Here is a 43,061-nt window from a genome sequence, read left to right on the forward strand (position 1 = left end):
AGTTTCGCATTGATCTGTGATCACAGTTTAGTCATAGTGAGGTATTGTCTAGATCACAGGAGGCCGGAATGCCCGAATTCACCTTGGACGAACTAGAGCCGGGCGCCCGTAATTTGCTCATAAATTGTGCTGGGGCACAGCCGGGTGACAAAGTTCTGCTTGTCGGCGAACAAGGCGAGAATTTGTATTTTGAGCCTGAGCTATGCCGTGATGTCGCGCTGATTGCAGAAAGTCTTGGCATGAGGCCCACGGTTATTCTGGCTAAGCCTGTCAAAAACGCAGCCGAATTTCCTGACAACGTGCGTCACGAAATGGAGATTGCTGATCAGATCATCTTTTTCTCGCGTCTGGGGGACCAAGTCAGGTTTTCACTGGATGCCGGAAACAAGAAAACGGTGATGACATACACTCTGGACCGCTCTTACCTCGCATCGCCGTTTGCATCTGCGGATTTCACGATGATGAAACGCATGCACGATGCTTTGTTGGATGTCGTTCTTAATGCAAAGAGCTATACGATCACGGCTGCCAACGGAACAAACCTACATGGAAAGATACATGCAATCGGGAAAGACGCAGTATCAGAGTTCGCGCTTGAACTGTTTCCAGTCATGATCTTTCCTCCGGTCAACTGCTATCAGCTGAATGGTAAGCTGGTGATTGATCATTTTGTCACGTCTAGCTCAACCAATGCCTATGAAGGCAGCACATTGGTGATGGACAGCCCGGTGATGGTAACGGTGGTCGATAGCCGGATCACTGACTTTAAGGGACCAGATGATCTGGTTGAGAAGTTCAAAGTGCAACTGATAAAGGCTGCGGCTGTGACAGGGGGCGATCCGTACCTGATCAATTCGTGGCACACTGGGATCAATCCAAATACCTACTACAAGGGCGACCCCTATGGCGACTTGGAGCTTTGGGGCACAGTTGCCTATGGATCTCCGCGATACACACACATCCACGCCGCAGGAATTGATCCCGGAGACGCGGCTTTCCATTTTATGGACGCTACCATTGCATTTGATGGTCAAGTTTTGTGGGATGAAGGACGATTTGTTTTTATAGACAGGCCGGAAATTCAAGCCATGATGAACATAGACCAACGCGCGCTGCTGAACTCGGCTGTGCGCCACAGCATCGGGATGTAGATGAGCGAAAACAAAACCAATCCAATAGCGTGGGTGGACGTCACGACACAGGATGCAGCGACTGGTGAATTGGCTGCTGCCTACGATGCGGTGAAAGGTCCGGATGGACGTGTCGAAAACCTGTATCTCGCGATGTCACAAACGCCAAAGGCGATTGTCCCTGCGGACGCGCATTATTTGGCGTTGCTACACAACCCTGACAATCCGTTGAAACCGGCGCTGGCTGAATTTATCTCAACCTACGTCGCGATCCTTTGCGGCAGCGCATATGCAGTGGCGAACCACGGCGAGAATTTCTGCCATTACATGAATGACCGTCCGCTTGCAGACAAAATGCTAGCTTCGCTGCACGACGAGACTTGGCCTGTTACGCTGCAAGACCCGGGCTTCCTCGCGGCTGTTCGTTACGCTCAGAAACTGTCTCTGACCCCACAAGACATGAACGCAAAGGATGTCGAAATCCTGCGCGATGCTGGATTTTGCGACAAGGGCATTTCCTATATCATCCAACTGGTCGCATCGTTCGCCTATTGGGCTCGGATGATCAACGGATTGGGAACGCAGCTTGGTGCAGACGTTGGCTTGACCCAAACGCCGCATCCTTCCCAGTAGCGCCTTAAGCCTTTTGTTGAAGCCGTTCACGTTCAGCGGCATGTTGGGCAACCATCCGTTGCGTCGCTGGTAGTGCGTAAATCGCGTCACGTTGACGGGCGATGTTTGGATAACGGGTAATGTCCTGATCAGGAAAGATCACATCCCAAATGGTTTGTGTCGCGAGGATGAAGTCGGGCACAGTTGGCGTGTCGCCAAAGAAATACGGCCCATTTTCCAACGCGCTTTCGAGTGTCGCAAAAACGCCTTCTAACCGTTCCATCGATGCCGCCTTGAGGCGCGCCTGATCACCTGTATCAGCAAAGTAGAATTCAGGATGGAACTGGATGATCACATCGGGCTGCAATGTGGTGGCGAGGTAGAGAAGCCATTGCAAAAACACCCCGCGTCGGGGATCACCTTGCGGTATCGACAAGCCAGAGTCCGGGTGTTTTTCCGCAACATAGAGCGCCACTGCACCGGTCTCGAAAACCGGCCCATCCGGCCCCAACAGGGCCGGTGTGCGGCAATGGGGGCTGGCAGCCAAAAATGCCGGATCAGGGGCCGCTTGGAAAAGTTCGACCCAGTGCGGGGCATAGTCGGCACCGACATGTTCAAGGATCGCATGTGCAGACATCGCATAGGTGTCCGGTGCGCAGAACAAAGTGTATTCGGTCATTTCATGAGCCTTGCATCAGTGTCAGTGTTTTCTCTTTTAGACGCGCAGACATATCAAGCGCATCAGATTCCTGCCAGTTCTCCAGCCCCTCGCGTTGGAAAAGCTCCGGTATCCACATTTCGGTCTGATACCGATCCAACGTATGTTGGTCTGTCAAAAAACTGTTATCCAAGGCAGCTCGCGTCACAACCTCGGTTGCGATGGTTTCTTTGGTGACAAGGATGCCGGCGCTGAACCTGCTTGCCATCGCGGCCATTTCATCGCACGCAACCAGCATTTCCATCGACCCCGTTCGCCCGCTGGACAGGACGCCAAGGTTATGTGTCAAAGCGGTTGATGAAACACTGGTCCCATGAAGGCTCGCGCTCACTTCGGCAAATGCTTGCGGGCCAATATCATGCGCATCGGTACAGCCCGACCCTACCCAGCTGGGAATGCCAAGATAGTCAAAAATATCTGCCGCCCCCAAGCCCGCCAAAGTATATTCTGGTGATCCAATCGCCATGTCAGCGCGACGCATGTCCATTGGCATCACGGACGACCCTGACATGACGGGCGCACCTGGCGACACCAGTTGGCTTAGTACAATCCCGGCAAGTGATTCTGCCGTTGCTTGGGTGATTGCCCCCGCCAGAGTGAGGGGGCAGGCCATGCCGGGGAAAATCGCGGGATAACATACAACGGGCAGATGCAATTGCGCGGCCATGATCAAGCGCTGGCATGTTTCCTCACCCAGCTTCATGGGCGAAATCGGGCCGATAAGATCCAGCCCAATTGGCTTGTCAGCCAGCGCGGTCATACCCCCAACCCGCTGTCCCATTTCTTCCCAGATGGCGCGGACACCATGTTCATCATGGCCTGTGAAAAAAATCGGTTTTCGGGTTGTGTTCAGCAGGGCACGCGCACTTGCCAATGCTTCATCTTCGGCACCAATGTCGCTGGGATATCCAAGCGATGCGGCCATGTCGATGTGTGGCAACGCGTCTTGAAGCCGACCATGATCAGAAATGTCTGAAAGTACGCAAGGGCGATAGATATCAGTACGCGGGTCAAGAACTTGGACACAATTTACGGCAGTGCCAAAGCGAGGCGTCTTATCATCAGTGGCAAAAGCGAGATGTCCGTCTTGGTTAAAGAACTCGATACGGCGCGGGATGGTTTCCATGGTGCGTCGGACCAATTCGGGGGGGTAATACGTCCTGTGCCCATCTTCGCGGCACCCGCCGTCTACCAGAATTTGACGCGCCTGCGGGTCGTCGACTTGCATGCCCAAATTGCCAAGTAGATCTAAAACCCCTGAGAAGATCATCTCGGCGGAATCTGCATCAATTGTTCTTAATTGGTTGCGCCGCTCATGGCGTTGAACAGGAACAGACCCTGCGCGATCTTGCGCAGCCTTGCGGCCCCGAGAATGTGCACGTCTCGCCATTGCGCGTTCCTCAAGAAAAAGAGGCCGGCATGAATGCCGGCCTCATTCACTTTGGGTTGGAGCTTAGCTGTCGATCCAAGCCGTCCGCTGTGCTTGATAGAAACCCAATGGACCAGACCCGTGTGGGGTGATGCCCTGAACTTCGTTCGCGGCAGCGTCAACAAAGTTGCGGAAGCCAAGCGTCGCGTGGCCACCGTCATCGTGCAACATCAACTGCATTTCGTCGTAAAGCTCTTTGCGTTTCGCGAAATCAAGGGTGCCACGCGCTTCAAGCAGAAGCTTTTCAAAGGTGTCATTCTTCCAGAGTGTCTCATTCCAACCGGAAGCCTTGGAAAATGCGATCGAGAAGATCAAATCCGGCACCGGGCGGGGATCCCAGCCGGATGTGATCATTGGCTTTTGGATCCAAACAGCTGACCAGAAACTGTCAGCAGGCGGATTGATTACATTCAGATCGATCCCCGCCGCTTTTGCGCTTTGCTGCAGGTGTTGTGCTGCTGCCAATGCACCTGTACCGGCGACATCCGAACCGTAGATGTCAATCGGGGTATTCTCCAAACCGGCCTTCTTGATGTGGAAGCGCGCTTTTTCTGGATCGTAGACGCGTTGTGGAATGTCGGCGTTGTAATAGGGGTCAATGGGCGAAATCGGGTGATCGTTGCCGACAGTACCCAGTCCCTTAAGGATGTTGTCCCGAATACCTTCACGATCGATTGCGTGCTTGATGGCAAGACGGAAATCAGGATTGTTTGTCGGTTCACGGTCCAGCATCATCGCGAGGTTTAGGAACGCGCCACTTGGTGCGTTGATAACGTAGGACGATCCGCTGTTTTCGATTAGCCGTGTTGCTTTTTGGTCCAGTTGCAACAGGACATTAATGTCCCCTGCAATCAACGCATTGATACGTGAGGTGTTGTCGGCAATCCCGATGAATTCCACCTCGTCAACATAGGGACCATCACTGCCCCAATAGTTGTCGTTGCGTTCAAACACATAGCGACTGCCCGGTGTAAATTCGACGACCTTGAATGGTCCCAGACCCGTGGGCTTGCCAGTGAAATCTTCCAAGCCCGCCTTAGTCATATGCACGCGCGTATCGCTCAGCACCATCGGGAAGTCCGCATTTGATGCGGCAAGATTGAAACGAACTTGATGTTCGCTCAACTTGTCCATGCTGGTGATTTGGCTCAGAAATGATTTTGCGGGCGCTTCTGAATCTTCGCGGGTGTAACGGGTGATTGCGTAAATCACATCGTCAGCGCCGAACTTTGATCCGTCGTGGAATTCCACGTCGTCGCGCAGATCGAACACCCAAGACGAAGCGTCAGCGTTGGATTCCCAACTGGTGGCCAACCATGGTTGGGCTTTTAGTTCTGCGTCCCGGTTCACCAGCACGTCATGTACGGAATATCCCATCTGGATATTCGCGGTGCTGAAGTATTTCCCGGGGTCTAAAGTGTCCTGTGCTTGGGCGGCTTCGATACCAATAGCCAACCGTCCACCTTTTTTCGGTGTGGCCGCTGAGGCCCGCTTGGCGGTCATCCCAGTGATCACACTGGCCGTCGCACCGGCTGCAGCCATCGTACCCATAAATTTCCGTCGCGAAATTTTGTTGGCTACATACTGGCCGAAAAGGTAGTCGTTGAATTCGTCGTCTGACATTCGCATTTCTCCCTTGCATGGTGATCCAGAAAGTCTGCCCTCTGACGACTTTTCTTGCCCATTTTTGGCTTGCTGTCACCTTGTGATCTCTAACTGTGATCACAGTCAAAATCCAAAAGCAAGTCCTTTGATCCGCTCGCGATGCTGGTGAAGTTGCCTTTTCACAAGAAGATGTACTAGGTTCAGCGCTTACACAAATTGAAGCAGGCACCCAGAAAAATGAATGACCCAGAGAGCACAGGGGATGATCTGTCAGAAAATCTGAGCAGTAAAATCTATTCTGGGTTGCGCATGGAACTCATTGTCGGCGACCTAAAGCCCGCCGCGAAACTATCGATCCGAAAGTTGGCGGAAAAGTTTGGTGTCAGCGCAATGCCGGTGCGCGAAGCGTTACGTCAGCTCGCTACCGAACACGCTTTGATTGGTGCCAAAAAGAAAGCGTACCGGGTTCCCGACCTTAGGTCTGCTGAAGCATCAAACCTGTTTTTTGTGCGTGCTGTTTTGGAGGGCGCTGCCGCTGAGATCGCAGCACAGCGGGTCAACAATCAAGATCTAGAAATCTTGGAGCGCTTTGCTAACGAGATGGAAATCGCGTGGCAGAAGCAGGACGCAAGTTCATTTCTTGCGAGTAACTTCCGATTGCACTCCCATGTCTATTCACTGACCGGAAACCACGCACTGCAGTCGATGATCGAGTCACTTTACGTGCGAACAGGCCCTTGGCTGGCGCATGGTATCGTCAATTTGGTCAATCCAGACAATTGGATGGGTGAGCATTTGGAGATTATTGATGCGCTGCGAAGAAGGGATGGCGCTGCGGCGCGGCGTCTTATGGAAGAAGATGCAGAATGGGGTGTGCATCTTTACAATCGGATAGGCTGAAGCAGACGGTTGGTCACTTTATCGCACATTTTACTTGCTATTTCTAAAAACTGTGATCACAGTTGGCTGATCTCCAGTGCGTGGCCGCCACTTGGAAAGGGGATCAAATGAGCCTGATGGAAATCCTTGGAAAGCGGCTTTTGATTGGTCTCGCGACTTTGATCTTCGTCTCTATTCTTGTATTCGTGGGAACAGAGATTTTGCCAGGGGATGTCGCACATGCGATCCTCGGGCAGGGGGCAACACCAGAATTGCTGGCACAAGTAAGAGACCGCTTAGGTCTAAATGAACCGATGTATGTTCGTTACTTTGTCTGGCTCACAAACTTCGTTGTGGGTGATTTTGGCACTTCACTTGCGAACGGTGCTGACATCGGTACAGAAATTGCACGCCGGGGCAAAAATACGGTCATATTGGCGACCTGCACTGCGCTTATCGCGGTCCCTTTGGCAATTACGCTTGGCCTTCTGGCCGCAACAAAGCCAGGCGGATTGGTTGATCGTGTTGTCACTTCGACATCCCTTGCACTGATTTCCTTTCCGGACTTCTTGGTCGCCGTCATTCTTGTCACGGTTTTCGCGGTCAAGCTGCATTGGCTGCCTGCGATTGCTTCAATTCGACCAAGCTATGATATCTTTGACTGGATACGTATTCTGATCCTTCCCGTTGCCGGGCTGACCTTTACGATTCTGGCACACATGGTGCGGATGACCCGCTCTGCGGTCCTAAACGTGCTTTCCAGTCCTGCGATTGAGATGGCAATTTTGAAAGGTGTTCCACGACGGCGTTTATTGCTTCGGCATGCCTTGCCCAATGCGTTTGGGCCGATCGTAAACGTGGTCGCATTGAACCTTGCATATCTGATCAGCGGTGTCGTCGTTATCGAAACCCTTTTCAATTTTCCGGGTTTGGGCCGCTTTATGGTCGAAGCAGTCACGAACCGCGATGTTCCAATCGTGCAGACCTGTGCAATGATTTTTTGCTCGTTCTACATCCTTCTGAACATGAGCGCCGATATCCTTTCCATTATGGCAAACCCGCGGGTGAGGTATAAGAAGTGAGTTCTGATTCAAGCACATGGCATAAAGATCTCCGAGAGGTGTTGTCTGACCTGACACCAGGTGTCACGGTTTGCCTTCTGATCTTGATATTTGTCTTTATTGTTGGCGCGCTTGCCCCATGGATCGCACCCTATGACGAGGGGGCAATCCTAACTAACAACAGTTTTGAATCGCCAAGTGCGGCCATGTGGCTGGGCAGCGATTATCTGGGCCGTGATATTCTATCGCGTATGATATTCGGCGTGCGGGTGACATTGTTCCTTGCTTTGGCAATCACGTTTCTGTCGTTCTTTGCCGGTGTTGGCCTGGGCTTTCTGGCCGCGGCGTTTGGCGGGAAAGTAGACTCGTACGTGAGCCGCTTGAACGACGCGATGTTGTCGTTCCCGTCTTTGATGCTGGCGCTGATCGTCATCAACTCGCTGGGCAGTTCGTTTGTGGTTCTGGTCTTTACCATCGCATTCATCGACATGACCCGCGTGTTTCGTGTCGCAAGGGCACTGGCCGTGAACATCATGGTTATGGATTATGTCGAGGCCGCCATTGTCAGAGGGGAAGGCAAAGGTTGGATCATTTGGCAAGAAGTTCTTCCCAATGCGCTGACACCTCTGGCGGCAGAGTTTGGTATCCGCTTTACCTATGCAATCCTGTTTATCTCGGCGCTAAGTTTTCTGGGTCTTGGGGTGCAGCCGCCGCAATCTGACCTTGGGGTCATGGTTAAGGAAAACATGCAGGCCATTCTTTACGGCGAATATACCACGCTTTACCCCGCAATTTGCATCGCGCTGATCGCAATTTCTATGAACGTCTTTGTCGATTGGTTGCTTCAACGTTCAAGCGCACAGCTTCCGGATGAGATCTGATATGACTGAACCTCTTTTGAAAGTGCGCGACTTCGATGTGTCAGTCCGTGACAAGAAGGGTCACGAATTCAAGATCGTCGATGGTATCTCATTTGATGTGCAACCGGGGGAAGTCATCGCATTGATAGGTGAATCTGGCTCGGGCAAAACAACAATCTCGTTGGGGTGCATGGGTTACACACGGCCGGGGTGTCACATTACTTCTGGGTCGGTGACCTTGGAGGGTCAAAACGTGCTGGAGCAATCGTTAGCGGACCTGCAAAAGCTGCGTGGAAATGACATAACTTATGTGGCGCAATCTGCAGCGGCGTCTTTCAACAGCGCAATGACCATCGATGCGCAAGTGACCGAAATTCCCGTGATTACCGGCAGCATGACCCGTCCAGACGCGTTGGCAAAGGCCGCCAAGCTATACGCTGCACTTGAGCTGCCTGATCCAGAAACCATCGGGTCACGCTATCCGCATCAGGTGTCGGGCGGACAACTGCAACGCTTGATGGCAGCTATGGCGATGATCAGTGATCCACGGTTTCTAATTCTTGATGAACCAACCACGGCACTGGACGTGACAACACAAATCGAAGTGTTGGCGAGCTTCAAGAAGCTGATCAAAGATAACGGTACCGCTGCAATTTATGTCACCCATGATCTGTCATTGGTTGCACAGATCGCAGACCATATTCTGGTGCTAAAAGATGGCAAGATGGTTGAATATGGCGCGACTGAACAAATCATATCAGACCCGCAACACGACTACACAAAAGCACTGATGGCAGCGGCACATGTGATGCCTGATGAGATCCATGCACCACCCGCGAATACCAGCGTCGAGGTTCCATTGCTGGAAGTGCGCAATGTCACTGCGGGTTATGGCCCCAAACAGGAGGCCATTGCGCTCAAAGACATCAATATGACCATCAACGCAGGCGAGACTGTGGGCGTGATTGGTGAATCCGGCTCTGGTAAAACCACATTGGGTCGGCTGATATCCGGCCTGATGAACGCGCGCGAGGGCAACGTCTTTCTGGATGGTAAGCAACTTGCCCAAAGCGTTTCCGGGCGTAGTCATGGCGAATTGCAACAAATCCAGTTTGCGTTTCAGATGGCGGATGTTGCATTGAATCCGCGTCACCGACTTAACAAAATTCTATCCCGCCCCATGATGTTCTACCGTGACTTGTCGCAAAAAGACGCGGATCGCGAAGTCGCACGGCTGTTGGAACGGGTGGACCTACCAACAGATTTTGCCAAACGTTTCCCCCCTGAATTGTCTGGCGGGCAACGGCAACGGGTCAATCTGGCCCGTGCCCTAGCTGCGGAGCCGCGCCTGATCATCTGCGACGAGATTACGTCGGCGCTGGATACGATTGTTGCCCAACAAATTCTGGACCTGTTGGAAAGCCTGCAAGATGAACTAGGGCTAAGTTACATGTTCATTACGCACGACATTGCCACAGTTTCCAAGATATCGGAGCGGATTGCCGTGATGCGATTGGGTGAGATCGTGGCCCAAGGTCCGGTGGATGAGGTTCTGACGCCACCCTGCCACGACTACACACAGCTATTGCTGAATTCCGTACCGGAGATGCGCACGGATTGGTTGGACGAAGCTGTCATCGAGCGCCGTAAGCTTGTGGCTGCATTGGGTTAAACAGAGGCTGACGCCTCAGCTAATTTTAAGAATAGGGCTACTCATATGGAAACGACTGCACGGGTTGTTGTGATCGGCGGCGGCGTCGTCGGGTGTTCGATCCTGTATCACTTGGCCAAGAACGGCTGGAACGATGTGACTTTGTTGGAACGCCAAGAATTGACCTCTGGATCAAGTTGGCACGCAGCAGGCGGTCTCTTTACGGTCGTGCGGCCAAATTCCGCCGCGGAAATGCACCGCTATACTTTCCAGATTTATCGCGAGTTGGAAGAAAGCGGGCAGGCATGTGGGTTCCATTCGACCGGAGGGTTGAACATTTGCCGCACCCAAGAAGAAATTGACAGCAACTCGATGATGCAAAGCGCCTGTCGCCGATTGGGGATCGAAGGGCATTTCATCTCGCTTGAAGAGGCGAAACAGAAGGCACCAGTGTTGGACACGGACCATATGATCGGTGCATTTTGGGAAGAAGAGGGCGGTCATGTTGATCCCGCATCCGCCACCCAAGCCTTTGCCGCGGCTGCCCGCCAACTGGGCGCAACCATCCATCGCCATACGCCGGTAACGGCCACCAAACAACGCGCTGATGGAACTTGGGATGTCGTGACCGAAAAGGGAACGATCCATGCGGAATACATCGTAAATGCCGCTGGCCTTTGGGGGCGCGAAGTCGGGCGTTTGGCGGGAATTGAGCTGCCCCTGATGCCAGTAGAGCACCACTATCTGGTCACTGAAACCATCCCGCTGGTCGAAAACCTAGGATTTGAGCTGCCCCAGATTAATGACAATGAAACCGGCTGTTATGCCCGTCAGGAAGGCATGGGGATGTTGTTGGGTGCCTATGAACACACCTGCACCCATTGGGCCAAGGATGGCACGCCTGCGGATTTCGGGCATGAATTACTGCCCGATGACCTAAGCTGCATGGAATGGAATTTTGAAAAATCAGTAGAGATCATGCCCTGTCTTGCCGAGGCAGGTGTGAAGCGGGTCATCAACGGGCCGATGATTTTTTCCCCCGATCTGAGCCCTTTGATTGGCCCACACCCTGCTTTGCGAAACTACTTTTGCGCTAACGGCATAATGGCTGGGTTCAATCAGGGAGGTGGTATTGGACGCGTGATGGCGGAGTGGATCATCGGGGGCGAGCCCGAGATCGACATTTTCAACTGGGATGTTGCCCGTTTTGGCGATTTCGCGACACAGAAATACACCGAAGACATGACCCGCTATTTCTATGAAAACAGATCTGAAAAGATTTTCCCTTACCAGAGTTTTCCAGCGGCGCGGCCGCAGGCGAAATCTCCGGTGCATGATAAATTAGCGGCACAGGGTGCGGTGTTCGGAACTGGATTTGGCAGTGAGCACGCAACGTGGTTTGCCCCCGAAGGCGTCAAAGCAGAAGACAGCCTGACCTACCGCCAACCAAACTGGTGGGGACCTGTCGCTGAGGAAGGTAAACGCCTGCGCAGCGGTGTCGGGTTGTTTGAATTTTCTGATATGGCCAAGTTTGAGGTATCAGGCCCGAAGGCCGCAGAGTGGCTTGATCACATAATGGCAAACCGTTTGCCAAAACCGGGGCGGTTATGCCTATCGCCGATGCTGTCTGACAGCGGTCGCGTGATTGGCGATTTCACGATTTCCAACCTTGGAGATCGCTATTTGCTAGTGTGCACTTACGCGATGCAATTGGCGTATTTGCGGCATTTCCGAAAATACCTGCCAGCGGATGGCGTCGAATTGCGGAACCTGTCTGATGATCTGGCGGGATTAAGCATCGCAGGTCCGAATGCCAAAGCCCTGATATCAAGGCTTACCGATCACGACATGAGCACGAATGGTTTTCCGTTTCTAAGTGCTGGTGAAATCACGCTTGCCGGAATCCAGAACGTAATCGCATTGCGGGTCTCTTACACAGGTGAAACGGGGTACGAGCTTTATTTACCGCGCACAGATCAACCCGCCCTATTTGATGCGCTGGTTGCTGAAGGGGAACAATATGACCTGTCGCTGTGCGGATTGCGCAGCCTGATGATGTTGCGACTTGAGAAAGGCTTTGCCGCTTGGGGAACAGAATTGACATCGGATTACTTCGCCCATGAATGTGGCATGATGCATCATGTTAAACTAGACAAAGGTGACTTTGTTGGACGTGTTGCGGCCCAAAACTACGGCGCTGCGCGCGAACGGCCCATCACCCTGACCGTGGACGCTGGCGATGACGCAATCTGGGGGGATGAGGCTATTTTCCTAGATGGTGAACCGGTTGGATATGTCTCCTCTGGTGGTTGGGGGCCGGTTACTGAACATCACATCGCCTTGGGATATGTTCCCGTAAATTCTTACCACGAGGGGGGTGCCTACAGTGTTGAAATACTTGGTCGACTTTGTCCGGCACAACTGCAGCCCAACCCGCTGTTTGACCCCGCTGGTTCCCGAATGAGAGAATAAGAAATGGTCAATCGACGCAGAACAGAAATAGTAGGCGAGGAAACTTGGGCAGGAGCACTTGGCGGTCGTGCTTTGCCCATAACCCAACCTCTTTTTCAGGAATATTCAAATGGCCCGTCGATCCCGCCCAAACCGCACCTCTCGTACGTCAGGATTTAAGCAGCTTCCCTTCAGCGAAGTCCGGAACCCTTTGCCTCCAACCGAGCTGATCTCAACCGATCAGGTTGAGGTCATTCATCACGCCAGTCTGCGTGTTCTTCGCGATGTCGGATTGAAGGTCGACAGCGGCGTCGCACGGAAATTGCTTGCCGGTATCGGTGCCGACGTGGATCGGTCCTCTCATCGCGTTCGGTTTGATCCCGCTTTGGTCGAAGAGATGCTGGTTGGTATTCCTTCGGAATTTACCATCCATGCCCGCAATCCTGAAAAGACGGTGCTTGTTGGTGGCAATTCTCTGACTTTTGCAACGGTTTGTGGCCCCTCGTTCGTCTCTGATCTAGATAAGGGGCGCCGTGCAGGAACGCTGGAAGACGTGCATAATTTTGTGAAGCTGTCGTCGTCGCTAAACATCTTCCATCACGAAGGAGGGGCAGGTTGCGAGCCATTGGAATTGCCCCCTGAAACGCGCCATCTGGATATGATGTTGGCGCAAACAACGCTGTGCGACAAAGGCTGGCAACCGTGTTGGATGAACACTGCGGATCGCGCGCGCGATTGCATCGAAATGGCGAAAATTGCCCTGCAAACTGACGATGACGGACTGCGGGCGCGACCAGGGATATTGGGCGGGATCAATACCAATTCACCACTGTTGCTGGACGATGGCCAAGCCGAAGCAGTGATCGAATTTGCCCGCGCAGGACAACCTGTACATATCACACCCTTCACATTAGCTGGCGCGATGAGTCCGGTCACAATTGGCGGATCGTTGGTGCAACAAAATGCCGAAGCTTTGGCAGGGATCGTGCTCGGCCAAGCCGCCTGTCGCGGTGCGCCTGTTTTTTACGGCCATTTCACGTCCAATGTTGATATGAAGACCGGATCCCCTGCGCTTGGCACACCCGAATATGCGCAATCCGTTATGATTTCTGGCCAGATGGCGCGCCGCTACGGACTTCCGATCCGATCCTCAAACACCACGGCATCCGCTTGTGCCGATGCGCAGGCAACTTATGAAAGCAACATGTCCATCAACGCCTGCGTTCAGGGCCATATCAACGTGATGATGCACGCCGGTGGGTGGCTCGAAGGAGGGCTAACGTGTTCATTTGAAAAGTTGATATTGGATGCGGAGCTGCTGCAAATGCAAGCTGCCATGCTAAAGCCGATTGATCTGAGTGACGATGCTCTTGGGCTGAAAGCCATCGCAGAGGTTGGACCGGGAGGACATTTCTTTGGGACAGCCCACACACTTGCCCGCTACGAAACCGAATTTTACGATCCAATTCTATCGGACTGGCGGAATTTTGAAGCATGGGAACAGGACGGGTCCAAGACGGCAATCCAACGGGCCAACGAGATTTGGAAACGCTTGCTGAGGGAGTACGAAAAGCCACCAATTGATCCAGCCGTCGAAGAAGAACTGGAGGCTTATGTAATCCGACGTAAAGAAAAGATTGCGGCTGATGAATAGTAGTCGATCCTATCTTGTTGCCGCCGGACTCGCGACGGCATCGCTCGTCGTTTTTCCGCTGGCGGATGCGATCACAAAATCCCTAAGCGGTGCCGTTCCGCTGTTGGTTCTCGTTTGGGTAAGGTTCATGGGCTCAGCACTGTTGATCACACCATTGATCTTGGTGACACGATCCTTCAAGCGACCCAGCAAACAGGCACTGATATTCGAAACCTTGCGGGCTTGTATCATCATCGTGGCGTTTGGATCTTATGTTTATTCTTTCCAAACAATCCAGTTCTCCGAAGCGGCAACCTACTATTCCTTCGCGCCGATCATGAGCGCGGTGCTTGCAATTGTCTTCCTCAAGGAGCGGATCAACAAAGTGGGGATCTTTGCACTTGTGATGGGGATGATGGGCGTGCTGGTTGCCCTAAATCCACAGGTCACTCCCGCGCCAGGGGCCTATTTTGCTATCGGGACGGGGGTTTTGTTTGGCTGCTATCTGTTCCTAAACCGCGTGGTGGCCGTGCGTGGGGATCCTAACATGGCATTGTTCTTGCAGTTCTGGATCGGAGCCGCTTTGTTGATGCCGTTTGTATGGCCCTTGCTCACTCAAACGACCCTGCAACACTGGATTGCTTTTTTGGCAATCGCTGCTGTATCTGTCACTTGCAATGTAATGTTGATAAATGCCTACCGGCTGGCGCGTGCGAATTTCCTTGCGCCTTTCTTATATGTCGAAATCCCATCTGCGCTCATAATGGCTGCCGTGTTTTTTGGCGAAACACTCACTTGGAATATCATTGTGGGGGCGGCCCTTATTTTGGTCGCCGGGATTCTGGTCTTGCGCGAAATATCGGAACCGGTGGACAATGCGCCATCTATGCGAAGGGAAAGCTAATGCTTCACCATGGTGGCGTTCACTCAAATCTGGATTTTGACAGTTTGGGCAAGCGGGCAGGGTTCCTGGATGTCACCCATTCAGACGACCGGCATGCATTTAGCACCATCAAAGTGCCTGCCGGAGTGATACATGGCGGCAACGGGGCGACATTACTGCTGACGGCTGGCAGTCATGGGGATGAGTACGAAGGGCAGATCATTCTGCGTAAACTAATGCAGGAGTTGCAGCCGGATGCGGTGAATGGACGGATCATCATATTGCCCGCTTTCAATATGCCTGCGGTCATGGCTCGCTCGCGAATATCTCCGATTGATCAGAGCAATATGAACCGCAGTTTCCCTGGCGATGTTGGGCAGGGTCCAACGGATGAAGTTGCGGCTTTCGTTACAACGCACCTCATCCCTCAGGCGGATGTCATTGTTGATTTCCACTCAGGTGGCACGGCCACGCAATATGTCGACTGCGGGTTCACATGCCGTGGCCCAAACGCGGAATTGAACCGTAGGAATTGGGAGTTGGCAAATGTGTTTGGCGCACCCTTCACCATGCTTTGTGACATTGATGGCACCGGAGGAGATTTTGACACAACAGCACATAATCTGAACACCGCATTTCTGGCGTGTGAACTAGGAGGACTTGGCCGTTTTTCCCAATCCTCTTTTCAGTTTGGCTGGGCGGGACTGCACCAAGTGATGGGGCATTTGGGGATTATTGAGAAACGCCCTCCAGCGCCTGCAACCCGGTTTATCGCCGTCAATGATAGTGCTACGCACATCACCAGCACCAACTACGGGCTCGCTGAATTTCATGTGCTGCTGGGGGACAATGTTCGCAAAGGCGATCCTGTCGTCACCTTGTACGACATGCACAATCTTCAATTTGAGCCCATAGTGATGCCCGCAACTCAAAACGGGGTCATTGCTGTTGTGCGTCGCAATCCGTTGGTCGAACCAGGTGATCATTTGTGCCTTATCGCGCCTGAAATATCTCAACCCACAATTGCTTAATCGGTGCGCATTGCATTGCTAATTCTCTTGGCGGTACTCGATTTTAGTGTTAGTTATCTGTGATCACAGTTTTAGAGTCAGAGGAAGCTCATGTCGTACGCGAAAGTAAACACAGCCGACGCACTGCGTCAGGAACTTACGGATCTGAAATCCTTGGATCGGGAAAATGCCCGCACGATGCATCCAAGCTTTTACACCTCTGATGATTTCCATGAGCTCGAACGCGAACATGTCTTTCGCCGCGAGTGGGTTTGCCTTGGTCACGTCGGTGAAGTGCCAAATGCAGGTGACTTTTTCACGACTGAACTGGTGGATGAGCAATTGTTGGTGTCGCGTGGTCACGACGGCGAGATTTACGTTTTGTCAAACGTCTGCCGTCATCGTGGCAACATGGTCGAGACAGAAGCGCGCGGCAATCGGCGCAGCTTTGTTTGCGGTTATCATGCGTGGACCTACAATACGGACGGCGCGCTAAAAACAGCCCCTCTGATGAAAAAGATCCAAACCCTTGATCCTAAAAGATGTGCGCTGCCACAACTAAAAACCGAAATTTGGAACAACTTCATCTTCGTCAATCTGGACGGCAACGCCGATCCGCTTGCGCCGCAGTTGGGTAAACTTGATGACATCTTGCACAACTACCACAACGAAGGGCGCAACCTGCTGTTTAGTGAAGAAACAGTGTGGAACACCAATTGGAAGAACCTGACTGAGAACTTCATGGAAGGGTATCACCTGTTCGCGACACATCCAAAAACGTTGCAGCCAATGACGCCGACGCAGCTTTGCAAGAAAGTTCCCGGTGAAGATCGTTGGACTGCTTATCGGTCCTATTATGATCCGGCATTCCCGCCGCGCGGTCCGTTCCATGAGGACATGACCGAAGATGAACAACGTAACTCAGTATTGTTCAACATCTTCCCAAGTTTTGTAACGGCCGTCGCGGCCAATTATACCTTGCACCTGTGTTTGCGCCCTGCTGGCACGGATAAGGTCGCGATCAGATGGGGGGTTTCTGGATTTAAGACAGACCCCGAAGATCCCGAAGTTGTCGCATATGTTGACCTGTGCAAATCCTTTAACGCTGAAGACAAGGCAAAACTTGAGACGCTGCAAAAATCACAAAATACACGCTACATGCAGCATGGTTTTCTAGCACCTGAAGATCTCGAGGGCACAATTTGGGATTTCCTAGGGTATATGGGAAAGATGTTGGGCGCAGACAAAGTTGATACTTGATCGGCGGCCCCAAAGCACTTGAATAATGCAGATGCCGTGCGCGCGATTGAGGGTGCGCGGCATTTCTTACAAGAGTGATTTCAGAACAGTTTCAGGCAGCGCTATAACGTCAGGGTCAGGCGATTTTCCTGCCTCGATCAACCGCTTGCCAACCATGAATTCACGTGGCGCGTTCATAGCATCCACCGCCAGAAATTCTGCCCCGCGATAGTACCAGTGAGACACCGATCCCGGCTTGTCCCCCGGACGCGTAATCACGTTGTCGTACCCTGTATTCAATCCGGTAATCTGCAATTCCACATCGTACTGATCCGATCAGAACCACGGTTTCGCAACATAGGCGGTTTTTGCGCCCAGGATGTTAGCAGCGACCACTTCGGCTTGATCAATCGCATTTGGGACGCTCTCAAGGCGGATACGCGTGTCGCCCATTGGGAAGGACGCGCAACAACCGCGGCCCAGACGTTTGCGGTGCGGCAACCCGCTGCAAAATCCGTTCGGCCATTTCTACAATCGTGACAGTCAAACCAAGCTTTGCGGCAACGGCTGCTGCCTCAAGTCCGATATAGCCGCCACCGACAATCAAGACGCGCTGTCCCTCATGAAAGTTTGGGGCCATCGCATCAATGTCGGCAAGGGTACGCACACAGAATACACCCTCCAGATCGCCACCAATTGCGGCAGGAAGGCAAATTGGGCTGGAACCTGTCGTCAAGATCAATTCATCATATGAGACGACTTCGTCACCGATGGATAACTGCTGGTTTGTTGGATCAATGTTGGTGACTGTCGCGCCTAGACGTACAGTTATGTCCGCGTCGTCGTAGCCCGACTGAGGTTTTAGAAACAGGCTTTCGCGGGTCATGTCACCTAGGATATAAGCCTTTGATAACGGTGGCCGTTGATAGGGTAGAGCGGGCTCGCCTTAGATCAATGTGATTGCCCCGAGGTGCCCAAGTGCGCGCACTTTGGCCAACGCGATTTTGGGCACAACGGTGTGGATGGCAAAGGTAGAGCAGCCCATGTAACGATGGATCGGCGTGCCATCCAGCATCGAAAATCGTGTTGTGCCGTCTGGCAGATGGCCACGGCCTTGCGTGACGCGGATTTTTTGGCACAGGTTGGTTTTGCCCGACAGGCAGTATTCGCATTCGCGGCATTCCGGCGTGTAAAGCGGGATCACGTGATCGCCCTTTTCCAACTTGGTCACGCCTTCGCCGACCTCCAACATTATGCCAGCACCTTCGTGGCTTAGAATGGCGGGAAAATCCCTTCGGGGTCATCGCCTGAACGAGTGAATTCATCTGTATGGCACAGGCCCGTGGCCTTGATCTCAACCAAGACCTCGCCGCGCTTGGGGCCTTCTAGATTGACGTCCATAATCTCAAGCGGTTGGCCTGCTTTTACGGCGACTGCGGCGCGGGTTCTCATCATGATGGCGCCCCTTCATTAAGCGCATACATATTATTTATATGCCCATCTTAATTATAGAAGACCTGTCAATTCACGCCTGCATTACAAAGCCACTTTCAGTATCGTGTCGTCATGCTGTGACCTTGCCTGAATGTCATGCGAACATAGGTAACGACCTTGCTGTCTAGCCACGTCGTGCGTTCTAACCGAAAGAGCGGAGTTCCCTGCGAGGTAGCCAAAAATTCGCAGAGTGCCGCATCAGCCGCGACGGAAGACAGCGTGATTTCAGCGTCGGTGAACGGGACCTCGTTCAAAAGCCACTCATTTGGGCTTTGAGTTTCCAGATCGGCCTCCAGAATAGCTGGTACGGTTGATATTATGATCCAACGCTCTTCGTACTGAAAAGGGCGATTGTCGGCATAATGCATGCACTTTATGTGCGCTACCTGCTCGCCTGGGCCCAGTGAAAGTTGCGAAATAACCCAATCTGGCGCGGCCTCGATTGATTTGTGGACCAAGGCATATCGATACTTTGCCCCCATGTCTTCGACAGCTCGTCGCACCAACTCAATCTCGAAACGGGCGTATCTGACAGGGGATGTCTTGACCCGCGTTCCGCTTTTGCGCTTGCGTTCTACCAATCCTTGTTCCGCAAGTTCGCGCATCGCGCGATTAACCGTTGCCCTTGCGCATCCGAACTCGGCGGCAAGCTCAATCTCTGTTGGCAGCAGGCTTCCGGGGGCCCAGATGCCACGGTGTACACGGCGGATGACCTCCTGTTTGATGTCATGAAAGCCGATCTTTGCGTCAGATGCATTACCCAATGTACTGTCCAATATGTCTATTCAATATTACAATACCAGATAAGTGCTTGAAGCAAAGGCTAGGAAACATGATGCGGATTCTGAAAAGAGCGGACTTGATCGATGTGCCTTGGAAAAACGGGGGCGGGATAACCCGCAATATCGCTTCGTTAATGGACAAAGACGATATTGTTTGGCGGTTGAGCATGGCGGATGTCGCAACACCCGGACCGTTTTCCAGCTTTGCCGGGCTGACCCGCATCTTGACGGTAATTGAGGGCAACGGAATGAAATTGCACAGCGATGGCGAGGTCTGGCCTGCGGATTTTGCCGTACCAGTTACCTTCGATGGTGCAGCACCTGTCGTGGCAACATTGGATGATGGACCGATCTGTGATTTCAATTTGATGTTTGATCCCACGCGCTATGCAGCTACCGCGCATTGCGTGACGCATAAGGGCGCACATGATTTGGGGACATTGGGGCAGACCGCAATACTGCATATCATTCAAGGCAACGTAACATTGGTCAAATCGGATGACCGCTTGGGCGCAGGCGATACCGCAATGTGCGCCACTGCGCCCATGGCCTATGAATTAGGCGAAGACGCCTGCGTTTTAGTAATCACGTTGAGCCCACTTTCCTAAATCGAAGCGAGCAATTGCGACACAGCAGCGCGGTAACGCGCAGTGATCGCATCACGGGCGATATGACGTCCACCTCTGACGCAATGGCGGCCGGCGGACCATTGATCGGTCACAACAGTGTCCTTTGCCGCAAAAACCAACCCATCGAGGATTTGGTCCTGCGTCAGCGCACACAATGCCATAGAGTCCGTATTGATCGCCACAAGATCGGCCAGCTTGCCTATGGCGATTTCGCCTGCATCACGCCCCAGCGCTTGTGCGCCACCGCTTGCGGCACCTGTATACAGTGTGTGCCCAACGGACCCTTCACCAACGATCATGACATTGCGGGCCCCATCGCGCAGGCGCTGGGAATATTCTAACGTGCGCAATTCTTCTGTGAGCGAAATATTGACGTTGGAATCCGACCCGATACCAAAGGCTCCGCCCGACTCCAGATAAACCGGGCCATTGAATGGACCATCCCCTAGATTGGCTTCTGTGATTGGGCATAGGCCAGCCACAGCGCCAGAGGCTGCCATAGCGCGTGTTTCGTCATCTGTCATGTGCGTGGCATGGATCAGGCACCAGTTCGCGGCGACGTCGTTATTCGACAACAGCCAATCTATCGGACGCGCGCCCAGCCACGCTTGGATATCGCGGACTTCTTTGGGTTGTTCGGAAATGTGAATGTGAACCTGATCGCCTTTGTGTGCAGCAATGACAGCGGTCAGATCGTCGGGTGATGTGGCACGCAAGGAATGTGGTGCAATACCTATCTTTGCATCGTTGGGCAGGTTGGAAAGCCCAGTACGGGCGCCTTCCACCAGCGCGTTGTATTGCTCAATGTCATTGCCAAACCTGCGTTGACCTTCTTCTAGCGGGACCTGACCCGCGCCACCGTATGTGTACAACACCGGAAGATGGGTAAGCCCGATACCAGATTGCGAAGCGGCGGACATAACACGTAACGACAGCTCTGCCAGTGCATCATAGCGCATCCCGCCACGCTGGTGGTGGACGTAGTGAAATTCACCGACACTGGCATACCCTGCTTCCTGCATTTCCATGAAAACAAGGGCGGCAATTGCTTCAAGCTGGTCGGGGGTCAAGTGATCCATAAAGCGGTACATCAGATCACGCCAAGTCCAAAAGCTGTCTCTACCTGATTTGCGCACTTCGGTCATACCAGCCATTGCGCGTTGGAAGGTATGGGAGTGCAGGTTGGCCAAAGCTGGTAGCAGCGTATCAACGCAGATATCGCCCGCCTGTGCATGCGCATCTGTTTCGATCTTCTGGATGCATCCGCCGATAAGCGTGAGGCGTACGTCTTGCGCCCAACCCGTCGACAACAAGGCCTGATGTGCAAAGATCATTATATACCCTACTTATTTTGTATTTATGTATAGACATATTGCACAATGGTTTTTACAAGAAAAGGAGAAATATGACAGAAAGGACGATGCAATGCCCCAAACGCCTCAGCTTTTGACGGATCTGCATGCGGCCACAATGACCGCCACCGGCACCCCCTACGGTATGATCGAAAACGCAGCGATTGCGCTGGAGGGTGGTCTGATTGCTTGGGTCGGTCCAGAGGCAGAGGTGCCAAGTTCGTATATCGGATTTGCAAAGCACAGCATGAGTGGGCGGATCGTTACGCCGGGGTTGATTGATTGCCACACGCATATTGTGCATGGCGGGGATCGGGCGGTTGAATTCGAAATGCGGCTAAACGGTGCAAGCTATGAGGAAGTCGCGCGGGCAGGGGGCGGGATTGTGTCCACCGTGACAGCCACGCGAAAAGCAAGTGAAGAGCAACTGCTTGAAGATGCCCTGCGCCGTGTTGATGTGCTGATCTCCGAAGGCGTGACATGCATCGAGATTAAGTCTGGTTATGGTCTGGATTTAGAAACTGAACTGCGCATGTTGCGTGTTGCCCGCCTGATTGAGGTAAACCGGCCCATTCGTGTCAGAACAACGTTTCTAGGCGCGCATACAACGCCAGCGGAATATGTAGGGCGGGATGACGCCTATATTGATGAGATTTGCATCCCGACATTACGTGCAACGCATACCGAAAGTCTGGTCGATGCGGTCGACGGGTTCTGCGAAGGCATTGCCTTTGATCCAACACAGATTGCGCGTGTTTTTGATGTCGCCAAGGAATTATCGCTGCCCGTCAAGCTGCATGCCGAACAACTTTCCAATCTGGGCGGTGCGAAACTGGCAGCAAGCTATGGCGCATTATCAGCCGATCACATCGAATATCTTGATGAAGAAGGTGTTGTGGCGCTTGCACAGTCTGGCACAGTCGCTGTGATCTTGCCGGGTGCGTTCTATACGCTTCGTGAAACTCAAGCGCCGCCGATAGATCTGCTGCGCAAATATAATGTGCCGATGGCGCTGGCGACCGACATTAATCCGGGCTCTTCGCCGCTCAATTCGTTGTTGTTGACGTTGAACATGGGCTGCACGTTGTTCCGTATGACACCGGAAGAAGCGTTGCAGGGTGTCACGCAACATGGCGCACGCGCGCTTGGGCTGGACGATGCAGGTGCTATTGCAAAAGGCATGTGCGCAGAGCTTGCCGTTTGGGACATCAAGCACCCAGCCGAGTTGAGCTACCGCATCGGGTTCAATCCTCTTTACAAACGTATTTTTGGAGCGCTGACATGATCAACCTTACTTTGACGCCCGGTCAAGTGACCCTTTCTGATCTTGCGCAGGTCTTTCGCGATGGCGCTGCTGTGACGCTGGATCCATCCAGCCATGCAGGCATCCAAGACGCGCATGCCCGCATCGAGGCGGCGGCAAGCGGCACTGAGGCGGTCTATGGTGTGAACACCGGTTTTGGCAAACTTGCCTCGGTCAAGATTGAATCCGAGGACACTGCGACACTGCAACGCAATTTGATCCTGTCGCATTGTTGCGGTGTGGGTGAGGCAATTCCGCAGGCGCATGCGCGGCTGATGATGGCACTCAAGCTATTGTCGCTGGGGCGTGGCGCATCTGGTGTGCGGATGGAACTGGTAGAATTGCTTGAACAGATGCTTGCACGGGGCGTAACACCGTTGATCCCGGTTCAAGGTTCGGTCGGAGCCTCTGGTGATTTGGCCCCGTTGGCGCATATGGCTGCCGTGATGATGGGCCATGCCGAAGCCACATACGAGGGTGAAACATTATCGGGGGCCGAGGCCCTAAAGCGCGCTGACCTCACGCCTGTTGTGCTAGGTGCAAAAGAAGGTCTGGCGCTGATCAATGGTACGCAATTCAGCACTGCGTTTGCGCTTGCTGGTCTGTTTGGCGCTTGGAACGCGATGAACGCCGCACTCGTCACTTCTGCACTCAGCACCGATGCGATCATGGGGTCTACCTCACCTTTGCAGCCTGAAATTCATGCGCTTCGCGGTCATGCGGGCCAGATTGATGCGGCAGCGACAATGCGGGCATTGCTTGATGGGTCCGTGATCCGCGAAAGCCACCTGGAAGGCGATATGCGCGTTCAAGACCCGTACTGCATTCGGTGCCAGCCACAGGTGACAGGGGCGGCGATGGATGTGTTGCGCATGGCTGCGCGCACGCTTGAGGTTGAGGCCAACGCAGCGACGGACAATCCACTGGTGCTGACCAAGGCCGGCCTGATCGTATCGGGGGGTAATTTCCACGCTGAACCCGTAGGCTTTGCCGCTGACATGATTGCGCTTGCCCTGGCCGAGATTGGTGCGATTGCACAGCGCCGGATCGCGCTGATCGTTGATCCGGTCCTAAGCCATGATTTGCCGCCTTTTCTGACACCAAACCCCGGCTTGAATTCTGGCTTTATGATTGCCGAAGTGACCACCGCCGCGTTGATGTCGGAAAACAAACATCTGGCAAACCCTTGTGTGACTGATAGCACACCGACGTCGGCCAACCAGGAGGATCACGTAAGCATGGCCGCACATGGTGCTGTCCGGCTGTCACGGATGATTGTAAACCTTGAGCGTATCTTGGGCGTTGAATTGCTCTGTTCTGCGCAAGGCATCGAATTTCGCGCACCTCTGGCAACGAGTGGGCCATTGCGCGCTGTTGTCGCTGCTCTTCGCACGCATGTTGATACGCTGGAAGACGACCGTTACCTTGCGCCGGACATCGAAAAAGCCACAGAACTGGTTGGCAACGGTACAGTCACTGCCAGCACAGGTATCACGATGCCGGAACTTCGTGCATGAAACCCGTAGAGACCATACGCGGCGACAGCCCAATCGTTCTGGGCCTACCACACACGGGCACTTATGTACCAAACGAACTGCTTGCGCAGCTTAACGCGCGCGGGCGCGGGTTGGATGATACGGATTGGCATATTCACAGGCTCTATGACGGGCTTTTGGAAGGTGTCACGACAGTGCGCGCAACCTTTCACCGTTATGTGGTTGATGCCAATCGTGACCCTGCGGGCATCTCACTTTATCCCGGACAGAACACAACCGGGCTTGTTCCATTGACCGACTTTGACGGAAACGACATTTGGGAAACCGCGCCGACACCAGCTGAAGTAGCGCAGCGCCGCGCCACGTTTCACGCGCCCTACCATGCTGCGATGGAGGCGGAACTGACCCGCGTGCGTGCCCTTCATGGGTTTGCAATTCTGTATGATTGCCATTCGATCCGGTCGCATATTCCCTACCTATTTGACGGTACGCTGCCTGACTTCAACATTGGCACCAACATCGGAACAACCTGCGCGCCTGAAATTGAAAGCACCACGCAAGACATATGCGCTTCGGCGGCTGGCTATACATCTGTAACCAACGGGCGTTTCAAAGGCGGTTGGACTACGCGGCGCTATGGACGGCCGGCTGAGGGTCTGCACGCCATCCAAATGGAGCTGGCACAAAGCACCTACCTCAAAACACAATGCGCACCTTGGGAATACGACGATGCCAAGGCCGACCAACTGCGCCCTCATCTTCAAACTATATTGGCAACATTGGCTGCTACTTTGAAAGGCACATCATGAGCAATTCTCGTAAGAACACCCGTGACATCTATCCTGCCACCGGCACCGAAATCACAGCGAAAAGTTGGCTGACCGAGGCACCAATGCGCATGTTGATGAACAATTTGCACCCAGACGTCGCAGAGAACCCACATGAATTGGTCGTCTATGGCGGCATCGGCCGCGCTGCTCGTACTTGGGAAGATTTCGATAAGATCGTTGCAACGTTACAGGACCTGGAAGAAGACCAGACGCTACTGGTGCAATCGGGTAAACCTGTCGGTGTGTTTGAAACGCACAAGGATGCGCCTCGGGTATTGATCGCCAACTCGAACCTTGTGCCACATTGGGCGACGTGGGACCATTTCAACGAATTGGATAAGAAAGGGCTGGCGATGTATGGTCAGATGACCGCCGGCTCATGGATCTACATCGGCAGCCAAGGCATCGTTCAAGGCACCTACGAGACATTCGTCGAGGCAGGGCGTCAGCATTATAACGGCTCGCTTGCAGGTAAATGGATCTTGACTGGTGGATTGGGCGGAATGGGTGGCGCGCAGCCTTTGGCAGCTGTGATGGCCGGCGCGTGTTGTCTGGCCGTTGAATGTAACCCCGAGAGCATCGATTTCCGACTTCGGACCAAATACGTAGATGAAAAGGCCGAGACGCTTGACGAAGCGCTAGAGATGATCGAGCGGTGGACAGCCGCAGGCGAAGCCAAATCCGTAGGCCTGTTGGGCAACGCAGCGGATGTCTTTCCCGAACTTGTCCGGCGCGGCGTTCGCCCTGACATCGTGACCGACCAAACGTCAGCGCATGACCCTGTCAACGGGTATCTGCCGCAAGGCTGGACGATGGGCCAGTGGAAAGACAAACGCGAAAGCGCCCCGAAAGAAGTCGAAGAAGCCGCACGTGCCAGCATGAAAGTGCAAGTCAAAGCGATGGTCGACTTCCACGCTGCTGGCATTCCAACAGTCGATTACGGCAACAACATCCGCCAAATGGCGTTGGAAGAAGGGCTTGAAAATGCCTTTGATTTCCCCGGTTTTGTGCCTGCTTACATCCGGCCACTGTTTTGTCGTGGCGTCGGACCTTTCCGCTGGGCGGCTCTGTCGGGAGATCCCGAAGACATCTACAAAACGGATGCCAAGGTGAAAGAGATCTTGTCTGAAGATCTGCACCTGCACAACTGGCTGGACATGGCGCGCGAGCGTATTGCATTTCAGGGGCTGCCCGCGCGGATTTGCTGGGTAGGTCTGGGCGTGCGTCACAAGCTGGGGCTAGCGTTCAATGAAATGGTCCGCAACGGCGAGCTGAAGGCGCCGATTGTTATTGGGCGTGATCATCTTGATTCAGGCTCCGTCGCGTCACCAAACCGCGAAACGGAATCCATGAAAGACGGTTCTGACGCTGTATCCGATTGGCCGCTGCTGAACGCATTGCTGAACACCGCGTCAGGAGCAACATGGGTATCGCTGCATCACGGCGGCGGCGTGGGAATGGGCTTTTCCCAACATTCTGGCATGGTGATTTGCTGTGATGGGTCGGAAGATGCAGATCGTCGCATCGCGCGGGTTCTCTGGAATGATCCTGCTACTGGCGTAATGCGCCACGCTGATGCGGGATATGAGGACGCAATTGAATGTGCCCGTGAGAACAAATTGAACTTACCGGGAATTTTATGAAATTGCCGGATGGCACCGGTTTGCGAGAGCACCCTCTCACTTAAATCACGTATAGATGAGGGTGCAGTGGGGATATTTGACTGTGGCCAATCAGTTTTTCGAAAACCGACGGATCATCAACTCGGGTTGATGGCATCCACACCTACCTAGATGTTGAGTTTCGGCATCTGGTGGATCGGGCACAGGATGAATCGGTTTGGGAATAAAAAGAAATATTGGGGATCATCTCATGTGTTGTTTCTTTCCCATGCGCACATTGGCGATCTCCAACGGTACTGAGCCTCCCCCTTTGAAGTGGTCCGCCCCTATAGTTAGGAAAGCGGAGGACCAGAGATGGCCATTAAGAGACCCAAGCCCGAAGAGATTGTCGTGAAGTTATGATAGGTTGAAGGTCTGATGGGGCAAGGCATGCCCCGGATTGATGCGATCAGACAGATCAGTGTGACTTCGTCTTCAGTCATTTGTTGTTGGCATTTGTTGAAAAGAGAAATTTTCCGTTCCGTAAGGTTGGTATTTTGAACAATTGCATTGAGATAACTGAAGTCGAAGTTCGTGAGTTCTACATCGGATCGATCCAATACTGGGCCTACCAATGCCGCCTCCGTCGCAACGCTGCCGCTGTCGAGATCAAGCGCATGTAGAATAGCTGATGGTGCGATTGTTAGAAGAAAGTATGGCACCCAGGTCACCGGATCAGGTGAAAACCGCAATGGTATCCAATACATCGTTGGGACGTTATGCAACGCCAGATGCGGTCGCGAACATTATATTGTTTCTAGCCAGTGATGAGGCGTCGATTGTTACGGGGTCAACCTATTTGGTTGATGGCGGAATGCTGGCGCGACACTCCACCGTTATTCCGTCGCTTCCTTATGCCTCTGAAAAGCGGAACTTGCCGCCGCTAAAACATGCGAGGACATCACACTTTCTGCCCACTCAGGCGCGTGTGCGGCGATGGCATCAACAATCTCATTGTGATGTTGTGCGCTGCGCAACAGGTCGGTCTCAGAATAGCTATAGTAGGTCCGTGCCACGACACCTACATCTACAGCTGACGCAATCAGTGCCGTCAGTCGGGGGGAACGCGCCGCTTCATAGATGATCCGGTGAAATTCCGTATTGGCCGCAGAAATGATATTGTATTCTTCTGGCGAATTTGGCGGCGTATGCTTGGACATCTGGTCTGACAGATGCCGCAATTGCGCTACCTCTTTGTCCGTTGCCATGGTTGCCGCACGCCCTGCGGCGTAACATTCCAGACGGCGTCTGATCTCAAACAGCTGGGCCAGTTCTTCTTCAGGAAATTCAGCAACCCGGGTGCTGTATCCCTGACCCTTCTCGACAAAACCCTCATGCAAAAGGCGACGAATTGCTTCGCGCACAGGTGTGCGGCTTAGGCCCAGAGCCTCGGCCAGCGCTTGTTCAACCAAACGCTCACCAGGGGCAAGCTCACCCGATAGGATACGCGCACGAAGGGCATCATAAGCGGTATCTGTCGCTGGGGGTCTGCTACCGCTATCCATTATGTTGTCTGTCCTCCAGTTGGGAATCCCCCGGCTTTCATGACCATACCGGGTGCTGTCTTTTCAAGCTGTTTTTCCAACCATTCCGCAGCTTCGATCGCTTTATCCAGCGATACATTCGTGCGTATCCCGGACCGATCTAGCATATAGACCAGATCCTCGGTGGCGATGTTTCCGGTTGCTTTGGGCGCAAAGGGGCATCCACCCACGCCGCCCAAAGACGCATCTAGGCTGCTGGCGCCAGCCTCTATCCCGGCCCACGCGTTGGCGAACCCCGTATTGCGCGTATTGTGCAAGTGCAGCCGCAGCCGCACGTCGGGAAATGCATTCTTGACAGCTGCGACCCGGTCTTTCACGTCCTTAGGGGTGGCGACACCAATGGTATCTGCCAATGCAAGTTCAAACGGGTCATGCGCCATACAGCCTTCAACCACCTGCATAAGTCGGCTGACGGGAACCTCACCTTCAAAGGGGCAGCCAAAGGCCGCACCAATCGTGATCCCGACGTCGATCTTTCCATTTCCCCGAGCTTTGGATTTGGCAAAGGCGTTGATGCTCTCTTGGGTCGGGACACCTTGATTGCGTTGGTTGAAGGTATCAGAAGCAACAACAACGAAATTCGCTTCATCCAGTTCCGCCGTCATCGCGCGCTCAAACCCGCGTGTATTTAACGTCAACCCGATAAACCGCGCATCTGTTGTGCGGGGTAGCCCAGCGGCAACCTCATCGGCATCGGCCATCTGTGGGACGCGCTTGGGATTCACAAAGCTGGTAACCTCAAAACGCCGCAACCCCGCGTCAATTCCACGCTGAATCAGCTCCAATTTCGTATCCGAACTTAAAATCTTGGATTCGTTTTGTATTCCGTCTCTTGCTGAAACCTCGATAATTTCCACAAAATCAGACATTTTCGTTTTTCCTTGCAGATTTTTGTATACAGATTACGAATTGTTTGGAATCATGCAAGCGTAAATCAGGGAGAGGTACTCAGATGTCAGCACCAAAAGGCGACAGCGCACTCAGCGATCTTCGGGTGTTAGAGATGGGTCAATTGTTGGCGGGGCCTTTCTGTGGGCAGCTTCTTGCGGACTTTGGTGCAGAGGTCATTAAGATCGAAGCGCCCGGTGTTGGCGACCCCATGCGGCAATGGGGGCGTGAGAAACCATATGGGAAATCGTTGTGGTGGCCCGTTGTGGCGCGCAACAAGAAATCGCTGACCCTGAACCTGCGCGAGAAAGATGGACAAGATATTGTCCGTCAGTTGGTCAAGGATACAGACATCCTGATAGAGAACTTCCGCCCCGGCACGATGGAGCGTTGGAACTTGAGCTATGAAGAGCTGTCCAAGATTAACCCGCGTCTGGTGATGGTGCGGGTCACGGGTTTTGGCCAGACGGGCCCCTATTCGAAACGCGCAGGCTATGGTGCGATTGGGGAGGCAATGGGCGGTCTGCGCTATGTTGTCGGTGACCCCTCCACGCAGCCCAGCCGCATGGGCATTTCCATTGGCGATGAACTGGCGGCGATCCATGCCTGCATGGGCGCGATGTTTGCCATCCATGCCCGCGAGCGAACTGGCAAGGGGCAGGTCGTCGACAGCGCGATCTACGAGGCCGTGCTGAACATGATGGAATCGCTGGTCACAGAATACGACGTCGCAGGGTATGTCCGCGAGCGCACAGGGGCAATTTTGCCCAATGTTTCTCCGTCGAACGTGTTTGATACGGCGGATGACAAACTGCTGCTGATTGCTGCGAACCAAGACACAGTGTTCAAACGTCTGGCCGAAGCCATGGGTCAACCTGAATTGGCCGAGGATGAGCGTTACGCGACCCATTCCGCACGAGGCAAATATCAAAAAGAGCTCGACGGGTTGATCAACGAATGGACACGCACGATCCCGCTGACCAAGCTCGAAGAGCGAATGAACGAATTTGGTGTGCCTTGCGGTCTGATCTACAAGGCAGAGGATATGCTGGAAGATCCGCATTTCAAGGCGCGCGAGGCGATTGTGGATGTTGAACACCCCGATTTCGGCCCTATCAAGATGCAGAACGTGGCACCACGCTTGTCAGATACGCCCGGTGCCGTGCGCCATGTTGGCCCAACGCTGGGTGAGGACAACAATTATGTTCTTGGTGAATTGTTGAACCTTGATGATGATGAACAGGCGCGTCTCAAAGACGCGGGCATTATCTAAGGGAACATGACTGCATGAATCCCCGTTCCGCCCAATCTGGTTTGCAATTTCTGTCCGTCGCCGAAGCGGCGGACAGATTGGGTATGTCGCGGATCAAGATCAGGGATGCAGCAGCACGAGGGCTGATCCCCTCCCAGCGGGACAACGAAAACCGGCTCCGATTGGATATCTCTGATGTCGGCAAGGGCGATCTGAGCGGCGGTAAGGTTGATCAGGCCGCATTGATGAACCTGCTTTTTGACGAGGTTGAAGAGCTGTCTGATGACATGCACGCGCGCTTGGCAGAGATCGATGCACTAAGGAGCATTGCCGATCGACAGGCAGATGCCTTGGACAAAGCGGCAAGCCAGATCGAGCAAGACGCAGCGGATAAGGCGCGCTTGTCTGATTTGCTGGAACGCGCCTTGGCGCATTTGGAAGGTCGCGAAGGGAATGACGACAACGCACGTTTGGCAGACGTTTCTGGCCGGGCATTAAATGCGCTGGAAGCAACAGAGGATCGCCTGGAAAGCAGCTTGTCACAAAATGCACGCTTTGATGCGTTGCTGGAAAGGGCGCTGGAATATGCCGCAGCGGGCAAAGCCGCCGGAGAGACTGAGGCAAAAGCGATGGGTGAGACTGCGGATCGCGCATTGGCGATGCTGGACGATGTGATTGGCGGGGCTGAGAAAAGCCATAACGCCACGAACCGCGCGCTGCAAATGTTGGATGTTGCCATCCGCGACGCAGAGCAAAGTCAGCAAGCCGTCGCGCGCACGGGTGATATGCTTGATCGGGCGTTGCAGGCAGGGGAGCGTCTAGAAGGCGAAATTGCTGAGAGAGACCGCAAAATAGAGACTAAAACAGCCACCGTCGAAAAGGTGCTTGAGATGTCGGAACGGGCTGTGGCCCTTGCTGGGTCAAATGACGCCAGCCCGCGCAAACGCAGCTTTTGGCAGTGGCTGATAGGGAGATGAGGGTGACCCCCTCACGTAAAGAAATAACAGGGAGATGGGTTGAAGCATATGTCAGGAACGGATGATCTGATCCGCCAGTACGAGGCCCGCTTGGCCGCGTTCGAGGAGCGGTTGCAAAAAATCGAAACCACAGGTGGATCGGCGACAGCCGCTTTGTCCCAACAACGCCGCTCTGGCCCGCGTGGGACAGGTTTGCGTCTTGGTGTGGATGTAGGCGGGACGTTTACGGACCTGCTGTTGCTTGATGAAAAGAACGGGCGCACATTTACGGCCAAGGTGCCATCCACCCCGGCGGATAGTTCCATCGGCGTGCTCAACGGTATTGAGAAGATTTGCAAGACTGCCGGGATCAGCACGACCGACATTACCGAGGTGCTGCACGGCACAACCGTTGCAACCAATACAGTTTTGACCAACTCCGGCGCGTTGGTCGGGCTCGTTACCTCCAAAGGCTACAGAGACACGCTGCAAATTGCGCGTTCCTTTGTGCCCGGCGGTTTGGGCGGCTGGGTGATCTGGAACAAGACGGAGCCATTGGCCCCTCTTGAGCTGACCATCGAAGCAAACGAACGGATGGACGCCCAAGGCAATGTGTTGGTGCCGCTGGACGAGGCACAGATCCGCAAAGACCTGAAAACGCTCCTGAAGTCAGGCATCGAGGCGCTGACGATTGCGCTGTTCAACGGGTATACAAACGACGCGCACGAACGCCGGATCGCTGAGATAGCGCAAGAGATCGCACCGAACATTCCGGTCTCTACCTCGGCAGCGGTTATGCCAGAGATGTATGAATACGAGCGCACGGAAACGACCGTCGTGAACTCTTATGTGCGTCCCGTGGTTGAGAAATACGTCGACAACTTACAGGCCGAATTGCGCAAGCGCATGGGCAGTGATGTGCTGTTGCAAATCCTGCGTTCTGATGGGGGCCTTAGCTCGGCTCAGGCCGCGATGGAGCACCCGGTCAACCTGCTAATGTCTGGACCTGCGGGCGGTGTATCCGGGGCGCTTTGGATTGCCAAACAGGCGGACTTCCAGAACCTGCTGACCTTTGACATGGGGGGCACATCCACGGACGTGGCCCTGATCCAAAACGGTGTCGCGCGTACCCGGCGCGAAACGCGGGTGGGTGACGTCACCGTACGTGCACCCTCAATCGATGTGCGCACGGTGGGGGCGGGCGGAGGCTCAATCTCCTACGTGCCGGAGTTGACGAAGGCCTTGCGTGTTGGCCCGCAATCGGCGGGCGCGGATCCGGGGCCAGCGGCGTATAATAAGGGTGGCGAAGAACCTACTGTGACGGACGCCAATGTGGTGCTGGGTTATTTGCCCTCTGGGGCCAAGCTGGGCGGTGACATGGAAATCAGCCATCCCAAGGCAGAGGCTGCGGTCAAGAAAATCGCGGACGCCATCGGCACCTCGCTGGAAGACGCTGCGGAAGGGATCATTCGCATCGTCAACGAAAACATGTGTGGTGCGCTGCGGCTGGTCTCGGTTGAGCAAGGCTATGACCCGCGTGATTTTGCGTTGATCGGGTTTGGCGGAGCGGGACCATTGCACGCCAATGCGCTATCGCGATTGGTCGGGTCATGGCCGACAATCATTCCGCCGGGTCCGGGCGTGCTGTGCGCTTACGGCGACGCCACAACGCGCCTGCGCAACGAGGCAACGCAGACCTATGTAACACCCGTCAGCAACACCAGCGACGCCGAAATTTCGCGGATGTTGAAAGAGCTGGAACAAAGTGCCGGCCAAGACCTCGCCGCCGAAGGTGTGTCTGCTCATGAACAAGATGTGTTCTACCAGATCGACATCCGCTACAAAGGCCAAGGCATGAAACTGACTGTTGATGTCAGCCCCAAAGACTTTGCGCGGGATGGGCTTGCTGGTGTCGCCAGCAGCTTTGACGCCGAGCATGAGCAGCTATTCACCTTTGCGCTGGATGCGGAGCACGAACTTGTTGGCCTGCGCGCGGTGGTGCAGGGAGCAGAGAAGAACTTTATCAATACTGAAGGTGCCAAAGCAGGCAAAGATGCCTCTGGCGCGCGGGTCATGGCGACCAAGATGTATGCGGATGCTGGTTGGCATGACGCGTATATCTATGACCGGTCCAAACTCAAACCCGGCAACGAAGTCCAAGGCCCTGCCGTGGTGACCGAAATGGACAGCACCTCGGTCATCCTGCCAGACCACATTGGTGAAATCGACGACGTCGGGAACATCCTGATCTGGCCCACAAGCCACAATAGAAACCGCTGAGACGAGGAGAGAAAACAATGGTAGCACAGGTAATTGAGACCAATTCCACACCGTTCTCTCGGGTTGATGTGGACCCCATCACGCTTGATATCGTAGAGAACGCCCTGCGCAATGCGCGCAATGAAATGGACGCAGTTCTGTTCCGCACGGCGATGAGCCCCGGTATCCGCGAACAGCACGACGCGTTCCCGTTGATCGCCAATCAAGATGGCAAGATGGTGGTCGGACAGTTCGGCAGTTTCCTTTATGGCTTTATGCAAGGCTACGAGGGCACGGTGGAAGATGGCGACATATTTATCACCAACGACCCTTACTCTTGTAATGGTGCAGTCAGCCATCTGAACGACTGGCTGTTGATGATGCCCATCTTTCATGAGGGCAAGCTGGTCAGCTGGGCCGCAATGTTTGGTCATATGACTGACGTGGGCGGCAAAGTGCCGGGATCGCTGCCGACAGACGCCAAGATGATCTACGAAGAGGGCATTATCATCCCCCCCACCAAGATTTATCGTGGTGGCGAACTGCAATCCGAACTCTTGAACATCATGCTGCACAACACGCGGATGCCAGAGTGGAACAAATCCGACTTCTTTGCCATTATCGCGGGTCTGCGTCTGGCTGAACGGCGCGTGCGCGAGAACATCGAACGTTTTGGCACAGACATCTATATCAGCGCGATGGAGGATATGCTGGACCGGAACAAAGCGGCCATGGGCGCGATCATTCAGATGATCATTCCCGAAGCTGTGGATGGCAAGAAGGCTTACTTCGAGGATTGGATTGACGACGATGGGATGGGCAATGGACCCTACAAGATTGCCTGTCACCTGCACCGCGAGGGAGAAATTGCGTACTTTGATTTCACCGGCTCGGACCCGCAGTCGTTCAGCTCGATCAATTTCCTGCTCAACGAAGAAATGTTCAAGATGTTCTTCGGGGCATTTACGATCAACCTGTTTGATCCGCAGATTCTGTTCAACGATGGGTTCTATGACCTGGTTGAAGTCTACATCCCAGAAGGCTGTATCCTGAAACCACAAAAGCCCGCTGCGCTGTCCTGCCGAACCCACATGCTGGGTCGGATTTTTGATCTGATGGGTGGCTTGCTGGGGCAGGGGGCACCCGATGCGCTGAATGCTGCCGGCTTCTCTGATTCACCCCACTTCATGTATTCTGGGTTCGATAAGGACGGTGACTGGTATCAGCTGTTCCAGATCGGCTTTGGCGGTGTGCCGGGGCGGCCTGCGGGCGATGGTCCTGACGGGCATTCCATGTGGCCAGCGTTTACCAACGTGCCCAATGAATTCCTTGAGGCGTATTTCCCACTGCGCATCCGTGAATATGCGACCATCCCAGACAGTGGCGGCGCGGGTATGCATCGCGGCGGCAATGGCATCACAATTGCATATGAAATGCTGGAGGCGGGCGAGGTTTCGATCCACGATGATCGTTGGCTGACTTATCCTTGGGCCGTGAACGGTGGAGAGCCGGGCATGCGGTCCACCAAGCGATTGGTGCGCGTTGACGGGAGCGAGGAAAATATCCCCTCCAAATGCGACCGGATCGCGGTGCAGCCGGGGGATATCTTGTACTTCAACACTTGGGGTGGCGGCGGCTGGGGCAACCCGCTGGAGCGTGATCCCGAACTGGTGCTGAAGGACGTCAAGCGGGGGCTGGTGACGGTCAACGGGGCCAAACGTTACGGTGTCGTGGTCAAATCCGGCAAGGTCGATACCGCAGCCACCACCAAGCTGCGCGAGACCATGGAAAGCAAACGCGGGGAGCCGGAGCTGTTCAATCGCGGGTTCTCCTCCATCGAGGAGCTGAAGGGTCGTTGCCTGAAAGAGACCGGGTTTGAGCCCCCCGCAACCCCAGTGTTTCGGGGCCAATTCGCACGGGCGGCTGAGTAATGGCAGAGAACCTTGACCAGAACTATGAAAAGGCGGGGTATCATGCCCGCCAATCATGGGGCAAACGCCCCGCAGTGGTGCTGGTTGATTTTGCCAAAGCCTACTTTGATCCTGCGGCACCGCTTTATGGTGGGGAAGGTTGCCAGATCGCTTTGGACAATTCTGCGATACTGGCGGATGCTGCCCGTGCCGCAGGTGTTCCGGTGATTTTCACGGAAGTGAAATACCAGCCCGGAGGCAGTGATGGCGGCGCATTTTATGCGAAAGTCCCCGCACTTTCCTGTTTCGACGCTGGGGCTGAAACCCAGAAACTGATGCCGCCGTTAGAGATCAAGGAAAACGATATCTTGATTTCCAAACAATACCCCAGCGGTTTCTTTGGCACTTCGCTGGCCTCGACATTGCACTTCATGAACATCGACACGTTACTGCTGTGCGGTGTGACCACATCCGGCTGCGTGCGCGCGACTTGCATCGACAGCATCAGCCACGGCTTTGTGACGCTGGTGGTTGAGGACGGCGTTGGTGATCGTGCGGATGAACCGCATCAAGCCAACCTGTTCGATATGAGCGCAAAATACGCTGACCTCGTCACCACCAAAGGTGCAATCGATTACTTCGACAGTCTAAAATAATAAACCAAAGGGAGAGAAGAAATGAAACGTTTGATGACAGCCGCCGTCGCGGCACTGGCTTTGGGAAGCCCGGCACTTGCGGATATGGACGCGGCCAAAGCGTTGATCGCAAAACACAGCCAACTGCCCACCTTTGAGGCCCCCGGCCCTGCGTTTGATGCAAAAAGCTGCATGGCGGACAAGAAGATGTTCATCATTCCTCTGACCAACGCAAATCCGTTCAACGCAGCGATCAGCCAAGGTTTTGTGGATGCGGCTGCTATGGTCGGGTTTGAACTGCGCGACTGGGAAACCCAAATGGACCCAGCCGGGTGGATCCAAGGCATTAACACTGCCGTGGCCGAAGGGTTTGACCTGATCGACATGCAGGGTGGTTTGCCCCCTGAGTTTTTGGTGCCACAAATCACTGAGGCCAAAGCCGCAGGCGTCAAAGCCACAGCGACCCACAACTGGGATGCGACCACGCAAGAAACACCTGAGTTCATGGATGGCGCGGCCAATACCGACTACGTGACCATTGGCAACATCATCGCCGCATGGGCTATGGTGCAAACTGAAGGCAAGGTAAACGCATTGGTGCTTGGCCCGGATGAGATCACACCCACAGGCCCGCTGCGCGATGCAATCCTTGGCTATCTCAAGGACAACTGCCCCGATTGTCAGACCAAATACATCAATGTGCCGGTCAACGATTGGGCAACCCAAGGTCAGTCAGCGGTGCAGAACGCGCTGCTTGCAGACCCAAGCATCAACTATGTGCTGCCCGTTTATGACTCCATGTCGCAGTTCATCGTGCCCGCGATCCAGATCGCCAGCTCAAACGCTAAGATTGTTAGCTACAACGGCACGCCTTTCGTGCTCGACATGATGCGCGAGGCGGACATCGTTGAAATGAACGTGGGTGAAAGCCTTGGTTGGGTTGGCATGGCGGGCACAGACGCCAACATGCGCCTGCTTTGCGGTCTGGATCCTGTCACCAAGCTGAACACGCCGGCCTATATCTTTTCGGATGAAAACGTGGCAACGGCGGGTACCCCAGCGACGTTTAACGACGGTTACGGAGACGTACACACCGCGGGCTTTAAAGCGCTCTGGGGCCTAGAGTGAACGTAACCGACCATACACGCGGCATCCCTTTTGGGGGTGCCGCACTTGAGATTGAACACCTGTCAAAGCAGTTCGGTGGCACCTATGCACTGAACGATGTGTCTTTGCATGTAGCCCGTGGCGAAGTTCACGGGTTGCTTGGCTCTAACGGGTCTGGAAAATCTACCTTGATCAAGGTTTTGGCCGGGTTTCATACCCCAGAGCCAGGGGCGTCGATCCGCCCCTATGATCAGTCTCTACCCTTGCCGGTGTCGGGTGTGAAAGCCCGCGCGATGGGTCTTGCCTTTGTCCACCAGCACCTTGGGTTGATCGGCTCTCTTTCGGTAACGGAAAACCTGTTTTTGAACAAATTGGCGACGGAAGACGGTTGGGGCCTTAACTGGAATGCGCTGCATCGCGAAGCCTCTGATATTTTTTCGCGCTTCGATCTTGCGATCAATCCTCGTGTTGAAGTCGCGCAACTTTCACCCGTCCAACAAGCTCTGCTGGCCATTGTACGCGCCTACGAAGAGCTGCGCCATGCCAGCGAAGACCATGCCGACCGCCCCGGCGTTCTGGTGCTGGACGAACCCACGCCCTTTCTGCCGCGCGCAGGTGTTGAGCAATTGTTCCGCCTTGTGCGCCAATGCACCGACCTTGGTGCGAGTGTCATTTTCGTGAGCCACGACGTGGATGAAGTGCGCGAAATCACGGATCGTGCAACCATCCTGCGCGATGGGCACCTGATCGACACGGTCGAGACAGCGCACACCTCGCACGACGGATTTGTCGAACGCATCATCGGACGTTCTCTGGAAGACTACGGCGGCCATGCAAAATCCCTCAATGATGCGGAAACACGCGTGCGGGTCACTGATCTCGCGGGGCCGGGGGTGGGGCCGCTTAGCTTTGACATTGCCAAGGGGGAGATCCTTGGTCTCACGGGATTGATCGGATCTGGCTGCGATGAGGTGCCAGCACTCACCTATGGTGCGCGGGCAGCAGGCGCTGGCACGATTGAGCTAGACGGAGAAACAAGACCTCTTGCGCAGATGATCCCAGAGGAGGCTCTGGATTGGGGCATGGCATATCTGCCGGCTGATCGATTGGGGGCTGCCGGGGTCGGATCATTGCCCGTAGCGGACAATACAGCAATGCCCGTCTTTGATCGCCTGCGCAAAGGTCTGGGCCTGACCACCCGCGCTATTGAGCAACATGCCCATAGCATTGGAGCAAGGGCAGGCGTGAAGCCAAACGTGCCCGCACTTCCGCTTGAGGCGCTTTCGGGTGGTAATGCCCAAAAAGCCCTGATGGCGAAATGGCTGCAGATTGAACCACGCGTGCTGTTGTTGGATGAGCCCACCCAAGGCGTAGACGTAGGTGCGCGCCAACAATTGTGGGACGCGCTGGATCGTGCGGCAGAGGGTGGCGCGTGTATCCTCGTTGGTTCGACCGACTATGACCAGCTTGCGCAAATCTGTCACCGCGTACTGATCTTTGCCCGTGGTCAGATCGTAGCAGAACTCTCGGGCGCAGAGTTAACACAAGAAACGATTGCCGAACATTGTTATCGCTCGATGACAGAGTTGGCCTGAGGATGAGTATGGACCAAAATAACTACGAAGACCGCGTTGCCGCGCTTGAACAGCGCATCCGCGATCTGGAAAACCAGACAGCGCAGCACAACGCGACACCTCGTGAAAGCTGGAAATCATGGGCCGAGAAATACGGCCTCGTGGTTGCGTGGATTGTGATCATCCTTGTGCTTGGCATGTTTAAACCTGCGCAGATGTTTGCATGGAATTCCTATGCCACCATGTTCGGATCCAACGCGATGGTGGTGGTGCTGACCCTAGCCTTGATCATCCCACTGACCACGGGGGATTTTGACCTGTCTGTAGCAGGCACCATGGGGCTTAGCTCGATGGTGATTGCGGTGTTGAATGTGAAGTTGGGCTTGCCGATCCCCGGCGCCATTGTCATTGCTCTGCTCACAGGGGCGTTGGTGGGCGCGATAAATGCGTTCTTTATAATATATTTCGGTGTGTTTTCACTGATTGTGACACTTGGCACAGGGTATTTCATATCGGGTATGATCCTGTGGATCGCGGACAGTGGCACCGTTGCGGGCGTGTCTATGGGGCTGGTCAAAGCAGTGATCCTAACCCGTTTCCTAGGCATACCTGTGGGGTTCTACTACGCGCTGATCCTCACAGTCGCGATCTGGTATCTGTTTCAGTACACCGCCCTTGGGCGACGCATGTTGTTTGTGGGCAGGGGGCGTGAGGTTGCGCGGCTGTCAGGGGTCAACGTCATCCGCATGCGCACTGGCGCGCTGATTGCGTCCTCTACTTTGGCGGCCTTTGCTGGCGTGCTATACACAGGCATGCGCGGCGTGGCTGATCCATCCTCCGCGTTGGCGTTCCTGTTGCCAGCCTTCGCAGCAGCCTTCCTTGGGTCGACGGCAATTTATCCCGGCAGGTTCAATGCGCCGGGTGCTTTTGTCGCGGTCTACTTCCTGTCTACCGGGATCATGGGCCTGAACTTCCTTGGCGTGGACAGCTTTGTACAAAACCTGTTCTATGGCGGCGGACTGGTGATTGCGGTTGCTATCTCGCAATTGATCCGGGGCCGCAAATCTATGGATGGTTGATGGAGCTTAACCTCGCTGGGAAACATCTATTGGTGACCGGTGCCTCCGCGTACCTATAATCGCCCCTTTCTGTCCATTTTCGTATGGCTGGAGGACATTAATTCCATCTGCCGGCTCGTTCCGTTCCCCGACCGGGAAGAAATTGAGAGTAATCTCTGGTGCAACGCGCTGTGAAGATGCAGCTGACGTTGGATCTGAATTGGCGAATGGCTGCAGAGTCCGCATAGCCGACCTTGAAGAGCGATCAGCGCCATCCGATCTTGACCGAAACTGTCAAATGACTGGTTTGAGCCCATAGTTACCAATGCTGCGGCAAGAACGAATGTCGGCTTTCACGTTAGGCTTGCTTCATTTGACGGCCTAGTTGATGACTGAGTGCTAACACGCTCTCGAAAGAACACATTGAATGGTCACGTCCCGCTCAACAACAATTACTATCATCGCAATCCTAAGTTGCGCTGCACTTTTGTTTGCGGGTAATGGTCTTTTCCAGACGTTGCTGCCAATACGTGCGACTCAGGAAGGGTATTCAGGCGCACTGATCGGCTGGCTTGGTACCGCATATTTTGGCGGCTTCACAATCGGCTGCTTCCTCGGCCCCAAGATCATCAAGAGCGTCGGTCACGCCCGAACATTTGCAGGTGTCACGGCGTTGCTGACAGCGACCTTCCTCGCCTTTCCGCTGTTCATTGATCTAGCGTTTTGGGGGGGGCTTCGCCTCATAAGTGGCGCGTGTTTGGCCATACTCTACGTCGTGGTCGAAAGCTGGCTAAACGACAGCACAAGCAATGCTAACAGAGGTCAAACGCTGTCTATCTACATTATTATTACCAACATCGTCACTATGGCGGGGCAGCTAATGGTCAATTCGTTTAACACGCTAGATGCGACATTATTCATCTTGGTCGCTATCCTCATTTGTCTGTCCATAGTACCGATCAGTTTAACACCAACACCTGCACCATCTCCGGTGCCATTTGCGAAACTTGATCTCAAAGCGCTTTATAAAGTGTCACCTGTGGGGGTTGTCGGTTGTTTGCTCGCGGGTATCGTCGAAGGTGCCTTTTGGACGCTCGGACCTGTTTTTGCGCAAGATCGCGGCATGGAGACGGCTGACGTGGCGTTGTTGATGGCGGCTTTTGTGCTGGGCGGAACGGTATCTCAATGGCCGCTCGGCTGGGCGTCTGATCGGATTGACCGCAGAATCGTTATTTCGTTAATTTCATTTGGCACAATCATAACGGGTCTCATTATCGGTTTCGATATGGTACCAGAAGGACTCGCAACTTTTATTGTCGCAGGGTGTCACGGGGCATTGATGGTTCCAATTTACGCACTGTGCATTTCTCACGCGAACGACGTTGTTCCAAACGCCCGTATGGTGGAAACAAGCGGTGGACTGCTGTTATCGTTCTCAATTGGAGCTACTGCGGGGCCGATCACGGCATCAATGTTTATGCGCGAAGGTCAACCGGGTGGCCTCTTTATTTTCATCGGCGCGGTTCTATGTTTGCTCGGTGTGTTTGTGTTCTATCGCCTACTGACGGACAACAACAAAAGGCCGCATGAAAAGCATCAATACTCACAGACATCGGCAGCTTCGCCCGCAATCTTTCCAAACGACGCTGAATAGTCAGCCCAACGATAGTAGAAATCTCTAACCAGCCGTTCGTGACTACCTCACCAAGGTCTGTTGAGTCCCGCTAAGCCGACATCTAAGAGAAAAAGGGGTTGAAAATCGCTCGCAAGTGCAGCGAAGTCTAGAACGAGCCCACTTTGACCGAAGCTGCACAACGCATGGATGGCCGCAATGGTGAACGCGAGGCGACCTGTGAACGGCTCCGTAGGGCAGTCCTTTCGGGGCCGCATGTTCTATACGCCGCGACTTGCCTTTTAGTCAGCCTATTGCGTCTAATACTCGGGGTTCTTTATCCATGGTCGATAGACCTGCTGTATACTCGGCCTTTGCAAGACTTTATCGGCGATGCGTTTGGCATTCGGAAATTCGACCATTGCGGGATGCCCCTTTGCAGTACGCAACCAGGTGGTCAGCATGAATAGGTAGATATCGGCTGCACTGAACTGATCGCCAAGAATCCATTCCTTGTCGCCAACTTGTTCGTCGATGACTGCCCAAGTCTCTTTCAGCCTCCGGTTGCCGCGCTGCTGCGCACTTGGCTCATCCTTGGGATCATCAACAAATCGATCTGGGTAATAGGTAAGCTGAAAGGCGTTTTGCACCGAGTTGGAAAAGTAGACCAAAGTTTGTAGAAATACCGCGCGCGATGGATCGTCGATGGCGGGCGCTAACTGTGCCTCGGGGTGACGATCACCCAGAAACATCGTGATGGCTGCGGCTTCGTACATCGCACCATTTTCCCAGAGCAAAACCGGAACCCAGCCATTGGGATTAACTGCGAGCTGCTCTGGCGGTCGCGGCGTATCCTTATCTACTGAAGTTTGAATGAGCTCGTAGGGCGCACCAATCTCTTCCAACAGAACGCGGATGCCCATTGAGGCGCTTTTCAAAGAGTAGAATAGTTTATACATCCCAAAGGCTCCTGAAGTATCCAACTTACGTGTTTGGTCCACCATACAGATACCGCGAGACATACCGTCTTTGTCAACAATCTGACGAGGACGGGTAGAGCAACGCCTTTGGCACTCGAAATTTGTTTAACTGGATGCCAATTCCTTGCAAAGAAACTGTATCCGAAAGAGTTGGCGCTGTGGTAATACCCCCATTTTTAATGGGGCTCAGCCGTAGAATTCACGCAGCTGTTTTCAGTTTCATGGCGGGTGTGATGCCGCCGATGCCCATGTTGGGTCGTTCCTTGTTGTAAGTCCAGGGCCATTCGGTTGCCTCATCCTGTGCCTCCTCGATGGTTTCAAAGATGTATTGGCTCAGCCATTCACCGCGAACGGTGCGATTGTAGCGCTCAATGTAGGCGTTCTGCTGTGGTTTGCCTGGTTGGATATGTTCAAGCCGAACACCTTGTTTCTCTGCACTGGTCTTGTCGCGTTTTAGTTCCGTTTTTTTCGAGCAATGTTTGCTATGAAGCAGATTGAGAATGGCAAAGAGATATACCGACGCGTTTCGGCGTGATGCAGTGCCCATGGCCGCAACCAGTGGCTTAACGCGGCCCCAG

The 43,061-nt window shown here is 54.0% G+C and carries 34 protein-coding genes and 4 pseudogenes; 27 read left to right on the forward strand and 11 right to left on the reverse strand.

Going from position 1 to position 43,061, the window contains the following annotated elements; translation table 11 throughout:
* Positions 1-68: 68 nt before the first annotated feature.
* Positions 69-1,151: a hypothetical protein gene (locus tag ABJL60_RS02360; protein ID WP_348432331.1), complete on the forward strand. Its 1,083-nt coding sequence runs from the start codon at positions 69-71 to the stop codon at positions 1,149-1,151.
* On the forward strand, positions 1,152-1,763 hold the full coding sequence (locus tag ABJL60_RS02365; RefSeq protein ID WP_348432332.1) for a hypothetical protein: 612 nt from the start codon (positions 1,152-1,154) through the stop codon (positions 1,761-1,763).
* Between the two features lie 4 nt (positions 1,764-1,767).
* On the opposite strand, the gene ABJL60_RS02370 is transcribed toward ABJL60_RS02365, so the two are convergent.
* The 3 genes from ABJL60_RS02370 to ABJL60_RS02380 all read right to left on the reverse strand — a co-directional run bounded on the left by ABJL60_RS02370 (position 1,768) and on the right by ABJL60_RS02380 (position 5,512).
* Complete coding sequence (locus ABJL60_RS02370) at positions 1,768-2,421, reverse strand: glutathione S-transferase family protein (RefSeq protein ID WP_348432333.1); 654 nt, start codon at positions 2,419-2,421, stop codon at positions 1,768-1,770.
* Between the two features lies 1 nt (position 2,422).
* A complete protein-coding gene (locus ABJL60_RS02375) occupies positions 2,423-3,850 on the reverse strand; it encodes a trimethylamine methyltransferase family protein (RefSeq protein ID WP_348432334.1) in 1,428 nt (475 codons plus the stop codon).
* 63 nt (positions 3,851-3,913) lie between these two features.
* Positions 3,914-5,512: an ABC transporter substrate-binding protein gene (locus ABJL60_RS02380; RefSeq protein WP_348432335.1), complete on the reverse strand. Its 1,599-nt coding sequence runs from the start codon at positions 5,510-5,512 to the stop codon at positions 3,914-3,916.
* Between the two features lie 219 nt (positions 5,513-5,731).
* Between ABJL60_RS02380 and ABJL60_RS02385 the strand changes: the two genes are divergently transcribed.
* The 9 genes from ABJL60_RS02385 to ABJL60_RS02425 all read left to right on the forward strand — a co-directional run bounded on the left by ABJL60_RS02385 (position 5,732) and on the right by ABJL60_RS02425 (position 17,182).
* Positions 5,732-6,394, forward strand: coding sequence for a GntR family transcriptional regulator (locus ABJL60_RS02385; protein WP_348286054.1), 663 nt, complete (start codon positions 5,732-5,734; stop codon positions 6,392-6,394).
* A 107-nt stretch (positions 6,395-6,501) separates the two neighbouring features.
* Positions 6,502-7,455, forward strand: a complete 954-nt coding sequence (locus ABJL60_RS02390; RefSeq protein ID WP_348286052.1) for an ABC transporter permease — start codon at positions 6,502-6,504, stop codon at positions 7,453-7,455.
* On the forward strand, positions 7,452-8,315 hold the full coding sequence (locus tag ABJL60_RS02395) for an ABC transporter permease (protein ID WP_348502085.1): 864 nt from the start codon (positions 7,452-7,454) through the stop codon (positions 8,313-8,315). Before ABJL60_RS02390 ends, ABJL60_RS02395 begins: the two co-directional genes overlap by 4 nt.
* Before the next feature lies 1 nt (position 8,316).
* A complete protein-coding gene (locus tag ABJL60_RS02400; protein WP_348432337.1) occupies positions 8,317-9,966 on the forward strand; it encodes an ABC transporter ATP-binding protein in 1,650 nt (549 codons plus the stop codon).
* 45 nt (positions 9,967-10,011) lie between these two features.
* Positions 10,012-12,417, forward strand: coding sequence for an FAD-dependent oxidoreductase (locus ABJL60_RS02405; RefSeq protein WP_348286047.1), 2,406 nt, complete (start codon positions 10,012-10,014; stop codon positions 12,415-12,417).
* A 109-nt stretch (positions 12,418-12,526) separates the two neighbouring features.
* Positions 12,527-14,050 carry a trimethylamine methyltransferase family protein gene (locus tag ABJL60_RS02410; RefSeq protein WP_348432338.1) on the forward strand — a complete coding sequence of 508 codons (1,524 nt, stop codon included), beginning with the start codon at positions 12,527-12,529 and terminating at the stop codon, positions 14,048-14,050.
* Entirely contained in the window at positions 14,043-14,933 is an 891-nt protein-coding gene (locus ABJL60_RS02415) for a DMT family transporter (protein WP_348432356.1), read from the forward strand. The genes ABJL60_RS02410 and ABJL60_RS02415 overlap by 8 nt, the downstream gene beginning before the upstream one ends.
* A 125-nt stretch (positions 14,934-15,058) precedes the next feature.
* Positions 15,059-15,943: a succinylglutamate desuccinylase/aspartoacylase family protein gene (locus tag ABJL60_RS02420; RefSeq protein WP_348502086.1), complete on the forward strand. Its 885-nt coding sequence runs from the start codon at positions 15,059-15,061 to the stop codon at positions 15,941-15,943.
* Between the two features lie 90 nt (positions 15,944-16,033).
* On the forward strand, positions 16,034-17,182 hold the full coding sequence (locus tag ABJL60_RS02425; RefSeq protein ID WP_348432340.1) for an aromatic ring-hydroxylating dioxygenase subunit alpha: 1,149 nt from the start codon (positions 16,034-16,036) through the stop codon (positions 17,180-17,182).
* A 66-nt stretch (positions 17,183-17,248) separates the two neighbouring features.
* On the opposite strand, the pseudogene ABJL60_RS02430 reads toward ABJL60_RS02425, so the two are convergent.
* From ABJL60_RS02430 to ABJL60_RS02440, 3 genes and pseudogenes are all read right to left on the reverse strand, one after another.
* Positions 17,249-18,149 (reverse strand): annotated as a pseudogene (locus tag ABJL60_RS02430) (FAD-dependent oxidoreductase).
* Positions 18,144-18,613: pseudogene (locus tag ABJL60_RS02435) on the reverse strand (alcohol dehydrogenase catalytic domain-containing protein); the annotation flags it as partial. The pseudogenes ABJL60_RS02430 and ABJL60_RS02435, both read right to left, overlap by 6 nt.
* Before the next feature lie 98 nt (positions 18,614-18,711).
* On the reverse strand, positions 18,712-19,419 hold the full coding sequence (locus ABJL60_RS02440; RefSeq protein WP_348412821.1) for a GntR family transcriptional regulator: 708 nt from the start codon (positions 19,417-19,419) through the stop codon (positions 18,712-18,714).
* 68 nt (positions 19,420-19,487) lie between these two features.
* Between ABJL60_RS02440 and ABJL60_RS02445 the strand changes: the two genes are divergently transcribed.
* Positions 19,488-20,045 (forward strand): HutD family protein, encoded by a 558-nt coding sequence (locus ABJL60_RS02445; protein WP_348502087.1) that lies wholly within the window; start codon positions 19,488-19,490, stop codon positions 20,043-20,045.
* Here ABJL60_RS02445 and ABJL60_RS02450 read toward each other — a convergent pair.
* Positions 20,042-21,400, reverse strand: a complete 1,359-nt coding sequence (locus ABJL60_RS02450; protein WP_348432342.1) for a formimidoylglutamate deiminase — start codon at positions 21,398-21,400, stop codon at positions 20,042-20,044. The two genes, ABJL60_RS02445 and ABJL60_RS02450, sit on opposite strands and share 4 nt — an antisense overlap.
* Before the next feature lie 91 nt (positions 21,401-21,491).
* On the opposite strand from ABJL60_RS02450, the gene hutI reads away from it, so the two are divergent.
* The 6 genes and pseudogenes from hutI to ABJL60_RS02480 form a co-directional block, all read left to right on the forward strand.
* Positions 21,492-22,703 carry an imidazolonepropionase gene (gene hutI, locus ABJL60_RS02455; protein ID WP_348432343.1) on the forward strand — a complete coding sequence of 404 codons (1,212 nt, stop codon included), beginning with the start codon at positions 21,492-21,494 and terminating at the stop codon, positions 22,701-22,703.
* Entirely contained in the window at positions 22,700-24,238 is a 1,539-nt protein-coding gene (gene hutH, locus ABJL60_RS02460; RefSeq protein ID WP_348432344.1) for a histidine ammonia-lyase, read from the forward strand. The genes hutI and hutH overlap by 4 nt, the downstream gene beginning before the upstream one ends.
* Positions 24,235-25,026, forward strand: a complete 792-nt coding sequence (gene hutG, locus ABJL60_RS02465; RefSeq protein WP_348432345.1) for an N-formylglutamate deformylase — start codon at positions 24,235-24,237, stop codon at positions 25,024-25,026. The genes hutH and hutG overlap by 4 nt, the downstream gene beginning before the upstream one ends.
* Positions 25,023-26,690, forward strand: a complete 1,668-nt coding sequence (gene hutU, locus ABJL60_RS02470; RefSeq protein ID WP_348432346.1) for a urocanate hydratase — start codon at positions 25,023-25,025, stop codon at positions 26,688-26,690. Before hutG ends, hutU begins: the two co-directional genes overlap by 4 nt.
* 333 nt (positions 26,691-27,023) lie before the next feature.
* Positions 27,024-27,137 (forward strand): annotated as a pseudogene (locus ABJL60_RS02475) (IS3 family transposase); the annotation flags it as partial.
* Between the two features lie 226 nt (positions 27,138-27,363).
* Positions 27,364-27,513, forward strand: a pseudogene (locus ABJL60_RS02480) (SDR family oxidoreductase); the annotation flags it as partial.
* Between the two features lie 31 nt (positions 27,514-27,544).
* Here ABJL60_RS02480 and ABJL60_RS02485 read toward each other — a convergent pair.
* Positions 27,545-28,213 carry a GntR family transcriptional regulator gene (locus tag ABJL60_RS02485; protein WP_348432347.1) on the reverse strand — a complete coding sequence of 223 codons (669 nt, stop codon included), beginning with the start codon at positions 28,211-28,213 and terminating at the stop codon, positions 27,545-27,547.
* Positions 28,213-29,121: a hydroxymethylglutaryl-CoA lyase gene (locus ABJL60_RS02490; RefSeq protein WP_348432348.1), complete on the reverse strand. Its 909-nt coding sequence runs from the start codon at positions 29,119-29,121 to the stop codon at positions 28,213-28,215. The genes ABJL60_RS02485 and ABJL60_RS02490 overlap by 1 nt, the downstream gene beginning before the upstream one ends.
* A gap of 83 nt (positions 29,122-29,204) precedes the next feature.
* On the opposite strand from ABJL60_RS02490, the gene ABJL60_RS02495 reads away from it, so the two are divergent.
* From ABJL60_RS02495 to ABJL60_RS02535, 9 genes are all read left to right on the forward strand, one after another.
* Positions 29,205-30,413, forward strand: a complete 1,209-nt coding sequence (locus ABJL60_RS02495; protein WP_348286016.1) for a CoA transferase — start codon at positions 29,205-29,207, stop codon at positions 30,411-30,413.
* Between the two features lie 14 nt (positions 30,414-30,427).
* Positions 30,428-31,369: a hypothetical protein gene (locus tag ABJL60_RS02500; RefSeq protein ID WP_348432349.1), complete on the forward strand. Its 942-nt coding sequence runs from the start codon at positions 30,428-30,430 to the stop codon at positions 31,367-31,369.
* Positions 31,370-31,417: 48 nt separating this feature from the next.
* Entirely contained in the window at positions 31,418-33,628 is a 2,211-nt protein-coding gene (locus ABJL60_RS02505) for a hydantoinase/oxoprolinase family protein (RefSeq protein ID WP_348432357.1), read from the forward strand.
* 17 nt (positions 33,629-33,645) lie between these two features.
* Complete coding sequence (locus ABJL60_RS02510) at positions 33,646-35,538, forward strand: hydantoinase B/oxoprolinase family protein (RefSeq protein WP_348432350.1); 1,893 nt, start codon at positions 33,646-33,648, stop codon at positions 35,536-35,538.
* A complete protein-coding gene (locus tag ABJL60_RS02515; protein WP_348286012.1) occupies positions 35,538-36,173 on the forward strand; it encodes an isochorismatase family protein in 636 nt (211 codons plus the stop codon). Before ABJL60_RS02510 ends, ABJL60_RS02515 begins: the two co-directional genes overlap by 1 nt.
* A gap of 21 nt (positions 36,174-36,194) precedes the next feature.
* Positions 36,195-37,280, forward strand: coding sequence for a sugar ABC transporter substrate-binding protein (locus tag ABJL60_RS02520; RefSeq protein ID WP_348286011.1), 1,086 nt, complete (start codon positions 36,195-36,197; stop codon positions 37,278-37,280).
* Positions 37,277-38,854, forward strand: coding sequence for a sugar ABC transporter ATP-binding protein (locus ABJL60_RS02525; protein ID WP_348432351.1), 1,578 nt, complete (start codon positions 37,277-37,279; stop codon positions 38,852-38,854). Before ABJL60_RS02520 ends, ABJL60_RS02525 begins: the two co-directional genes overlap by 4 nt.
* Positions 38,855-38,862: 8 nt before the next feature.
* Complete coding sequence (locus ABJL60_RS02530; RefSeq protein ID WP_348432352.1) at positions 38,863-39,912, forward strand: ABC transporter permease; 1,050 nt, start codon at positions 38,863-38,865, stop codon at positions 39,910-39,912.
* A 406-nt stretch (positions 39,913-40,318) separates the two neighbouring features.
* Positions 40,319-41,545 (forward strand): MFS transporter, encoded by a 1,227-nt coding sequence (locus ABJL60_RS02535; protein ID WP_348286008.1) that lies wholly within the window; start codon positions 40,319-40,321, stop codon positions 41,543-41,545.
* 278 nt (positions 41,546-41,823) lie between these two features.
* Here ABJL60_RS02535 and ABJL60_RS02540 read toward each other — a convergent pair whose 3' ends face one another.
* Complete coding sequence (locus ABJL60_RS02540; RefSeq protein ID WP_348286007.1) at positions 41,824-42,462, reverse strand: glutathione S-transferase family protein; 639 nt, start codon at positions 42,460-42,462, stop codon at positions 41,824-41,826.
* 220 nt (positions 42,463-42,682) lie between these two features.
* Positions 42,683-43,061: transposase (locus ABJL60_RS02545; protein WP_348432354.1), on the reverse strand; the 379-nt coding region annotated here is incomplete at its 5' end.

It is taken from the genome of Ascidiaceihabitans sp., assembly GCF_039986515.1.
In the GTDB taxonomy this organism is placed as follows: Bacteria; Pseudomonadota; Alphaproteobacteria; order Rhodobacterales; family Rhodobacteraceae; genus Ascidiaceihabitans.

Excerpts from the sequence above, each read along its gene's own strand:
- ABJL60_RS02360 (WP_348432331.1), top strand. The coding sequence starts at position 69 with ATGCCCGAATTCACCTTGGACGAACTAGAGCCGGGCGCCCGTAATTTG.
- ABJL60_RS02410 (WP_348432338.1), top strand. The coding sequence starts at position 12,527 with ATGGCCCGTCGATCCCGCCCAAACCGCACCTCTCGTACGTCAGGATTT.
- ABJL60_RS02415 (WP_348432356.1), top strand. The coding sequence starts at position 14,043 with ATGAATAGTAGTCGATCCTATCTTGTTGCCGCCGGACTCGCGACGGCA.
- ABJL60_RS02425 (WP_348432340.1), top strand. The coding sequence starts at position 16,034 with ATGTCGTACGCGAAAGTAAACACAGCCGACGCACTGCGTCAGGAACTT.
- ABJL60_RS02450 (WP_348432342.1), bottom strand. The coding sequence starts at position 21,400 with ATGATCTTTGCACATCAGGCCTTGTTGTCGACGGGTTGGGCGCAAGAC.
- ABJL60_RS02510 (WP_348432350.1), top strand. The coding sequence starts at position 33,646 with ATGGTAGCACAGGTAATTGAGACCAATTCCACACCGTTCTCTCGGGTT.
- ABJL60_RS02540 (WP_348286007.1), bottom strand. The coding sequence starts at position 42,462 with ATGTATAAACTATTCTACTCTTTGAAAAGCGCCTCAATGGGCATCCGC.
- hutU (WP_348432346.1), top strand. The coding sequence starts at position 25,023 with ATGAGCAATTCTCGTAAGAACACCCGTGACATCTATCCTGCCACCGGC.
- ABJL60_RS02385 (WP_348286054.1), top strand. The coding sequence starts at position 5,732 with ATGAATGACCCAGAGAGCACAGGGGATGATCTGTCAGAAAATCTGAGC.
- ABJL60_RS02375 (WP_348432334.1), bottom strand. The coding sequence starts at position 3,850 with ATGGCGAGACGTGCACATTCTCGGGGCCGCAAGGCTGCGCAAGATCGC.
- ABJL60_RS02485 (WP_348432347.1), bottom strand. The coding sequence starts at position 28,213 with ATGGATAGCGGTAGCAGACCCCCAGCGACAGATACCGCTTATGATGCC.
- ABJL60_RS02390 (WP_348286052.1), top strand. The coding sequence starts at position 6,502 with ATGAGCCTGATGGAAATCCTTGGAAAGCGGCTTTTGATTGGTCTCGCG.
- ABJL60_RS02520 (WP_348286011.1), top strand. The coding sequence starts at position 36,195 with ATGAAACGTTTGATGACAGCCGCCGTCGCGGCACTGGCTTTGGGAAGC.
- ABJL60_RS02370 (WP_348432333.1), bottom strand. The coding sequence starts at position 2,421 with ATGACCGAATACACTTTGTTCTGCGCACCGGACACCTATGCGATGTCT.
- ABJL60_RS02490 (WP_348432348.1), bottom strand. The coding sequence starts at position 29,121 with ATGTCTGATTTTGTGGAAATTATCGAGGTTTCAGCAAGAGACGGAATA.
- ABJL60_RS02515 (WP_348286012.1), top strand. The coding sequence starts at position 35,538 with ATGGCAGAGAACCTTGACCAGAACTATGAAAAGGCGGGGTATCATGCC.
- ABJL60_RS02380 (WP_348432335.1), bottom strand. The coding sequence starts at position 5,512 with ATGTCAGACGACGAATTCAACGACTACCTTTTCGGCCAGTATGTAGCC.
- ABJL60_RS02400 (WP_348432337.1), top strand. The coding sequence starts at position 8,317 with ATGACTGAACCTCTTTTGAAAGTGCGCGACTTCGATGTGTCAGTCCGT.
- hutH (WP_348432344.1), top strand. The coding sequence starts at position 22,700 with ATGATCAACCTTACTTTGACGCCCGGTCAAGTGACCCTTTCTGATCTT.
- ABJL60_RS02505 (WP_348432357.1), top strand. The coding sequence starts at position 31,418 with ATGTCAGGAACGGATGATCTGATCCGCCAGTACGAGGCCCGCTTGGCC.
- ABJL60_RS02535 (WP_348286008.1), top strand. The coding sequence starts at position 40,319 with ATGGTCACGTCCCGCTCAACAACAATTACTATCATCGCAATCCTAAGT.
- ABJL60_RS02495 (WP_348286016.1), top strand. The coding sequence starts at position 29,205 with ATGTCAGCACCAAAAGGCGACAGCGCACTCAGCGATCTTCGGGTGTTA.
- ABJL60_RS02445 (WP_348502087.1), top strand. The coding sequence starts at position 19,488 with ATGATGCGGATTCTGAAAAGAGCGGACTTGATCGATGTGCCTTGGAAA.
- ABJL60_RS02530 (WP_348432352.1), top strand. The coding sequence starts at position 38,863 with ATGGACCAAAATAACTACGAAGACCGCGTTGCCGCGCTTGAACAGCGC.
- hutG (WP_348432345.1), top strand. The coding sequence starts at position 24,235 with ATGAAACCCGTAGAGACCATACGCGGCGACAGCCCAATCGTTCTGGGC.
- ABJL60_RS02405 (WP_348286047.1), top strand. The coding sequence starts at position 10,012 with ATGGAAACGACTGCACGGGTTGTTGTGATCGGCGGCGGCGTCGTCGGG.
- ABJL60_RS02365 (WP_348432332.1), top strand. The coding sequence starts at position 1,152 with ATGAGCGAAAACAAAACCAATCCAATAGCGTGGGTGGACGTCACGACA.
- hutI (WP_348432343.1), top strand. The coding sequence starts at position 21,492 with ATGCCCCAAACGCCTCAGCTTTTGACGGATCTGCATGCGGCCACAATG.
- ABJL60_RS02500 (WP_348432349.1), top strand. The coding sequence starts at position 30,428 with ATGAATCCCCGTTCCGCCCAATCTGGTTTGCAATTTCTGTCCGTCGCC.